Origin of the sequence: Mycolicibacterium bacteremicum (genome assembly GCF_002086115.1) — a bacterium.
GTDB classification, from domain to species: Bacteria; Actinomycetota; Actinomycetes; order Mycobacteriales; family Mycobacteriaceae; genus Mycobacterium; species Mycobacterium bacteremicum.
In genome coordinates this window covers 1-57,671 of sequence record NZ_MVHJ01000021.1, presented here as the reverse complement: position 1 = coordinate 57,671, position 57,671 = coordinate 1, and the positions used below count along the sequence as shown (strand labels likewise).

At 65.5% G+C, this 57,671-nt stretch carries 44 protein-coding genes, 1 other RNA gene, 3 pseudogenes and 1 riboswitch (1 of these 49 running past the window's edge); of the genes and pseudogenes, 24 read left to right on the top strand and 24 right to left on the bottom strand.

From position 1 onward, the window contains the following. Together BST17_RS29020 and BST17_RS20785 are read left to right on the top strand one after the other, a co-directional pair. A protein-coding gene (locus BST17_RS29020) for a hypothetical protein (protein ID WP_133053562.1) crosses the window boundary here: on the top strand, window positions 1–628 show its 3' portion. 899 nt of this gene lie to the left of the window's left edge; the window shows 628 of its 1,527 coding nt (coding positions 900–1,527); its start codon lies beyond the left edge, outside the window; it ends in the stop codon at window positions 626–628. Window positions 629–1,497: 869 nt separating this feature from the next. Beyond that, window positions 1,498–2,328: pseudogene (locus tag BST17_RS20785) on the top strand (IS481 family transposase); the annotation flags it as partial. A 186-nt stretch (window positions 2,329–2,514) separates the two neighbouring features. On the opposite strand, the gene BST17_RS20780 reads toward BST17_RS20785, so the two are convergent. Then, window positions 2,515–2,946, bottom strand: coding sequence for a hypothetical protein (locus BST17_RS20780; protein WP_083060794.1), 432 nt, complete (start codon window positions 2,944–2,946; stop codon window positions 2,515–2,517). Further along, window positions 2,939–3,928: a hypothetical protein gene (locus BST17_RS20775; protein WP_083060824.1), complete on the bottom strand. Its 990-nt coding sequence runs from the start codon at window positions 3,926–3,928 to the stop codon at window positions 2,939–2,941. Before BST17_RS20775 ends, BST17_RS20780 begins: the two co-directional genes overlap by 8 nt. Before the next feature lie 220 nt (window positions 3,929–4,148). Here BST17_RS20775 and pglW point away from each other — a divergent pair, with 220 nt between their 5' ends. The 9 genes and pseudogenes from pglW to BST17_RS29710 all read left to right on the top strand — a co-directional run bounded on the left by pglW (window position 4,149) and on the right by BST17_RS29710 (window position 25,080). Beyond that, window positions 4,149–8,381, top strand: a complete 4,233-nt coding sequence (gene pglW / locus BST17_RS20770) for a BREX system serine/threonine kinase PglW (RefSeq protein WP_083060793.1) — start codon at window positions 4,149–4,151, stop codon at window positions 8,379–8,381. Then, on the top strand, window positions 8,381–11,950 hold the full coding sequence (gene pglX / locus BST17_RS20765) for a BREX-2 system adenine-specific DNA-methyltransferase PglX (protein ID WP_083060792.1): 3,570 nt from the start codon (window positions 8,381–8,383) through the stop codon (window positions 11,948–11,950). Before pglW ends, pglX begins: the two co-directional genes overlap by 1 nt. Continuing rightward, complete coding sequence (locus tag BST17_RS20760) at window positions 11,947–15,615, top strand: DUF6079 family protein (protein ID WP_083060791.1); 3,669 nt, start codon at window positions 11,947–11,949, stop codon at window positions 15,613–15,615. The genes pglX and BST17_RS20760 overlap by 4 nt, the downstream gene beginning before the upstream one ends. Further along, complete coding sequence (gene pglZ, locus BST17_RS20755) at window positions 15,612–18,293, top strand: BREX-2 system phosphatase PglZ (protein WP_083060790.1); 2,682 nt, start codon at window positions 15,612–15,614, stop codon at window positions 18,291–18,293. The genes BST17_RS20760 and pglZ overlap by 4 nt, the downstream gene beginning before the upstream one ends. Then, the gene (gene brxD / locus BST17_RS20750; protein ID WP_083060789.1) at window positions 18,290–19,570 is read left to right on the top strand and encodes a BREX system ATP-binding protein BrxD; all 1,281 of its coding nucleotides are present in this window, start codon (window positions 18,290–18,292) and stop codon (window positions 19,568–19,570) included. The genes pglZ and brxD overlap by 4 nt, the downstream gene beginning before the upstream one ends. Next, entirely contained in the window at window positions 19,570–21,654 is a 2,085-nt protein-coding gene (locus tag BST17_RS20745) for a DEAD/DEAH box helicase (protein WP_083060788.1), read from the top strand. Before brxD ends, BST17_RS20745 begins: the two co-directional genes overlap by 1 nt. Window positions 21,655–21,663: 9 nt before the next feature. Then, a complete protein-coding gene (locus tag BST17_RS20740; protein WP_133053561.1) occupies window positions 21,664–23,763 on the top strand; it encodes an McrB family protein in 2,100 nt (699 codons plus the stop codon). After that, window positions 23,763–24,350: pseudogene (locus BST17_RS29985) on the top strand (5-methylcytosine restriction system specificity protein McrC); the annotation flags it as partial. The gene BST17_RS20740 and the pseudogene BST17_RS29985, both read left to right, overlap by 1 nt. Window positions 24,351–24,402: 52 nt before the next feature. Further along, window positions 24,403–25,080 carry a 5-methylcytosine restriction system specificity protein McrC gene (locus BST17_RS29710; RefSeq protein ID WP_234807755.1) on the top strand — a complete coding sequence of 226 codons (678 nt, stop codon included), beginning with the start codon at window positions 24,403–24,405 and terminating at the stop codon, window positions 25,078–25,080. A gap of 190 nt (window positions 25,081–25,270) precedes the next feature. On the opposite strand, the pseudogene BST17_RS20725 reads toward BST17_RS29710, so the two are convergent. Next, window positions 25,271–25,510 (bottom strand): annotated as a pseudogene (locus tag BST17_RS20725) (DUF3427 domain-containing protein); the annotation flags it as partial. Between BST17_RS20725 and BST17_RS20720 the strand changes: the two are divergent. Continuing rightward, on the top strand, window positions 25,511–26,041 hold the full coding sequence (locus tag BST17_RS20720) for an SIR2 family protein (protein ID WP_083060785.1): 531 nt from the start codon (window positions 25,511–25,513) through the stop codon (window positions 26,039–26,041). A gap of 4 nt (window positions 26,042–26,045) precedes the next feature. Here the strand turns inward: BST17_RS20720 and BST17_RS20715 are convergent, their stop codons facing one another. The 3 genes from BST17_RS20715 to BST17_RS20705 form a co-directional block, all read right to left on the bottom strand. Continuing rightward, window positions 26,046–27,182: a hypothetical protein gene (locus tag BST17_RS20715; protein ID WP_083060784.1), complete on the bottom strand. Its 1,137-nt coding sequence runs from the start codon at window positions 27,180–27,182 to the stop codon at window positions 26,046–26,048. A 427-nt stretch (window positions 27,183–27,609) separates the two neighbouring features. Further along, the gene (locus tag BST17_RS20710; RefSeq protein ID WP_083060783.1) at window positions 27,610–28,704 is read right to left on the bottom strand and encodes a fatty acid desaturase family protein; all 1,095 of its coding nucleotides are present in this window, start codon (window positions 28,702–28,704) and stop codon (window positions 27,610–27,612) included. Between the two features lie 157 nt (window positions 28,705–28,861). Further along, a complete protein-coding gene (locus tag BST17_RS20705) occupies window positions 28,862–29,800 on the bottom strand; it encodes a metallophosphoesterase (protein WP_083060782.1) in 939 nt (312 codons plus the stop codon). Between the two features lie 156 nt (window positions 29,801–29,956). After that, window positions 29,957–30,065, top strand: a riboswitch (SAM riboswitch). Window positions 30,066–30,098: 33 nt separating this feature from the next. Between BST17_RS20705 and BST17_RS20700 the strand changes: the two genes are divergently transcribed. After that, complete coding sequence (locus tag BST17_RS20700) at window positions 30,099–30,629, top strand: hypothetical protein (protein ID WP_083060781.1); 531 nt, start codon at window positions 30,099–30,101, stop codon at window positions 30,627–30,629. Window positions 30,630–30,728: 99 nt separating this feature from the next. Here the strand turns inward: BST17_RS20700 and BST17_RS20695 are convergent, their stop codons facing one another. Continuing rightward, on the bottom strand, window positions 30,729–31,316 hold the full coding sequence (locus tag BST17_RS20695) for a TetR/AcrR family transcriptional regulator (RefSeq protein WP_083060780.1): 588 nt from the start codon (window positions 31,314–31,316) through the stop codon (window positions 30,729–30,731). Window positions 31,317–31,553: 237 nt separating this feature from the next. On the opposite strand from BST17_RS20695, the gene BST17_RS20690 reads away from it, so the two are divergent. Next, complete coding sequence (locus BST17_RS20690) at window positions 31,554–31,802, top strand: hypothetical protein (protein ID WP_083060779.1); 249 nt, start codon at window positions 31,554–31,556, stop codon at window positions 31,800–31,802. Window positions 31,803–31,805: 3 nt separating this feature from the next. Here BST17_RS20690 and BST17_RS20685 read toward each other — a convergent pair whose 3' ends face one another. Continuing rightward, complete coding sequence (locus tag BST17_RS20685; protein ID WP_133053560.1) at window positions 31,806–32,048, bottom strand: hypothetical protein; 243 nt, start codon at window positions 32,046–32,048, stop codon at window positions 31,806–31,808. 77 nt (window positions 32,049–32,125) lie between these two features. Here BST17_RS20685 and BST17_RS20680 point away from each other — a divergent pair, with 77 nt between their 5' ends. Beyond that, complete coding sequence (locus BST17_RS20680; protein ID WP_234807754.1) at window positions 32,126–33,073, top strand: PDDEXK family nuclease; 948 nt, start codon at window positions 32,126–32,128, stop codon at window positions 33,071–33,073. Window positions 33,074–33,157: 84 nt separating this feature from the next. On the opposite strand, the gene BST17_RS20675 is transcribed toward BST17_RS20680, so the two are convergent. Beyond that, complete coding sequence (locus tag BST17_RS20675; RefSeq protein ID WP_083060777.1) at window positions 33,158–34,360, bottom strand: oxygenase MpaB family protein; 1,203 nt, start codon at window positions 34,358–34,360, stop codon at window positions 33,158–33,160. A 58-nt stretch (window positions 34,361–34,418) separates the two neighbouring features. Here BST17_RS20675 and BST17_RS20670 point away from each other — a divergent pair, with 58 nt between their 5' ends. Then, window positions 34,419–35,039, top strand: coding sequence for a TetR/AcrR family transcriptional regulator (locus tag BST17_RS20670; protein ID WP_234807753.1), 621 nt, complete (start codon window positions 34,419–34,421; stop codon window positions 35,037–35,039). A gap of 52 nt (window positions 35,040–35,091) precedes the next feature. Here BST17_RS20670 and BST17_RS20665 read toward each other — a convergent pair whose 3' ends face one another. Beyond that, on the bottom strand, window positions 35,092–36,207 hold the full coding sequence (locus BST17_RS20665; protein ID WP_083060776.1) for a PDR/VanB family oxidoreductase: 1,116 nt from the start codon (window positions 36,205–36,207) through the stop codon (window positions 35,092–35,094). Beyond that, window positions 36,204–37,109, bottom strand: a complete 906-nt coding sequence (locus tag BST17_RS20660; RefSeq protein ID WP_234807752.1) for a metal-dependent hydrolase — start codon at window positions 37,107–37,109, stop codon at window positions 36,204–36,206. Before BST17_RS20660 ends, BST17_RS20665 begins: the two co-directional genes overlap by 4 nt. 105 nt (window positions 37,110–37,214) lie before the next feature. Here BST17_RS20660 and BST17_RS20655 point away from each other — a divergent pair, with 105 nt between their 5' ends. Genes BST17_RS20655 through BST17_RS20645 form a run of 3 tightly spaced genes read left to right on the top strand, consistent with a single transcriptional unit; the run spans window position 37,215 to window position 38,932 of the window. After that, window positions 37,215–37,721, top strand: a complete 507-nt coding sequence (locus BST17_RS20655) for a MarR family winged helix-turn-helix transcriptional regulator (RefSeq protein WP_308214751.1) — start codon at window positions 37,215–37,217, stop codon at window positions 37,719–37,721. 34 nt (window positions 37,722–37,755) lie between these two features. After that, on the top strand, window positions 37,756–38,127 hold the full coding sequence (locus tag BST17_RS20650; RefSeq protein WP_234807751.1) for a nuclear transport factor 2 family protein: 372 nt from the start codon (window positions 37,756–37,758) through the stop codon (window positions 38,125–38,127). 55 nt (window positions 38,128–38,182) lie between these two features. Beyond that, the gene (locus BST17_RS20645) at window positions 38,183–38,932 is read left to right on the top strand and encodes an SDR family oxidoreductase (protein ID WP_083060774.1); all 750 of its coding nucleotides are present in this window, start codon (window positions 38,183–38,185) and stop codon (window positions 38,930–38,932) included. Between the two features lies 1 nt (window position 38,933). On the opposite strand, the gene BST17_RS20640 is transcribed toward BST17_RS20645, so the two are convergent. From BST17_RS20640 to BST17_RS20630, 3 genes are all read right to left on the bottom strand, one after another. Next, a complete protein-coding gene (locus BST17_RS20640) occupies window positions 38,934–40,361 on the bottom strand; it encodes an SDR family NAD(P)-dependent oxidoreductase (protein WP_083060773.1) in 1,428 nt (475 codons plus the stop codon). A gap of 40 nt (window positions 40,362–40,401) precedes the next feature. Then, window positions 40,402–43,239 carry an MMPL/RND family transporter gene (locus BST17_RS20635; protein WP_083060772.1) on the bottom strand — a complete coding sequence of 946 codons (2,838 nt, stop codon included), beginning with the start codon at window positions 43,237–43,239 and terminating at the stop codon, window positions 40,402–40,404. Window positions 43,240–43,339: 100 nt separating this feature from the next. Next, window positions 43,340–44,038, bottom strand: coding sequence for an Ntn hydrolase family protein (locus BST17_RS20630; protein ID WP_083060771.1), 699 nt, complete (start codon window positions 44,036–44,038; stop codon window positions 43,340–43,342). A 22-nt stretch (window positions 44,039–44,060) separates the two neighbouring features. Between BST17_RS20630 and BST17_RS20625 the strand changes: the two genes are divergently transcribed. After that, window positions 44,061–45,023, top strand: coding sequence for a DNA polymerase domain-containing protein (locus tag BST17_RS20625; RefSeq protein WP_083060820.1), 963 nt, complete (start codon window positions 44,061–44,063; stop codon window positions 45,021–45,023). Between the two features lie 45 nt (window positions 45,024–45,068). Continuing rightward, window positions 45,069–45,308 (top strand): hypothetical protein, encoded by a 240-nt coding sequence (locus BST17_RS20620; protein ID WP_083060770.1) that lies wholly within the window; start codon window positions 45,069–45,071, stop codon window positions 45,306–45,308. Here the strand turns inward: BST17_RS20620 and BST17_RS20615 are convergent. After that, window positions 45,277–46,197, bottom strand: a complete 921-nt coding sequence (locus BST17_RS20615) for an alpha/beta fold hydrolase (protein WP_083060769.1) — start codon at window positions 46,195–46,197, stop codon at window positions 45,277–45,279. The two genes, BST17_RS20620 and BST17_RS20615, sit on opposite strands and share 32 nt — an antisense overlap. Window positions 46,198–46,286: 89 nt before the next feature. On the opposite strand from BST17_RS20615, the gene BST17_RS20610 reads away from it, so the two are divergent. Both BST17_RS20610 and BST17_RS20605 read left to right on the top strand, forming a co-directional pair. Then, on the top strand, window positions 46,287–47,312 hold the full coding sequence (locus tag BST17_RS20610) for an aminoglycoside phosphotransferase family protein (RefSeq protein WP_234807750.1): 1,026 nt from the start codon (window positions 46,287–46,289) through the stop codon (window positions 47,310–47,312). Between the two features lie 9 nt (window positions 47,313–47,321). After that, window positions 47,322–47,720, top strand: coding sequence for a hypothetical protein (locus BST17_RS20605; RefSeq protein WP_083060767.1), 399 nt, complete (start codon window positions 47,322–47,324; stop codon window positions 47,718–47,720). Window positions 47,721–47,864: 144 nt separating this feature from the next. Here the strand turns inward: BST17_RS20605 and ssrA are convergent. The 8 genes from ssrA to prfB all read right to left on the bottom strand — a co-directional run bounded on the left by ssrA (window position 47,865) and on the right by prfB (window position 55,406). After that, window positions 47,865–48,233: a transfer-messenger RNA gene (gene ssrA, locus BST17_RS20600) on the bottom strand. Between the two features lie 65 nt (window positions 48,234–48,298). Next, window positions 48,299–50,566, bottom strand: coding sequence for a putative bifunctional diguanylate cyclase/phosphodiesterase (locus BST17_RS20595; RefSeq protein ID WP_308214752.1), 2,268 nt, complete (start codon window positions 50,564–50,566; stop codon window positions 48,299–48,301). 181 nt (window positions 50,567–50,747) lie between these two features. After that, window positions 50,748–51,254: an SsrA-binding protein SmpB gene (gene smpB / locus BST17_RS20590; protein ID WP_083060819.1), complete on the bottom strand. Its 507-nt coding sequence runs from the start codon at window positions 51,252–51,254 to the stop codon at window positions 50,748–50,750. A 2-nt stretch (window positions 51,255–51,256) separates the two neighbouring features. After that, window positions 51,257–52,150: a permease-like cell division protein FtsX gene (gene ftsX / locus BST17_RS20585; protein WP_083060765.1), complete on the bottom strand. Its 894-nt coding sequence runs from the start codon at window positions 52,148–52,150 to the stop codon at window positions 51,257–51,259. After that, window positions 52,150–52,839 (bottom strand): cell division ATP-binding protein FtsE, encoded by a 690-nt coding sequence (ftsE, locus tag BST17_RS20580; protein ID WP_019514436.1) that lies wholly within the window; start codon window positions 52,837–52,839, stop codon window positions 52,150–52,152. Before ftsE ends, ftsX begins: the two co-directional genes overlap by 1 nt. Window positions 52,840–52,874: 35 nt before the next feature. After that, a complete protein-coding gene (locus BST17_RS20575) occupies window positions 52,875–53,384 on the bottom strand; it encodes an Rv3103c family proline-rich protein (RefSeq protein ID WP_083060764.1) in 510 nt (169 codons plus the stop codon). Continuing rightward, complete coding sequence (locus tag BST17_RS20570; RefSeq protein WP_083060763.1) at window positions 53,381–54,310, bottom strand: mechanosensitive ion channel family protein; 930 nt, start codon at window positions 54,308–54,310, stop codon at window positions 53,381–53,383. Before BST17_RS20570 ends, BST17_RS20575 begins: the two co-directional genes overlap by 4 nt. Further along, window positions 54,297–55,406: a peptide chain release factor 2 gene (gene prfB / locus BST17_RS20565; protein WP_083060762.1), complete on the bottom strand. Its 1,110-nt coding sequence runs from the start codon at window positions 55,404–55,406 to the stop codon at window positions 54,297–54,299. The genes BST17_RS20570 and prfB overlap by 14 nt, the downstream gene beginning before the upstream one ends. 142 nt (window positions 55,407–55,548) lie before the next feature. Between prfB and BST17_RS20560 the strand changes: the two genes are divergently transcribed. Continuing rightward, window positions 55,549–56,898 carry an FAD-dependent oxidoreductase gene (locus tag BST17_RS20560; RefSeq protein ID WP_083060761.1) on the top strand — a complete coding sequence of 450 codons (1,350 nt, stop codon included), beginning with the start codon at window positions 55,549–55,551 and terminating at the stop codon, window positions 56,896–56,898. Between the two features lie 320 nt (window positions 56,899–57,218). On the opposite strand, the gene BST17_RS20555 is transcribed toward BST17_RS20560, so the two are convergent. Continuing rightward, window positions 57,219–57,671, bottom strand: a 453-nt coding sequence (locus BST17_RS20555) for a PPOX class F420-dependent oxidoreductase (RefSeq protein WP_234807749.1), incomplete at its 5' end; no start/stop codon positions are given.

Sequence of the window (57,671 nt, the reverse complement as noted above, 5' to 3'; positions counted from 1 at the left end):
GTCAAGCGAATCTAACAAATTGACCTGGGATGCGCTATCTCACTCGCTGGCGCTGCGTAGCCACCTTGATCACTGGCAAATACCTTCGGATTCACACGGCGACCGGCAATCGGTTGCAAAGTTCAGAGCCGCGCCTTCAGACTGGTGGTCAGATCCGGATTTTCCGCAGCTTCTGGAAGTTCAGTCCGAGCCGGACGAAAGCAGCACCGCATGCATCCATGAGCCATCCCTTCGTGAATTTATCATGGCCGACCGGCTAGAGTCGATGCGCTGTCGCATAACAGGCAACTACCGGGCATCAGTGGTCATGGCAGGAATTGCGATCGAAGGCATTTTGCTCGATATAGTGCTCCACTACTCGACAATGACGAAAGCACAGGCCGTCAAGCTTGGCTTTCAAGAGCTGATCGAGGCGGCCTGCCCCGGCTTCGCCAGTGATCCGCCAAACGCACAGGGGGCGCAGCGTTATATAAACGTTCGTACAGCTCAGCTGTTGGATAATGTCTTCAGGAAATGGCGAAATTATGTCCACCCTGGCGTTGCGCTACGCTCCGGCGACGAAGTTACAAAAGCTGTCGCTGATTCTGCGATCGCAGCACTTGATCTGCTACTGGAGGAGCTGACCTGACGTGTCGCTTTTTGTACGCAGGCTTTGATAGCCGCCTCCGGGTTTATGGGCTGCGTCTCAAGGGGTTTCGCATGTGCGGTCTCGAAAGTGTAGGTCAGAACCTCTCAGGTGTTCGATCGGCGGGATTACATCCATGTGATTTCGGGGGTTTCGCAGGGTTGTGTTCCCAAATCTGTTCCCAAGAATTGCGAAGGCCACGAGGCAGTGACACCCCCGGCGGGCGCGCCCCCGGAGTGCTGGAGAGACGTGTTCCGCCCACCCGCGGCGTCCATGATGACGCACTCGTTAGCCAACCCCGCCGACTTGAGAGGGTCGCTGTCAAGGTAGTAATTCACGGTTCGACGTAGCGCGAGCACGCGTCCAACCTCAAGATCGCCGATGTAGCCGAAGTTGACGTACTCAGTAGCTTGACGCGTTCGTTAGCCCTTCGCTCCAGCCTCGATATCGAGGACTTTGCGTGGGCAACGCTATCTCGATCGTGCGGGCTCGGCGCGGGCAGTCCTGACAGCTCATTTACCTTCGCCTGCAGGGCTTGAAGTTTCTTCAGACTATCTTCGATGTCTTTGACGTCCGAGGCGAAGTCGACCTCCCCGAGATGACGCAACTGGGCCGCCTCGGTCGATACGATCTGCTGCACACTAGATTTCGCTCGTTTGAGGAGTGCTGCGCCTCGCTTGCCCAGCGCCTCCGTGAGTCTCTTTCCTCAAGTCGGGCCCGCTCCTCCCTCTTGCGCTTATCAGCAGCTGCTTTCTCTCGGGCTAGGTGTACTGACCACGGACGTTAGGTACGGCGTGGCACGGTGACATGACGAAGACCTCCGAGTGAAGTGCGAGCTGTCTAGGAACGCACCAACCCTCTCGGAGGTCTGCATGTCCCACCGTAATGCCCCGTTGTCTGAAACCGGTCGTCTGCGCCTGGCTCGTCGCGTAGTCGACGATGGCTGGCCTTTGCGCCGGGCCGCCGAACGGTTCCAGGTCGCGGTCACGACTGCCTCGCGCTGGGCTCGCCGCTACCGCGAACTCGGGCCGGCCGGCATGACTGATTGCAGTTCACGACCCCACTACAGTCCCAACCGCACTCCGACCCGGACCGAACGCCGCATCATCAAGGTCCGAGTCATCCGCCGCTGCGGCCCAGCTCTCAAATCGGATACCTGCTGGGCGTACATCCCTCCACAGTGCACCGGGTACTGACCCGCTACGGGGTCGCCCGGCTGCGGTGGTTAGACCGCCCCACCGGGCGCGTCATCCGTAGGATCGAGTCGGTAGCTGTCGGTGATCTGGTTCATGTGGACGTCAAAAAGCTCGGAAAGATCCCCTCCGGCGGCGGATGGAGGATGCTCGGTCGGACTAAAGGCGGCCACAACGGCAGCGTCGGCAGGAGCAGCGGTGTCTTCAACAAACACCGTCAGCCGCTGCGCGGCTACCACTTCCTGCATACCGCTATCGACGGGCACTCCCGGCTGGTCTTATAGCGAGCTGCTGGCTGTTGTACGCAAAGAAACCGTTGCAGCATTTTGGACACGCGCAAACACCTGGTTCAACGGGTGCGGCATCACTGTGCAAAAAGTGTTGACTGACAACGGATCCTGCTACCGATCCCACGCATTCCGAGACGCACTCGGCGCAATCGAGCATCGTCGAACCCGCCCGTATCGGCCTCAAACCGACGGCAAGGTCTACCAGAACACCAAAACGATCGACCGCTGTGATCCGGTCGGGCCGCTTCGTGCTCACCGTCGAGATTACTGTCTCCGGCCAGACAACTTCCGAGGCGACATCGAACGGATCGTCACCGAATACCCTCGCGCTCACGCCGATCTAGCAATCCCAGGAGGAAACCCCCGTAATCATGCAGGTTGTCCGTGCGGGTTAGCCACTGTTGCCCTAGAGCTCCCACACCTGGTCCGGATCATCAAGCGCAGCGCGAATCTGACTCAGATCCCCAAGGTCGGCGAGCGGCGACGTCTTCGCGATGTCGACGATCCCGCGCACCATCAAAGCCACAGTTTCGCCGTCGTTCGCTTCCAACGCTCCATCGAGTCGGTTGAACAGCTCCTCGAAGTTTGATCGGCGCTCAGCGAAAACCTTCGAAAAATAGTCCTTGAGAACCGACTCAGCTGCCTTAATACGCGCCACTTCCGTGGTCTCGTACGTCTGCAGCCGTGCGCGCTTACTCTTCTCCGTCTCATGAACAGCGATGCATTCTTTGGCAGCAGAAACGATCTGGTGGAGCGCGTCGAAACCCTGTAACGCCGTCACACCGCCGGCGGCCCGTCCAACCACCTTGGCAGTGTGCACCTTTGCGGGATCAGGCACCGGCGGCCTCCTCAGTCATCGCGCGATACCTGACCGTCAGGTCCGCGCTCTCTTTCGTCAGGTCTCCGGCCTCGTCCACAACGGGGGCGGCGGCAACATCCCGCACAGCCATCGCCAAAGTCATTGCTCGTTGGAACCGGTCTGCATGCACAGTTGCATCGAATGGTTCGGATTCCAGCAGATCCAACGCCGCGACTGCTCGTCCTCGCAGATCGCCGAGTACGGAGCGCAACTCGTCAACCCGCGTGTCCACGGCTGACAGCTTGGCGTCGAACTCGTCAAGTTTGGCAATTCCGATGTCGACTTTGGCGCACACTTCCTTAGCGCTAGTCAGAGCTTTGTCGCCCTGCATATGTGTGACAAACCCACCCATCAAGAGAGCGGGCCCGAATGTCACAAAATTGAGCGCGGCCGCCCCCAGGGCAATCCCTCCCCCGCCGGACGCCAGGCTGCCGCCGCCAAGAAATGCCATCGCAGCATTGGTCGCAGCAACGCCGGACAGGCCAGATATCGCCGCTCCGGTGCTGGCCACACCGAAGCTCGCGGCGGCTGCCGAGACCCCCGCGCCAGCCCCGAGACCAACCCCAACAGATCCAAGCGCTCCAGCAATCCACGACGCCGCATCGATGTCGAGCGTCGTGAGCCCAGTGACTCGCTGCATCGTTGCGTCGATCCCGTCGACCAACAAACGCTCATTCTCCCGAACCTGCCGTTCGTTGCGACGAAGAAACTCCGCCATACGCAGCACCACGTCGGCTAACGCCTGCTGTTGGTCACCGCCGAGGCCCTCAAGGTGTGTATTCGTCTCAGCGACGCAAGTCTCACTCAGCTCTCGACGCGCCTCGTACCGCTTGATCGCGTCACCGCGCTGCGACTGGGCCTTCTTGATCGCAAGGCCACCCTTCCCACCCAACGCCAGTCCGCCACCGCCGGTGACTGCACCGACAGCAATCAGAGCAACCGGTATCAACGGCAAGACCATGCAACCACCCCCGCAGTTCTGGAAACGTGTGCGCACACTATCGCGACATCACCATCGGTTGCTAGCGAACACTCCAGATATTGTCGGACACGTCAGGCAGAATCCCATCCCGGCTCCGCACTGGCGTCGGGGCGGGTGCAAAACCTTCAGCTATCCGCAACGAGCAGAGCTCCACTCAGTAAGTTAGATACCACGCACGTGACCAAGGGGGAATTGATCGGTGAGGGACGACCGCTGGGTCCAGATCGCCGAGTCGCAGTTCGCCCACGAACAAGCCGGCCTTGACCTCGTCAAGCAGGCCCTCCCCGACGCACCGCCGTACCGCGCCTGGGCGAACTTCGAGTTCCGCGACAACCGCGGCCACTGGCATGAGGTCGACCTCCTGGTCCTCGCCCAAGACACGCTCTACCTCGTCGAACTCAAGCATTACCGCGGCATCCTTACCGGCAACGACCATCGCTGGCAGCGCAACGGCCGGTCGGAAGACTCCCCGCTGCTGCTGGCTCGCCGCAAAGCCCAGTACTTCGCCTCACTGCTCAAGGACACGATCCGCCAGCGAGGTGGCCATGAGGCTGTCCGGAGAATCCCCTACGTCCAGGAACTGGTCTTCCTGCACCACGAGGAGTTCAAGTGCGAACTCTCCGAGTCCTCAAAGATCAACCTCTATGGCCTGGATGGCCTCGAAGGACGGACCAGGCTGCCTGGCATTTCGAAGGCGCTGCTCGCTCCGGGACGCCATGAGCTGATCCCCGAGCGCGACAGCCAACTCATCGCGGGCCTGATGAAGGCCATCGGCCTGGCACCGCGCCGGCAACGCGAGGTCGGCTCCTGGATCATCGATGAGCAACCGCTGGCCGACGGCGAGGGCTGGCAGGACTGGCCGGCGTTCCACCATGTCGACGCCGAACGTCATGCCCGCATTCGCTTCTACCTGACCAGCCAAGGCGCGTCGTCGGCAGATAAGCATGCCCGCCAGCGTGCCGTCACGTCCGAATATCACCTGCTGTCCCGGCTGCGCTTCGACGGTCTGCAGGTGCCCGAGGACATCGTCGACGAGCCCGAGCTGGGCATCGGCCTGGTGTTCCCGCAACCGAAGAACGACGTCCCACTGGACCTGTGGCTGGCCGACAACAAGGCCACAATGCCGCTGGAGCGCCAGCTTGACCTGATCGGCGATATCGCCGACATCGTGCATTACGCGCATCGCAACCGGGTAGTGCATCGCACGCTGAACCCGCGGGCCGTCGCGATCCGCGAACGCGGCTCGAAGCTGCTGCCGCAGATCACCGACTGGGACAGCGCCGGGGTGCTGCCGGCCAACCCGGACACCGCCGTGAGCCGGCTGTCGTCAGGGTCGCTGAGCCTGATGGCCGCCAGCCCCAGTGACGCCGCGCAACTGTTCGGCGCCCCGGAAGGGCAACGCCCCACCGACCCGGCGCGCATCGACATCTTTGGCCTCGGCGCACTGGCCTTCTACATCCTCAGCGGCCAATCACCGGCCACCGAACGCGGCGAACTCATCGACCGTTTGCGCCGCGACCGCGGCCTGGACCTCGCCGCGGAAATGCCGCAGATCCGCACCAAACTGCGGCAACTGGTGCTCGACGCCACCAATCCCAGCCCCGCCGAGCGGATCGCCGATGTCGGCACCTTCCTCGACGAGCTCGGACAGGCCCGTAAGGAGATCTTCAACGAGGGCACCGGCACCGACCCCCTCGACGCGCTGCCGGCCGACGTGCTCGACGCCCGCTTTGTCTACAAGCAAAAGCTCGGAGCCGGGTCCACCGCCGTCGGCATCCTCGTCCTCGACAAGCAGGTCGGTGACGCCGAACGCGTCCTCAAGGTCGCCAAGGACGCCGAGGCGGCCGAGCGGCTGTACGCCGAGGCGCAGGTGCTCGGCAAGCTGGAGAACGAAGACCGTATCGTCACCCTGTACGACCGTCTCGAAGTCGGTGGCCGCACCGCGCTGCTGCTGCGCTACGCCGGACGAACCACCTTGGCCGAGGAACTAAACAACCGCGGCCGGCTATCCATCGACGTACTAGAGCGTTGGGGCACCGACCTGTTGACCGCCGTCGTGACGCTCGAGCGGGTCGGCGTCACCCACCGCGATATCAAGCCATCGAATCTCGGTGTCTACCAGTCGAGTTCCCGCGCCGACACTCATCTGATGATGTTCGACTTCTCCATGGCAGGAGTCGATGCCCGCAATGTCGAGGCCGGCACCCCGCCATACCTGGACCCGTTCCTCGGCATCGGCGGGCGCCGCCAGTACGACAGCGCCGCCGAACGCTACGGCGCCGCGGTGGTGCTGTTCGAGATGGCCACGGGTGGGCGCCCCTGCTACGGGCCAGACGAGAACGCCAACCCCGCCACCGTCGACGATGACGTCACCCTGCTGCCCGAGATGTTCGAGGCGAGCATCGCCGCCGCGCTGGTGGACTTTTTCCGGACGGCGCTGTCCCGCGACGCCGCAGCCCGCCCCGACACCGCCGAGGACATGCTGCGCGCCTGGCGCGCCGTCTTCACGGCGCTCGGCACGAAGGCGGCCGATGCCGGAGACGATACGGCCGCCGAGAACGCTACTGCCGCAACACCGCTGGGCGCAGCCGGCCTGACCGCACGCGCGGTTTCCGCGCTCGCCTCCGTCCAGGTCACCACCGTCGGGGAGCTGCTGGCGTTGGACTCGACCCGGCTGAATCGGCTGGTAGCCCGCGAGGCCAAGGACACCCGCAAGGAGATCACCGCCCGCTACCGGGCCTGGGCCAAACGGCTCGGCAAGGACAAGAAGCGCACCTCCGGGGACGCGCTCATGGGTCTCGACGACGCGGTGGCGGTGCTGCTGTCCGCGGTGTCGGGGGGACGGTCATCCACCCGCAAGGACGCCGCCGAGCTTCTCCTGGGGGTGACGCCCGGGCTCGACGCCTTCGCCAGCAGCACGGAACTGGCCGCCGCCCTGGACAAGGCCTCCCAGCGCGGGCCACAACTGCTGAAGGAGCTGCAGGACGACTGGGCGCAGCGACAGGACACCCGAGACCTGCTCGACGCGATCGGTGACATCACCCGCCAGGTGCTCTCTGACTTCGGGGGTGTCGCGGCCATCGACACGCTGACCGCAGAGATCCGGGCCCGCTTGCCCGAGGCCGCGGTGCCCTCACCCGATCTCTACCACCAGGCCCAGGCCGACCGCACCGCCGGCGGACTGCTACGGGTGGCTCTGGAACGTGTCAGCGAGCACGAAACTGCCACCGGCAACAAGGACTTCGTGCGGCGCAGGCATGGCCGAAGGCTGGCGCTGCTCGCCACCGACGAGCTACTGATCGCGGCCGCCGAGTCCGCGGCCAAGCGCGCCGACGAGATGGTCGGCTCGGATCTCAACGTGGTCATCCCGCCGTCGACCGCGGCGCGCGAACTCGGTGCCGCCTTCCAGGCCGGGTATCGCGCCGTCAACGACGATGCCGACGCCCGCACGGCGCTCCCCGGTGAGAGCCGGTTGATCCGACTGGCGGCCGCCATCTCCAAGCATGCCGCCGTGTCGGGGCGCGGCGAACTGCATAACCGTGACATCGCTCCGGCCGCCGCCATCCAAACGGCGCTGACCGGTTTGGCGCAGTCGGAGTCGTTGTCTCCTTCGCAGATCCGCAGCCGGGTCAGCGCCCGCTTCCCCGAGCTGGACAGGGTACCGGCGCCGCCGCACCTGGATACCTATCTGGCGCAAACGACGCTCAATCTGGAATGGGACGCCGGCACAGGCACCTATCGATTCCGGGATGCCAAGCCGCCGAGTGCGACGACGCTACACACCCGTAAGCCGACCGCGGTTCCTACCACCACGACCACGGTGTCCGATGAGTCAGACCATGGTATCGATCAGCAGGCAGTGTTGCGCCGCAGCATCGCCGAACACGGCTTCCTCGCGGTCGGGGTTCCCATTCCCGCGGACCGACCCGGCCAGCATGAGCGCGTCGCCGCTGAACTCGCCGGATCATTCGGCGGGAAGTTGGTCGACGTCACGGCTCGACTCATCGAAGCGATGCGCACTCTAGCTGAGCAGCAAGGGATCTCGTGGGATCTGGTGCGCGGTGCCGATGCGGCGGATGCGACGCCGATGGATGCGCGGGGCCTGCGTGCGGTGATCGACCGGGTGGTGCCGCAGCTGCGGAAAGATCTGGAGGCGAGCGTCTTCGACGGCGATGCACGCGATGAGCCGCTGATCCTCACTGAGGTGTCGCCGCTGGCCCGCTACGGCCATCTGGACGTGTTGGCGAAATTGAGCGACCTCGCCGCACCGCGGCGGCGACCGGTGTGGGTGATTCTGCCGCAGCTGCGTGGACAGCTCGGCGCGTTGGTGGATCGTAAACCGATTCAGTTGGGATCGCCGGGTGGGCAGTTCTTGGTATGGAAGCACACTCCGGACCTGGTGCCGGCGCGGGATGATGAAGGAGATCGGTGATGGCCTCGGCTCCATCGAACATGGTGGCAGCACTGCGCCGGTTGGTGCTGGACCTGGAGGCCGATCTGCGGGCTCGGGTCGACGGCGACGACCCCGATTCACGACAAGACGGCGTGTTCGACGCGTGGAAGCGCGACTACGACAAGGCGGCCGCGGCGAACCGGACCGCGGCGGCGTGGCCGGAATGGCGCAATGACCGGGTGACCCAGGCCGCGGTGGCGTGGGTGCTGTTGACGGTGTTCGCCCGCTACTGCGAGGACAACGCGCTGGTGACACCGCGCTGGATCTCCGGCGCCGACGCCGATGCACGCGCCCACGCGCTTGATGCGCGCCGCGCCTACTTCCAAGCCCACCCCGAAGACACCGACCGAGAATGGCTCACCCAGATCAGCGACCACTTCACCAAGTTCCCCGCCACCGCGGGCCTGGTGGACCGGTTCTCACCCATGCATCTAGTCGCACCCTCCGGTGACGCCGCACTTGAGCTACTGGAGTTCTGGTGGCAGCAGGCCGGCGATGGCGCGCCGTTGTTCTCGTTCGCCTGCATGGATACCCGCTTCCTCGGCGACATCTATCAGGATCTCTCCGAGCACGCAAAGAAGACCTATGCCCTGCTCCAAACCCCGGAATTCGTCGAGGAATTCATCCTCGACCAAACCATGGAACCCGCCCTGGCCGACCGGCCGCTGGAAGGGTTCACGATCATCGACCCGACGTGCGGCTCGGGGCACTTCCTCCTCGGCGCCTTCCATCGCCTGCACGAGAGGTGGCAACGCCACTCCCCCGCGCTCGGACCGCGAGAACTGGTCGAGAAAGCGCTCGACGGCATCTACGGCGTAGACATCAACCCGTTTGCGGTCGCGATTGCCCGCTTCCGACTACTCGTCGCCGCGCTGCAAGCGGCCGGCGATACCAGCCTCGAACAGCGCATCGCCTACACGCCGCACCTCGCCGCCGGTGACAGCCTGTTGTGGGGTGCGAATCAACAACTGCTGCCGGACGATCTGCTCGCGAGCGGGCCGTCGGTACGGGCTGACACCACCGAGGATACCGAGGCGCTCACCGAGATTCTTCAGCGCGAACATGATGTGGTGGTTGGGAATCCGCCATATATCAGCATTAAAGATGCCGCCCTTCGAGACACGTACCGTCAGCTCTACGAATCGCCGCATGGCAAGTACGTCCTGTCGGTCCCCTTCATGGAACTATTCATCCGACTCGGACGACCGGCAGGCCGGGAACGCCCCGCTGGGTGGGTTGGTCAGATCACCTCAAACTCTTTCATGAAGCGTGAATTCGGTACCAAACTGATCGAGAAATTCCTCAATGGCGTCGACCTTCGATCGGTCATAGATACGTCAGGCGCCTACATCCCGGGTCACGGCACGCCAACTGTAATCATCATCGGTCGCAACCAACGGCCCAGCACTGACACGATCAGAACAGTTTTGGGTATACGCGGCGAACCCGGTCGGCCCAAAGTTCCCGCTGAAGGTCTCGTCTGGACGGCGATCACGTCACACATCGGCACTGCTGGCCATGATGACAGCTACATCAGCGTCACGGATATCCCCCGGTCAACGCTTAACGTGCACCCGTGGAGCCTTAGTGGCGGCGGCGCGGTCGAACTTGCGGAAGCAATCGACCGTGCATCAGCCTTGAAACTGGGCGAGCAATGCACAAGTATCGGCATTACTGCCGTTACAGGCCAAGACGATTTCTTTGTGACTCCCACAGCGCGAGACTGCCAACGACTTGGATGGACGAATCACATCGCCCTAGTTGAGGGAGACCGCGTACGCGATTGGGCTCCACTCGTCGACATTCAATCTGCTGGATGGACTTACGACGATGCGTTCACCACTGTGCCACTCAAAGACCTTGGTGTGCTGGGGAAATGGCTTGTCGCCTTCAAGCCGCTGCTCGATCAACGGAAGCGATTCGGCGTCCCAATGGTCGAGCGGGGCTTTAAGTGGTACGAGTGGCAAGAGCTCTATACATCGAAGCTCGCTACGCCCCTCTCCATCACCTTCGCGGAAGTCGCGACGCACAACCACTTCGTTCTCGACCGCGGCGGCAAGGTCTTCAAACAAACTGCACCGGTGATCAAGCTGCCCGAGGGTGCATCAACCGAGGATCATCTGCGGCTGCTCGGGGTGCTGAACTCGTCGGTGGCGTGCTTCTGGTTCAAGCAGAACTGCTATCCGAAAGGCGGGGATCCGATCGGCCAGGATGGAGCACGCGTCAGTGCCGAAGCCTGGAGCGATCGCTACCAACACAACGCAACGACTGTCGGTGACTTTCCTCTACCGGCGTCAACCTCCACCGAACGAGCGAAGATTCTCGACGATCTCGCGCAAGCTCTCACAAAGCAGACGCCGCAGGAAGTCGCGACTAACGAGATCCCATCAGCGTCCGCATTGTCCGCTGCCGGATCCGAGTATGAACGCCTACGTGGCTTGATGATTGCCTGCCAAGAGGAACTCGACTGGGACTACTACCGCGTTTACGGCCTCATCGATGACGATCTGACCTACGCAGGTGAATTTCCTGAGGTCATCCTTGGTCAGCGCACATTCGAGATTGCACTTGCCCGTCGCATGAAAGACGGCGAAGAGACTGCGTGGTTTGAACGCCACTCGTCGACACCGATCACCGAAATCCCCGATCACCTGCCCGCCGACTACCAAGCACTCATTCAACGACGCCTCGACACCATCGAGTCCAACGCACACATTCGACTCTTGGAGCGCCCCGAGTACAAGCGTCGCTGGGCTGTTGAGCCGTGGGACAAGCAGGTGCAATCCGCGCTGCGTGATTGGCTGCTCGACCGGGTGGAAGACAAGTCGTTGTGGTTCGACCGGGAGGGCCGCCCCACACCGATGTCGGTGGCTCAGCTCGCCGACGTACTTGACCGCAACGACGACTTCCGTAACGTGCTGAGGCTGTGGGCAGGCGACAACAACATCGCCACCGGGACCGCTCTCGCGAAACTCCTTGCCGACGAATCGGTTCCATACCTATCCGCCTACCGCTACAAGCCCGCCGGGCTGGAGAAGCGGGCCGTGTGGGAGCAGACCTGGGAGCTGCAGCGCCGTGAGGATCGCGGCGAGAAGCTTGACGCGCCGATCCCGGTGCCACCGAAGTACAAGCCTGCCGACTTCGCCAAGACTTCGTACTGGTCCCATCGCGGCAAGCTCGACGTCCCCAAGGAACGCTTCATCTCCTACCCCGGCGCCGGCCGTGACTCCGACACCACCGAGCTACTCGGCTGGGCCGGCTGGGACCACGCCGACCAGGCTCTGGCTCTGGCCGGTCTGATCAGCCAACGCATCGAAGACGGCTGGGACACCCCCAAACTCATCCCGATGCTCGCCGGATTACACGAACTGCTCCTCTGGGTGCAGCAGTGGCACAACGAGATCGACCCGGAATACGGCGAATCCGTCGCCGACACCATCGCCGATGAACTCACCACCCGCCTTGCCGAGAATCACCTCACCGTCACCGAACTCACCAAGTGGAAACCCGAACCCACCCGTAAACCACGCACCAGGAAGACGTCATGACCACACTGCTCCGCGACGTCATCGCCATTCCCATCCGGTCAGATAGCAACGATTACGTACTAAAACTCACCGACAGCACCAACGACGAAGCCCATATCCAGGCCACCCTGGACGAGTACGTCATCACCGAATCGCTGCGCGACAATTTTACCGCGGCCATCGATCTTGTCGCCGACGCGTTGAACAAGAACACCTCCCGCGCCGCCTATCTCTCCGGATCCTTCGGCTCCGGCAAGAGCCACTTCATGGCCGTGCTGTACGCGTTGCTCGGCAACCACCCCGCAATCCGCACCACCAAGTTCCAGCACCTCACCGGCCACTACGACGGGGAACTGTCCGGCAAGAAGATCCTGCGGCTCACCTACCACCTGCTCGGCGCCAAGAGCCTGGAACAGGCCGTCCTCCGCGGCTACGTCGACCAGATCACCCGACTGCACCCCGATGCACCGCTTCCCGCAGTGCACCTCTCGGACAGCCTGCTCGCCGATGCCGAAAACCTCCGCGCCCGCATGGGTGATGACGAGTTCCTCGCCGGGCTCGGCGGCGGCTCCGGAGGCGGCGGGGGTTGGGGCAAACTGGTCGACGGTGCCTGGGACCTGCCGCGCTACCAGGCGGCCCGCCAGGCATCGGCCGAGGACAGCGAGCGCCGCGAGCTGGTGTCCGCATTGGTCAACGGCTACTTCAAATCGTTCACCGAGACCGCCGATTACGTTGACCTCGACCGGGGACTGGTGGTCATCACCGAACACGCCAAATCGCTCGGCTACGACGGCGTGGTGCTGTTCCTCGACGAACTGGTGCTGTGGCTGGCGTTCTCGGTCCGCGACACCGAGTTCTTCGCCCGCGAATCCCAGAAGATCACCAAGCTGGTCGAATCCTCGGGGCGCAACCGCGCCATCCCCCTGATCTCCTTCATCTCCCGGCAGATGGATCTGCGCAAGTGGTTCGCCGATGCCGGAGCCTCCGGCGCCGAACAGGAAGCCCTCGACCGTGCCTTTCAGTATCAGCAGGGCCGTTTTCGGGAGATTCAACTCGGTGATGACAACCTCGCCGAGGTCGCGCACGCCCGGCTGCTGAAGCCGAAGGACGAGGCCGCCCGTGCGATCCTCGATGAGGCGTTCAATAACCTCACCCGTTCCAAGGACGTGTGGGATGTGTTGCAGGACAGCTTGAACACCGATGAACACCATCGTGGCGCGTCTGCTCAGGACTTCCGGCTTACCTACCCGTTCTCTCCGGCGTTGGTGTCCACACTGCGCAACCTGTCTTCGGTGATGCAGCGGGAACGCACCGCGCTCAAGGTGATGCAGCGCATGCTCGTCGACCGCCGCGACACCCTCACCGTCGAGGATCTGATTCCGGTCGGTGATTCCTACGACTACATCGTTGACGGCGGTGACCCCATCGATGGGCACGCCGGCGCCATGTTCAAGGCCGCCAACGACCTGTACAAGAACCGGCTGCTGCCAGCATTGCTGGAGAAGCATTCAGTCAGCAGAGAGCAACTCGACTCCGAGCCGGCCTCGGTACCGGCCGGTTTCCGCGGGCAGGAGCGGGTCGCCAAGACCCTGCTGCTTTCAGCGATCGCCCCGAAGGTTCCCGCGCTGCGCGATATCACCGCGGCCCGGCTCGCCGCACTCAACCACGGCTCGATCAAATCGCGGATGGCCGGCGGCGAGGCCCGCACCGTGCTCGCCATCGTCCGGGATTGGTCATCCAAGGAAGTGCCGGAGATCAACGTCTCCGATGCCGCCAACCCCGTTATCCGGGTGCAACTCGCCGACGTTGACTACCAATCGATATTGGAACGTGTTCGCGGCGAGGATAATTCGGGACGCCGACGTGTCCTGCTGCGTCGCCTCATCCACAAGGCGCTCGGTGTGACCGGGCAGGACGACCTGAGCGGCGCCGCCAGCCGAACCGTCATCTGGCGCGGATCGCGCCGCGAAGTCGACATCGTGTTCGGCAACGTCCGCGACGCCAGCTCGCTGCCCGAGCAGACCTTCGACCACCGGCCGGGCACCTGGCGGATCGTCGTCGACTATCCCTTCGATGAGGCCGGTTTCACCAGCGCCGACGACGTGAGCCGCATCGACCGGCTGCTGTCCCACGGTGACCGCAACACCCTGGTGTGGCTGCCGCGGTTCTTCACCGAGGCCGCAATGGAGGATCTGGCACTGCTGGTCAAACTCGACTGGCTGTTCACCGGCAGCGGCGACCGCTGGGAAGAGAACTCCGACCACCTCCCGGCGACCGACCGCGCGCAGGCCCGCGGCATCCTGGAGAACCTGCTCAGCGGTACCCGGACCAGCATCGAAAACGTACTCAAGCAGGCCTACGGCACCGAACCGCACGATCCGAAGCGCATCACCGACGAGTCAACCCAATTCGACGTCCTGACCTCGCTGTCCCGCGACTTCAGCCCGGCGATGCCACCGGCCGCCAGCCTCGAAGACGCGCTCCTGAAACTCGTCGACCAGGCCTTCACGGCGACCTACCCGCGCCACCCCGCCTTCGATCCCAGCGACGAAGAGGTCACCGCACGCAACTACGAAACCGTCCGCGACTACGTGGAGCAGGCCTCCGCCCACCGTGATGGCCGCGTCCCCACCAATTCCGGCGCCGATCGGAAAGCCGTCCGCCGTGTCGCTGCCCCGTTGGGTCTCGGCAAGGCCACCGAGGACCACTACCTGTTCGGCGAGGAGTCGTTCGCGTATTGGGCCGGCGAACTCGACCGTGCCGCTCACGCCGCCGACCCGGTGACCATCGGCGGGCTGCAGCAGCACATCGACGGGCTCACCCCGGCGTGGGGGCTGAGCCCCGAGGCACGGGACCTGGTGATCAGCGCCTGGGCCCTGCTGCGCAAACGGGCGTGGTTCGAAGCCGGGCAAGCGATGACACCACCCGCGCTGGGCCGGTTACGACCCAATATCGAGCTGCGTGCCGAGGAGTTGCCTGAGCAGCAAGCATGGGACGACGCCCGGATGACAGCGTCAAAGCTGTTCGGCTACACCATGCCTCGCACCTATCTGACCGGCGCCAATGCTGCCGACTTCGCCACCCAGGTTCGCGCCAAAGCCACCGAAAGCACCAGTCAGCTGACCTACCTCATCGAGGAGTTGGAGACCCGCTATCAGCAGCTGGGTATGACCGCCGGTGGCGGTGACCGCCTCACCGCCGCCTCTGCCCTGCGCACGCTCATGGAGCAGCTGCACGCCACGTCGGGCACCGTGCCGGTGATCAACAAGGCAGCCGCCGCGGCGTTGCCCGTGGCGGCCGAGACGGCGGGGCAGATCCGAAACGACGCTGCACGCGACACCGCAGCGCTGCGCAACTTCAAGTGGAAGCTCGTCGAGAAGCTGCATCAAGGTGTCGAGCGGGCCGATGCCACCGGCGATAACGCCCGCGCCATCGAGAAGGCACTGCATGAGGCGATCTCAGTGCCGGGCCGCTCACTCAGCGATGAGCTCTCCTCCGTCGAGAACAAACTGGTCGCCTGGGTGGTCGACGACGAGCCCGTGACTCCGCCCCCCACGCCGCCGCGGACAGCCAAGGGCGACGTCACACTCAGAAACACCGCCGATATCCCCGGCCTGACGGCCGACCTGGAGAAGGCCATCGCCGAACACGGCAAGCGGGTTCACGTGCGCTGGTGGGTGGAATGACCGCGGTCGCTGCCACCGAACCCGTCATCCGCGCCCGGCTGAAGAAGGCGCAGGAAAAGAAGTACACCCACGGGGTACTCGGGCTGCGCGCCAAACCTTCCTACGACGGCGCCGACTTCGACTACTTCGGCACGCCCGTCACCGTCGCACCCTGCCCGTCGGTGCTTGCCATCTGGGAAGCCATCGATCGTCGTGATCCGAGCGGCTGGACCGTCGTGCTCACCAGCGTCGACGATGACGACCTCGGTGACACGGTGCTGGCCCATCTACTCGATGGCCGCCTCATCACCCCCGACCCGTGGGATGCGTTGGGCAGCAACTTTTCCGCAACCACCATCGAACCGGCGTTGTACCGCACCGCCAACGACCGCGCGATCGCCAACGGTCTACTCGCCGCGCTGTCCGCCGATGCCTACATCCCGGCGCCGGGCGGTGTCCTCACCCGGGACCACGCCATGTCCGCGCTCGCGCGGGATGCCCTCGGCATCGTCAAAGACGTCGGCGTCGAGATCGACACCCTGGCCGTGCTGGAGTGGAGCCGATCCTCGGATGTCGCTCAACGGCTCGATTCGCTTCGATCCGTTGGTGGGCCGGAGCTATTCGGCGCGTTCCAGGGATGGCTGGCCGCGCGGAGCGGTCGTCTGCACGCACCGGTCGCCGCGCTGCTGGGCAATGGCCGCATCGCGGATCTGGTGCCGCTCGGCATCGTCGCGGGAGTGCTCGATGACACCGAAAGCAAGGCCGCCGGCAAGTTCCTGCTCCGCAGCAATGTGCCCAACCTGCCTGATGACGATCTGCGGTTCTGGTATCAGGACACCTACGGGCTGGTTATCAATTCGTTGAAGCCTGAACAACAGCAGGCGGTCCTGGCGGCTGCGGCTGCAGTGGTCACTGAGCTGGGTATCGGCGATGCCGCCGCATCCTCCGATCTGCTCCCGCACGGCCTGGACGCACGGCTGGTGCAGCTCTCGCACGTCATTACGGCGGCACTGCCCAGTCACCTGCCGGCGGACCTCGATGCCCCGTTGGTGTCCGGCGCTGCACTGCGCGATATCGAAACCTGCTGGGAACACGTGCAACATCACTTCCTGTCGGCCGCCGATCGCAGCTGTCACGCGTTCGGCGGGGCGGTTCGTCTCGCCCGGCACCTGGCGACCGACACCACCCGACAGAAGGGTCTCGCGCCGCTGACCGACGGCTACGTGCGCAACGACTCCTGGGTGGACTCCGCACTGGTGGTTGCCCGTCGCGGCGCCGACAACCCGATTCCGGCCGCGGCGCTGCGAGCCATCATCGATACCACGCTGGCCCGACGCGCCCGCCAGGACCGCGCATTCGCCACCGCACTCGCCGATGCCCCGGACCCGCCGGTGCAGACCATCGAGAATGTCCTGCGCGACCAGGTGATCCCGCTCGCGAAGAAGACATCCACCCTCTTGCTCGTCGTCGATGCTCTCTCAGTTTCCGCCGCAAACGATCTCGTACGATCGGCCCAGCAGAACGGATGGACCGAGGTCGCCGCGAACGCCGATGCGCGCCGTGCCAGCGCCCTGGCTGTGCTGCCGACACTCACGCAGCGCAGCCGCTGCTCGCTGCTCTGCGGCGAACTTCGATCGGGCGACAGCTCGGTGGAGCGTTCCGGGTTTCTGTCGCTGCTGCGGGAGTCGCAATTGGAGGCGACCGGTGGCGTGCCAGACCCGATCTTTCACAAGAAGGCACTCGACGCGGTGCCCAGCGGGGCCCAGCTGGCCACCGAAGTCAGCAATGCGATCGCCGATATCGACCGGCAACGACTGGTCGCGGTGGTGCTGAACTACGTCGACGACACGCTGCACCACACTGACCCCGGCGGCACCGACTGGACGCTGCAGACCATCACCTACCTTGCGCCGTTGCTCACGGCCGCGAAGAACGCCGGGCGTGCCGTGGTCATCACCTCCGATCACGGCCACATCATCGAGTACGGCACCAGTGTCAAAGCCGACCGCGCCAACACGTATGGCCAACGCGCACATGGTGATCTGGCGCAGGCGGACCCCCACCGCGAAGTTGTGGTCCGTGGACCGCGTGTGCTGACCGAATCTCAGCAAGTCGTCCTCGCGGTCGACGATACCATCCGGTATGGCGCCCGAAATGCCGGCTATCACGGCGGCGCCACCCCCGCCGAAGCCATCGTCCCAGTCATCGCTCTGGTCGCCGGGGAGCTACCCGAGGGTGCGTCGCGGGTGGTCGGGGCCGAGCCACCCTGGTGGTACGCCGGATCAACCGCTGCACCGCAGAACCCGCCGCAACCGCCGACCCCGAAGAAGAGCCGTAAAGCCACCCAGGATGGGCCGGGGCTGTTCGAGGACGTGCCCGCTGCCGCGTCGAGTTCCCTGCCCGCCGCTGTCGTTCGCAGCAAGGTCTTCACCGAGCAGCTCTCCGTTGCTGGCCGAATCGTGTTGCAGACGACCCAGATCCAGGCGCTTATGCAGGCGCTGCTCGGCGCCTCGGCGCGTGAGATCACTCTCGCCCAGGCCGCCGCAGCACTCGGTGTCGCGACGGTCAGCGTCAATGGCGCCCTGATGCAGGCGAAACGGCTCCTGGATGTAGAGGGCTACGAGGTGCTGCGCGTCGGCGGCGGTGTGGTGCGCCTGGACGTCGAGGCACTCAAAGAGCAGTTCGGGGTCACCGAATGACATCGCCAGTCTCCTCGCGGCGCCGCCGCGAGGTCCTCGACGCTCTGCGCCGGGGCACCGTGCCCTCCAATGGGCTCGATCAGCTCGCCGTCGGGCTGGGGCGTTTCGAGACCGAGCTGGATGCTGAGCTCGATGTGGTGGCCGCCGGTGGCGCGGTGTTCAAGGCCGTGCGGGGTGAATACGGTTCCGGCAAAACGTTCTTTGCGCGCTGGCTCGGCGATCGCGCCATGAAGAAGGGCTTCGCGGTTGCCGAAGTTCAGATCAACGAGATCGACACTCCGCTGCACAAACTGGAGACGGTGTATCGGCGCAGCATTGAATCCTTACGCACCGCCTCCATCCAGCCCAGCGCGCTGCGGCCGATCCTGGACGCATGGTTGTTCACCGTCGAGGACGACGCTCAGCAGCAGAGCGTCGAGGTCGACGTTGTCCTCGAGCGTCGACTCACCGACGTCGCTGCGCATGCGCCGGTGTTCCCCATGGCGATCCGGGCCTATCGGCGGATGGTGGCCGAAGGCGATGACGACGGCGCCGATGGTCTGGTGGCCTGGCTGGGTGGACAACCCCACGTCGCCGCATCGGTGAAGCGGCGAGCCGGCATCAAGGGCGATCTCGATCATTACTTGGCTCTCGGTTTTTTGCGTGGGCTGCTCGCCGTGCTGGCCGATGCCGGACATCCCGGCCTGCTGCTGGTGCTCGATGAGGTGGAGACGCTGCAGCGGGTACGCAATGACGCCCGCGCTAAGGCGTTGAACGCGCTGCGGCAGTTGGTCGACGAAGTCCACGGCGGGCACTTCCCAGGGCTTTATCTGTTGATCACCGGCACACCGGCCTTCTTCGAGGGGCGCCAAGGTATTCCGCTGTTGCCGCCTTTGGCCGACCGGTTGCACACCGAGTTCGCTAAAGATCCGCGGTTCGACAACCCCCGCGCACCGCAGCTACGACTCACCGGTTTCGATCAGGACCGGCTGATCGAGCTCGGCACACGGGTGCGCGATCTCTACGTCGGCGGTGTTCCCGATCCCGAGCGGGTGAGCAGGGTCGCCGACGATGCCTTCGTGGGCCAGTTCGCCGCCGCCGTGGCCGGAGGGCTGGGCGGCAAGGTCGGGATCGCGCCGCGGCTGTTCCTGCGCAAGTTGGTCGACGTGCTGGACAAGATCGAACAGTTCGCCGACTTCGACCCTTACAAGGACTACGAAGTGCGGATTGCCGCAGCCGAGCTCTCCGATTCTGAGCGCGCTGCTTTGACCGCGGACGACGTCCCGCTGGATCTCTGATGGGCGCCTTTGATCGACTACACCCCGGCGTGCAGTACCACCTGGCGAACACTTTGCGGTGGAACGGGTTACGCCCCACGCAAGCCGACGCAGTCGAACCCATTTTGTCGGGGCGGGACACTCTGGTTCTCGCGCCGACCGCTGGCGGCAAGACAGAGGCTGCCGTGTTTCCGCTGCTGTCGCGGATGGCTTCGGAAGACTGGCAAGGTGTGTCCGTTCTATACGTCTGCCCGCTGCGCGCGCTATTGAACAACCTGCAGCCCCGAATCGACGGATATGCTCGCTGGCTCGGGCGCGCGGCCGCCTTGTGGCACGGCGATGTCGGACAGCCGCAGCGGCAACGCATTCTGGTTGAACGCCCCGACTTTCTCTTGACCACACCGGAGTCCCTCGAAGCGATGCTGGTGTCGACAAAGGTCGATCCTCGGGTGATGTTCGCCGGTCTCCGCGCGGTAGTGGTCGACGAAATCCATGCCTTCGCCGGTGATGACCGCGGGTGGCACCTCCTCGCGATGTTGGAGCGGTTGGCGCGCGTCGCCGACCGTGAGCTCCAAAGGGTTGGGCTGTCGGCGACGGTGGGCAACCCCGATGAGCTGCTGAGCTGGCTGCAGGGCAGCTTTCACCGTCGCGAGTCGACTGTCGTTGCCCCCGCAGCGCCACCCACAGCCACGGCACCGGACATCACGGTCGACTTCGTCGGGTCGCTGTTCAACGCGGCGAGGGTGATTGCTTCCCTACATGCCGGTGAGAAGCGCCTGGTGTTCGTGGACAGTCGCCGCCAGGCCGAGGAGATCGGCGCGATGCTGCGCGACAACGGCATCGAAACCTACATCTCGCACTCGTCGCTGTCCGCTGCGGAACGCCGGCGGTCCGAGGCCGCCTTCGCCGATGCGCGGGACACGGTGATCGTTTCGACCTCCACACTGGAGCTTGGGATCGATGTCGGTGACCTGGACCGCGTCATCCAGATAGGGTCCACCCGGACCGTCGCATCATTCCTACAACGGCTGGGTCGGACCGGCCGACGCGCCGGAACCTCGCGGAACTGTCTGTTCCTCTGTGTCGATGACGAATCTTTGTTGCTCGCCGCCGGGATGCTCAAGCGGTGGTCGGATGGCTGGGTTGAGCCGGTGGAGCCGCCCGCGCACCCTCGACACATCGCGGCCCAGCAGTTGATGGCGCTGTGTCTCCAGGAACACCGAATCACCGCCGATGCGGTGCTGCAGTGGGGCGATCTGGCGGTCTTCGACGAAAGTGCGGGCGAGATCTTCGACTTCCTCGTGGCAGAGGGCTATTTCGAGGCCGACGGTCCGTTCTTCCATATCGGGCAGGAGGCCGAACGTCGTTTCGGCCGCCGATACTTCTCCGACCTCACCGCGGTGTTCACCGCACCACCCGAGTTTCTGGTTTTGGCTGGCCGTGTGGAGGTCGGCACCATTGGGACCGACCTGCTGACCGATCAGGTCGAGGGCCCTCGGGTCCTCTTGCTAGGTGGGCGTTCCTGGAAAGTGACCCACGTCGACTGGGAGCGGCGACGCTGTTTCGTCGAGGCCGCCGATGGTGGTGGCAGAGCAAAATGGTCAGGTTCTGGCGGTGGGTTGTCCTACGAGATTGCTCGTGGGATGCGCGAGGTGATTCTCGGAGGAAGCCCTGCCGGCGTGACGTTTACAGCGCGTGCCGCTTCGGCCCTGGGGGGCCTGCGTCAGAGCTACGGCGACACTGCTGATAGGGACAAGTTGATCGTTTTTCTTCCGTCAGATTCAGCCGGTCGCTGGTGGACGTGGGCCGGCACCGCAGCGAATCTCACGCTGCAGGCTTCGCTGCCCACGATCGTTGACCCGCGACAGCGAATCGACGAGAAGTCGGTACGGCTGATTGCCGGTGTGACAGTCGAAGAGTTCAGCGCAGCGGTTGGTCAAGTGCAGTGGCAGGAGCCAGCTGTTGACGCGAATGCGCTTCGAGGGCTGAAGTTCTCGTCAGCCTTACCAGCAGAGTTGGCACGGATGACCCTCAGTACCCGCCTCGGTGACACGGTGTCCGCGATCGCCACAGCCGCAGAGAGACGATCGATCGTCAGAAGCTAAGGAGCTGCATTGCTTGACAAGAACGTGCGCGCCAGTATCGCCGACGCGCTGAACTCATGGAACCGTGATTCCGTTGCACAGCGCGTAGCCGACTCCGAACGATTGCGTACAGAATTTTTGGACCGCTTTCCCATTGCTAGCTGGCATGAGATGCCGCTGAGCGACTACGCGCTTGGCCAAAACACTCAGGACACGGTCTGTTGGTGGATGGAGTACAAGCCCGGCCTCGCGCCAAGCATGAAGGGCGGCTCTGCCCACAAGCACTTGATGTTCCGCTCCAGGAACGGATCGTGGAACTTCCCCAATGAATACGATTCGGTAGAGGCTGCGTGGAACGCCATTCGTGAGGGCTTTGCTCAGATGCTCGACCTCGCCATTCAGGGCCAGTACGAAGATGCCGACGACATCAAGGTCCTCACTGGAGCTCCTGCGCTACGGACAAAGCTGCTGTACACGTACTTTCCGAACGATCTTGTGCCCGTCTCATCTAAGGCTGATATCGACTACCACCTCCGTGCGGTTGGCCAAGATACGCCTGCTGCATCGGTTGTCCGAGCAAATCTGCAGTTATTGAACAGCCTTCGTTCAATCCCGGAACTGTCAGGTCTGTCCACTCTGGAGCTGGGGTTCTTTCTGTATCACTGGAACAGCCCTCGCCAGTCCAGCAGAGTGGTGAAGATTGCACCTGGCGAACTGGGCAAGTTCTGGGATGAGTGTCACAACAACGGCTACATCTGTGTTGGGTGGGACGACGTCGGCGACCTGTCCCAGTTCGAGAGCAAAGACATATTCCGTGACGAGTTCCGAATTCACTACCCGTACAACGGCGTCGAACAACAAGTCAGTCGCAAAGCCAACGAACTATGGACACTCAGGGAGTTACAACCCGGCGACCAAGTGATCGCCAACCGCGGCACCACCGAAGTTCTCGGCATTGGCACCGTCAACGACGTCGGGTATGTCTGGCGGACCGATCGTGAAGTGTTTCGACACACGCTCGGGGTCGATTGGGATACCACCAAGGCTGGCCCCATCGCCCCGGTGAAGGCCTGGGCAACCACCACCGTCTCCAAAGTGCCTGCCACCCTGTCTCGACAGATTCTGGGCACAAAAGTCGTCACTAAGCCTGTCGAATCCGATCAGCAATACGTTGATATCGAGGATGCTCTGCGGCGGCGCGGCCAGGTCGTGCTCTTCGGTCCACCTGGGACCGGTAAGACGTACCTTGCTGATCGCGCAGCGATCTGGCTACTTGAAGGCGGCAAAGAAAGCGAAACCGCAAACGCGATGCTGGGCGACGAACGCGAAGTCGCCGCGCGCCGAGTAGCGCTTAGCGGGACATCGGGCGGGCCGACCACGGCGGCCCGGTTAACCAGAGTGACTTTTCATCCCTCCTACTCCTATGAAGACTTCATCGAAGGTTTCCGTCCACAGCAATCAGACAGCGGCACAATGCAACTCGCCCTTACAGACGGCACATTTAAGAAAGTATGCAAAGCCGCTAGGTCCGATCCCAAGAACCGGTACATCGTGCTGATCGACGAGCTCAACCGTGGCAATATACCCAAGATTTTTGGCGAACTCATCACCCTGATCGAAAAGGACAAACGCGGCCTGACCGTACAGCTACCTCAAAGCGGGGATCAATTCTCGGTTCCCGAAAATGTTCTCATCATCGGGACCATGAACACCGCCGACCGCAGCATCCACCTGTTGGACACGGCATTGCGGCGACGGTTCCAGTTCATCGAGCTCATGCCCAACAGCGACCTGTTAGAGGGCACAACGGTCGGCGCGCTAGCACTGGATGCTTTCCTCGACGGACTGAATAACGAAGTGCGAAAGCGCTTCGGCAGGGAGAAGCAGATCGGCCACTCGATGTTCTACCAGGACGGCCAGGTGGTCGACACACCAGAACAATTCGCGTCGATGTTCCGGTATGAGTTGTTGCCGCTGCTGCAGGAGTACCTCTACGACGACTATCGAGCTCTGGCCGACCTACTTGGCGGAGTGATCGATGCAGAGGCTCAGCGGATAGCTGAAATCGCCAGCGACGCTGACGCACTCTGTGCCGAGTTGGCGGTCAAATTCGGATCAGCGTCGGCCTAGTGTTGTTCGAGACAGTTGAACTTGTGGAGTACGAGTCTCGGAGGATTCGAACAGCTGCACCATCGCCCGACGATCTTGCACTAGCTGAACGCCTCGCACCTCGGGGCGATTTGGATGCTCGGATCACAGTGCGCTGGCTTGCTGGCGGCTTGGTAGATATTGCAGCATCGTCCTGGATCGGAGTTATTCGGTTCACGAACCTAGAGATCCGAGTCATACCTAAGCTCGTCGGTGATCCACTGCGAGTCCTGAGAATGCTGGAATACTCCGGAGGCGTGCGACTTCTGGCGCAGTTGCCCATTGAGCGCGAGTTGCCCGCACATGGTTCAGATCTCTTCGAACTGATCGTCATGCTCCTCGTGCAGGAGACCCAAACGCTGATGCGAGACGGGCTGATCCGAGACTACCGCAGCGTCGATGACGCCTTGGTAATTATGCGCGGCCGCCTACGAATACGCGAACAATTTCTCCAGCGGTACGGGAGTTTTCACAGACTTGAATGCCAGTTCGATGAGTATGACGGCGATATCCCCGAAAATCAGCTACTGGCCGCGGCGCTATCAGCGGCATCGAGGCGGGTCCGCGATCCAGAGTTGAAGTCTGAAACTCATGTTCTAGCACATATGTTGGCCGGCGTATGTGAGCCATCCGCTCGCGACACAGCTTGGTATCGCCGTAGGATTCAAGTATGGGCGCCGCAACGATCGATATCGGTCTGCCCATGCGCTCGCAACACTGGTGTTGGACGGATTGGCCCTCACCGATCTGTTCAGCCAGTCTTCTGGGTCGGTCTCAGCATTCATGCTGAATATGAATGTCGTATTCGAACGATTTGTCTCACGCCTAGTTGCCGATTCATTGACAGGCAGCGGACTACGGGTGTCGACACAGGAATCATATGGCTCGGTGGTTACAGATGACGCCAGCGGACACAGTTACACCCGAATCCGGCCGGATCTGGTCATCGTCGAGATTAACAGTGGCAGAACAGTGCCCATCGACATCAAGTACAAGCTGTACAGCACGAAGAAGTTCAGCCCCGCCGACATATACCAAACCTTCCTCTACGCATACGCGTTAAGTACAGATGCTGAGCATGCGCGCGCCGGCCTGATCTACCCGTCGACCAGGATGACAGATGGTCCTGGACTTCGAATAAACCGCGCCGCCGGCTCAGGCCTCGCACACATTCGTGGTTTCGGCCTGGACGTCCCATCTGCACTCGATTCTCTGGGCAGTACCGACGAACCAGCGCTTCGGGAAAACATTGTTTCCGTCATACGCACAATCACAGGATTCGGCGCGTCATCGCATTGAGCCACAAGCACCAGTGATCCAACGATCCGCGAGCGCTGGCTCACCATGCACGTCCAAACTCTTCTGCATAGCAACGCTTCTCGTGTGATTGATCAATCGACACTTGTTCGCCAGCATCGCACCACCGGAGAACGCCGAATCGTCACACTCAATGGCAATTGGACCCGGGGAACTGCCCTATCCTGCTTGTCTACGCCACAGCCGCGCGCGCACCCAGATACACCTCTGCCGGCATCGGCCTCCGCAGCCGCCACGTAATCGCCATCGGCCGCTCCCCCTCGTGTGACACGTAGTCCGCCGGGCCCAGGAATACGTACGGCGCACCGTCGCCGAACACTGACTTCTTGGTCTCACGCACGAACAGCAGAATGTGCGAACCCTTGGTGCGGTGGTTGACGTACCGTTGGCCGGTCGGCGAAGCTGCTGACGTGTGACCACCGACGACTACGCACGCCTTGAGTCCGAGCACCGTGCGATGCTCGCCGTGGTCGAAACCTTGCTGTTGACAAGCCATCTGTTGTTTGTCGGCTACAGCATGGAGGACGACGACTTCACCGAGGCCGCCGACCGCGTTCGTCGAATCCGCGCACTTGCCGAGGCACCGACCGGCGAGGACTTCGCGACCGTGCTGGCATTGCACCCGGACTCGGTGAAACCCCAGCCGGGCCTGAAGACGATTTCGATGTTGGAGTCAGCCGACACCCTGGCTGCGGCCCGACGACTGGAGATCTTCCTCGATCGCGTCTCTTGGGCCGCCGCCCGCGCAGACCAACGCTCTCACGCGCACCTTCTCGACCCGCACTACGACGACCTCTTCGCCGACGATCCAGCAGACTCCCGACTGCGCGAGCTACTGGCCACCCTCGTCAGCCTCGGCCCCGACGATCCCGCACGTAAGAGCAGCGCATGGGAACGGGTGGAGTCGTTGTTGAAGGATCTCGGCGCCGACTCGCGCCCCTGATGCGCTACCCCGCGGCATCCCAATACTCCTGCAACCCACCACGAACCCGATCCTCGAAGCCCTTCTGCACTTCGTCGATCATCGCCAGCGTCTGGTCCGTCAGTTCCGCGCTGATTCCGCTGCGTTCGTGGGCATACCGGACAAAGGCACGTAGCAGGGCGGGCAGGCGAAGCACCGTCTCCACTGGTTCGTACCAGCCGTCGGGCAAGTCCCCCGCCGCGTAGATGACCCGGAATGCACTCCAGCGCAGCGGGTCCCCGCTACGCATGCCGATCAGCTGCTCCAGCATCTCGCCGAACTCGTCAAGGCTGAACCGCTCGCCTTCGGGAGAAGCAAAGAACGCCTCCACCACATCTGACGGGCTCGGATCCGCGTCACTGCTTGGGTATTGCCGCCCACCGTCGGGCAGCCGAGCAGCCAACCACTTGACCACAGCCGAGAATCCCGGGCGTCTCTCCCTGACTTCGCGGGCGATGCAATTCCCGAACGCCTGCTCGATCCAGGCGCGCGCATCAGCCGTCGTCATCTCCACCGGGATGCCCACGCATTCCCAGGACTCCAACAGGACTAGCACGGCATTCAGCGGCTTATCCCAGATCCCGACATCCTTGACCGTCGAGTACTCCAGATGATCGATCAGCACCCCGCAGGTGATCGCATGACCGCCGGCCAACCGCACCTCGAACAGGATTTCATCCAGGTCACCGAAGACATCGGTCAACCGCATCGCTCGACCAACCATCAGATCCGGCAGATTTGTGATCCAGCGCGGCACCACAACGGAACGTGCCGCAACCTCATCACGGCACCACTGCTGGAAGCACTCGTCGCCAACCGCCATCTCGCCGAGCAATGCGACCACCTCGGCGTAATGCGGCGCCCGTACCACGGCGGCTTCATCGATCAGTTGCGTCGGATCGATGCGCTCATTGCTGGTGTTCCTCGCCCGGTACGAAAACTCATGTGGTAGAAGCAGTTCGATCAACTTGCCCACAACGAGCAGCATGTTCAGCGGATGCTCAGTACTCGGTGAGTTCCGCACATGGCCGATCTCGTTCGGGTTCGGCACCGGGCGCACAGCCCGCCGTCGCGCGTCTCGGCGGGCCTGCTTGGCCTGTCGCCGCTTCCGTCCTTCGTTCATGAGCCGGAAGCTACGCCCGAGCCCCGACAGATCGGCGTCACAAACTGCCCGCCTTGATGCAGATTGTGGATAACTGCAACGCCTTCAGGCGACGGCAACTATCGCAGTAGCACTTGGGTGGCATGGTCGAACCAAGTCGCCATCCCTTGCCGGCTTGTTCGTATAGATCCGTATACATGCAGGCGATCTATACCGAACTCCTGTCGAGATGGTGCGCCTATGGAGCCGAACCCGTACGCACCCTGCTCGGTGCCGGAGGCAAGCTGCGGTTCACAATTTCCGGTCGCCGCCTACTAACGCGCACAGTGCTGACGCTCGGTTGGCCGTCCGATACAGGTGGCCGTAGCGGTCCTACCGAACTGACAACTCGCCGCGCCGCCCAGTTGTCGCTACAAGGCGGGCAGCGACTTACTCACTTCCGCGCAGGTCACGCGCGCCGGCGCCGCCCCAACCGCATCACCCAGTCCGGCACCGCCAACCCATGGATGATCCGCTGCGTCCGAAACAGCTGCCGCGGCAGCGACGCAGAGTTGTAGGGCAGGTCGTACTTCTCGCACAGCAACCGCACCCGCTCGCTGACCTCGGGCAACCGATTGCTCGGCAGGTCCGGAAACAGGTGATGCTCAATCTGGTAGCACAAATGCCCGCCCGAGATCGCCAGCACGGAACCAGCTTTGAAGTTCGCCGTACCCAGTAGCTGCCGCAGGTACCACTCGCCCTGGGTCTCGTTCTCGACCACCGCCGGGTCGAACGTCTCGGCCCCGTCCGGGATGTGCCCGCAGATGATGTTGACGTACACCCACAGGTTGCGGATCGTGTTCGCGGCGAAGTTGGCCGCGAACGTCCGACGCCACCGCCGCCCGCTCAGCGCCGGCAACAGCACATAGTCCTTGGCCAGCTGCCGCCCGGCCTTGCCGAAGAACTTGCGCTTCTCCCCGGCCAGTACCGCCGGATCACCGCGTAGCTTTTCCGAGTGCAGGCCGTGCAGGGCGATGCCCCACTCGAACATCGCCGCCAGCACCAGGTTTCGCAGCGGCGTCGCCAGATGGACCGGCCGCCACGGCTGCTCGCGGGTGACCCGATGCAGCCGGTAGCCGATGTCCTCGTCCATGCCGAGCACATTGCTGTACACATGGTGCCGATAGTTGTGCGAGTACCGCCACTGCGCCGACTCCCCGACCATGTCCCACTCCCAGGTATTGGAGTGGATCTCCGGGTCGTTCATCCAGTCCCACTGGCCGTGGGAGATGTTGTGGCCGAGCTCCATGTTCTCGATGGACTTGGCGTACGCCAGCGCGCCCGTCCCGACCAGCCAGCCGGTCTTGGACTTGCTGCACGCGATCACCAGCCGTGCGGCGACATCGAGGGCGCGTTGGAAATGGATCACCCGCCGGATGTAGGCCGCGTCCTTGGCGCCGAGCGAGTCCTCGATATCGCGGCGGATGACGTCGAGTTCGAAGGCGATCTCGTCGACGTCCGCACTGGTCAGATGCAGGTAGGCCGGCACGTCGGCGATCGCCATCAACAATCCTCGGGTGGGTGCGTCGTGAGAGCGGCGCACGCTGGCCACCGTCAGGGTCAATCGCAGCCTAGGGCGTCCGACTGAACGGCGGGTAATCGAGATCCGCCGCCCAGGCGAAATATGCCACCGACCTGCGATGCATGAACTGAGAGCGCTCTCAGCGGCGGCCCACCCACGCGTAGTGGTCCGGATCGATCCGCGCCTCCCCCGACCACCGGTACGCCACCAGCGCCCCACCCTTGACCGCGCTGAAGTCCACACACGCCGCGTACTCGGTCCAGTCCCGGTGCTGCGTCGGCTCGCCCTGGCGCCAGTAGTGCCCGTAGAACACCGGCACCTGCTCCTCGTAGACGAAATCCTGCGACACATCGATCGGCGGCAGCGGCGGGTACGGCACGCCCTCACTCAGCTCGAAGGTACTGCTGATCTCGGCGACGTCGGCCAGGGTGGTCGCCTGCGCATTCCACCACCGCAGCCGCGCCCGCTCCCGGGTGTGCCCGTCCTTGTCCAGGTAGGCCGGCACCCCGTGCTCGACCAGACCGATCTCGGGGCCCTTCAGCAGCGTCTCCGCCGCCTCGTACACCGGGTCACCTTTCGTCGACGCCCGCACCAACCACTCATCGGACAGGACCGGAGCGGCACCGAGCACCGCCATCGACTCCGCATGCCAGCAGGCGTGCACCACCCGGATCTCGCCGAGATCCAGCCACAGCGGCTGCGTCCGGAACCACGCCAGATACTCTGCCCGCGCGTCGCCGGTCACTTGGCGGAGGAACTCGGCATGCTGGCGCTCGTTCTTCGCCGAATGGGGCCGCAAATACTCTCCGGACCCCGCCGGCCACTCCGTGTCATAGGCCAGCGCGTTGAACTCGTGGTTGCCCAACACCATTCGCGCACTGCCGACGTCAACCATCGCCTTCACGATCTTCAGCACCCGCAGCTGCGCGGGCCCGCGGTCGATGAGGTCACCGACGAAGATCGCCGTGCGCTCGGGGTGCCGGTATCCGCCGTCGCGGACCTCGTAACCCAGGTGCGCCAGCAGGGCCTCGAGCTCGTCGCCGCAGCCGTGCACATCGCCGATGACGTCGTAACTCATGTGCTCCCCCCTTCCGCCGCCCCCAAGGGCAGCGCGTTCTCGATGATTGCCGACCTTTCGCCTCGCGCCGATGAACCTCGGCGGGCAGGTCTGGAAGCTGATCTCAGGATATCGCGGGCCACCGACATGTCGGAGCGCGCCGGTATCCTGAGGGCAGCTCACGAGCGGACGACTGTTCGGGTACCTGGCCCGTCGTCCCGGCAACCGCGCGACCACCGCACGGTGCCCCAGGGGAAGAGCCGGCACGACAGTGCAAGCGGTGGACGCCCGACCGTGGCGTCGCCAGGAATGGCGAACGATGACCGAAAACCTGAGCGCGGCGGATGCCGCACTGCGCGAACGAATTACCGAACTCTCGGTGCACATCCCGTGCGGCGGGCTGCGTGGCCCGGTGTTCCGCCGGCTGTGGCAGTCCTGCCGACATGAGGATTCCCCGTCTGTCTGGGAGGGCGCCGACGTGTCCCGCGAGCACGACCTGTGCATCGTGTGCTTCCGCGGCACCGCCGGCGGCACCTCGCGGTGGTCGTGGCGGGCGTGCGAGCACTGTCGGACGGTCAACAACGCCTATGGGCGTCCGTTCGCCCTGGGGCGGCACAGCCTGATGAACGGCATCGGGGTACGCCACGGGAACCAGCGCGAGATTCAGCGGCTGGTCGATTTCGCCGGCGGCGACTGGCGGCTGCGCGGTTGGCGGGATCACGAGTATCCGCTCATGGCAGCACGTTTCGACCCCGAGGCCGATATTCCGCTACGGGACTGGCAACAGGCATGGCCGCCGAGTGCCGAAGCCTCACAGGAGGTGTTCGCGCGGCTGATCGGCGAGCTGTAAACGAAGCGATCCGCGAAGCACATCCCCCGCGTGCTTCGCGGACCGCGTCGAACGTCGGCCCGTGCGTACCCCTCGAACGCTGACCGACGTGGCCCTCACCTAATCCGGCGCCTCCGGCACGAATTGCCCCCGGCGGATCAGCGACGTGACCGCCGTGTCCCACCGCGACAACTGCTCGGGGGTGTAGAACGCCGCCGGAATGTGCCGCTCGATGTGGTTGCGCAGGATCATCGCACCGACCCGCAGGATCAGCGGGTTGATTGCGCCCCACACGGAGTCTAGATCTGGGCGGACCAGTCCGTGTTCGGCGAAACCCTCGCCTTGGGCGACGCTGATCTGCAACAGGCCGTCGAAGATGACGTTGCCGATCTCGTCGCCCTGGCTCAGCGCGTGCGCGACGTAGTCGGTGACCTCGGGATACTTGTGGAACAGCTGCGCGAAGCGCCCGCGCAGTTCCTCGGACTGCTCGCCCGGCGGCTCGGGCAGCGGATCGGCCTCCAAGACCTCGCCGAACACCTGCAGCACATATTCATCGACCGCGGAGATCAGGCCGGCCTTGTTGCCGAAGTAGTGCTGCACCAGCCCGACGCTGACACCCGCGGCATCGGCCACTGCGCGCAGCGGTGTATTCGAAACACCCTGCTGGGCAAAGGATTTGACGGCAGCACTGACGATACGCTCGCGCATTGTGGGCTCGACCGGTGCGGACGGACGAAGGAACACGGTGCTTGCCACCGAGCAACAATACAGCAATGTGACAAACCGGTACAACTGTCTCGTCTTGCCATATCCGTGTGGGGTCCTGCAATATGCACATATGGTTCATCGCGGGGGCGATTCGGACGTATCCGAACTCATGGCGTGTGTGCAGGCAGTTATCCGCTCGACAGGCGATGCGGCAAAGCCGCCGCGCCGGTGCGGAGCGTGAATTCCGCACTGCGAGAGCAAATCCAGTCAGTCTGCGACGACCTCTACCGCGACCCGGACGACGCGGACGCGTTCAGCCGGCTGCGCGAATTGCTCGGTGCCGACGACAACAAGCTGGTTTCGCCGCACACCTGGCGACGGCTGGTGCAGACCGCCAGTAACCGGCTCTTCGACGAGCCCGACAGTTCCGATGCCCGCGATCTGCTGCTCCTGCTGCTGACCGCGGGCCCCGGGCTGCGCCGGTAGCGGCTACGGACACTCCTCGGTGTCGATGCGCACGACGCCGAAGTCGATCTCGGTGCTCGCGGTGAACGTGCCGCCCGGCGCCGGCGTCGACGTGCACACCTGCCAGTTGCGGTCGCTCAGGTGCGGTAGGCGCTGCGCGCCTATGAATGCGGCCTGGCGACAAACAACAGCGAATACTGCAGCCCAATGCCACACTGTTCGGATGCAAACCGACATGCTGATGTTTTCGGTGTCCGGTTCGAACACCCAGTGCGAGCCTATGCCGTCTCGCAGCCTTAGCGAGCTTGGAATTTGGGAACCTACCCATCTGGAGCGCTGGATAGTTGACCATCCAGAAGTTTTTGGGAGATCACGTCAAAGTGGTCACTACTCAATACGACAAATGGTCTTCGAATTCTGGCGATCTTGCCAGAGAGCGACTCGACATTCTTGGTCTGGATAGCTCGGGCCAACTGGTGGTGGTTGAGCTCAAACGCGGCAGCGACTCGCGCATCCACCTCCAAGCAATCACATATGCGGCTTTAGTTGCAGGATTCAGTAAGGACACTCTGGCAGACGCTCACGCCGATTACTTGAGTCGGGTCGGGAAAGAAGTGGTGACTACGTCAGAAGCTCGCCAACAACTCGAAGATCATGTCGACGGGACATGGGACGACGACATCTTGACGGTCCCGAAGATCATCCTACTTGCCGAAGATTTCACAGCACAGACCTACACCACGGTTACATGGCTTTCGGACCTTACTCCGAATTTGAGTATTGAAATGCATACCGTCAATGCGTTCGCATCGCCAGAATGTTCGCCTGAGCAGTCCTGTTTGATATTTCGACGCCTTTATCCAGCGGCCGATCCAACTACTCGGGTCCTCACACCGGGCATCGCCGCGGCCACGGCGGACTCGGTCGCCTCCAAGATTGCTGAGAAGAAACGGAGGATTCGGTCGACACATCTGCTGTACGAGTCCAACGCGATCCCAGAGGGGGCCGAGATTGCGATCAACCTGCATACATGGGTCAACGCCGACTTAGCCGCCGCTGTAGACGCCTGGATCGCTCAAGAGCCCGCTCGCGGCGTGGCTATCTGGGTGAGCCACCGAGACCGACCCTTGAGATGGGCGTCGGGCATGAATGATGAGACGTTCACCCCGACCACCCTCGCAAAAAAGATCATCTTCGACGCGACGAGCACTACCCACGATGCCATTCCGGGGGCCGACGTTTGGATGTACCAAGGAGAGTCTCTGGCTTCAATCGCTACACACGTCGAGTAAGAACAGCGTGGAACACGTTGACTCTGCGCTCACGGCGCGACCCACTCGCACTTTTGCGCCGCTACCGCAGATTCAACGCCGGATCTACCCCGCAGCCGGGTGCCCACCCGCCCCGGGCGCGGCATCGACCAGGTCATGCGACATCCCGTACCGCCGCCGCTGCTGCTCCATCACCTTCGGGTAGCCGGCCAGCGCGCGCCGGGTCCGCCATTCGCTGACCCCGGGCACCGCGCCGAGCACCCGGTTCACTCCCCCGACCACCGGGCCGATCACCGATGGAAGGTGCTTGAGCACGGTGTCGGGCACACCGAGCTGCGATGCCGCCGTGTCGCCCAGGAACGCCCGCGTCAACCCGTTGATAACGGCGACACCCAGCGCCTGCCCGCCGACGGGCAGCAGGTCGGCGATCTCGACCGCGAGGTAGTCGTGCGTCAATGCCCGCACGAAGTCCCGGTCACCGTCGTCCGGGTTGCTGCCGGTCAGCGCGTACAGCTCCTCGATGCGCACATGATCGGCCTCCGACGCCGGATTGAGCGGCGCCTGAACACCATTGAGCAGACCCACGTAGCGCCAGAAGTGGAAAATGTCGTCCAGCTCCGCGGCCGTGTACCGCACCCCGAGCTGATGCATGGCCGTCAGCGCGATATTGCCGAACTCGACGATGGTGAACGCCATGAAGCTTTGCGGGATCGGCGCGCCCCACGCCTGCGTGTCCCAGGAGCCGCTGTCCCACAGCGACTTCCGCACGAACGCGTGGATCAGGCGGACCCGCAGCGTGGTCGCGTACCCCGCACCGAAGCGGCGCAGGCCACCGGGGGTCAGGATCGTCTCCATCCACGAGCCCACCTCCAGCGAGCGCACCGCGGCCTGACTGGTGTAGCGGTTGGTGATCACCAGCGGCATGCCGGCGACCTGGTTCATCGCGCCCTTCGTCAGCGACGCCGCACCGAGCACGATGCCGTAGGACGCCATGTGTCGCACCAGATGTCCGGCCGCCCGGTCCAGTCGCGCGTGGTCGAGCCACTCCGGTTCGACGTCCACCTCGGCGAAGAACGCACGCAGCGCGGCCGGCGCGTCGGGGACCGCGTCGATACCCTCGGCCAGCGCCGTACGGAACATCTGCATCCCCCAGCCCTTGGGCAGCTCGGCGAAGGACGCGACCACGGCGTCGGCCAACGGGTCGGCGACGAACACCCCGTCGACCCACGCCTGGCCCGCGGCGCCGTAGCGCTGCACGGACAGGTCGGCATTCGGGACGGCAACCGGTGATTCGCTGGCAATACTCATGCGTCCATGCAAACATGAGAATTCCTCACTTACTACTCACCTTTGCACGGAGGAACCGATGGCCACCAAGGCGCGCACCCTCCCCCAGCAACAGCGGGCCCGCGAGATGCGCAGACGTCTGCTCGACAGCGCCCTGACCATCATCGCCAAGCGCGGTATCGACAGGCTGTCCACCCAGGCCATCGCCGATGCTGCGCACGTCAGCATCGGCACTGTATATCGTTACTTTCCGGACCGCGCGGCGATCCTTGCCGAGCTGGTCGACCAAGCCACCCGCGACATCTCGTTCGAGCTCGTGCGCGGGGTCAGCGCCGCCATGGACAAGGACGTCTTCGACGCCGCCCACATCGTCATCGACACCCTCACCACCGCCTACGAGAAGCACGCCCCGATCCTGCAGGCCGCGCTCGCCTCCTCATCTTTCGACATCCCGGCCTACCTCAACCACACGGCGATGGACGAGATCGAGCGCAGCCTGCTGCCGCTGGGCACCGCCATCCCGGGACGCACCCGGCCCGACCTGGATCCCGATCAGTTGCGGGATCTGGTGTTCATCACGATGGGCGTCACCTCGAGCGCCTGCCTGCGCATCGCGCTGCAACGCCCGCCCGGATCGGATCGCGACGCCATGGTCGCCTTGACCGCCAAGATGCTCGCGGCGGCGCTGACGCCGGACTAGTTGTCGCTCATTTGTCGCTCGAAGGCGGGCAGCGGCACAGAAAACGCGAAACCTACAGGTCCAGCACCAACCGCTCACCCGGGAACCGGGCCCGTGACACGCACACCAGCATGTCCCCGGCCGCCCGCTCGGCATCGGTCAACCGCACATCGCGATGCTCGACCTCACCGGACACCACCCGTTGCACACACGTCCCACAGAACCCCTGCTGGCACGAGTAGCCGATATCCGGCCGCGCCCCGCGCAACGCCGCCAGCGTGCTCTGATTCGCCTGCACCTCAACCACTTCGCCACCGCGCAGCTCCAGCGAGAACGGTGCGCCGTCCACCACCGGCAGCGGGGAGAACCGCTCGACGTGCAGTTCGGTGCCGACGGGCACCGCCTGGCCGACCATCTCCATCATCGGCGGCGGACCGCATGCGTACACCGCGGTCGCGGCATCCACCCCGTCCAGAAGGTCTGCGGCCGTGGGCAATCCGGCGTCATCGGTGCGGACCACCACCTTGTCCCCGAATGCCTCCAGCTCATCGAGGAACGGCAGGCTGGCCAGACTGCGCCCGGTATAGCGCAGCGACCACGGCACCCCGACCCGCTCGGCCAGCCGCACCATCGGCAGGATCGGGGTGATCCCGATACCGCCGGCGATGAACCGCAAGGTCGAGGACCGCGAACCCGATCCGGGCAACGGCATCATGAACGCATTGCGCGGAACGCTGACCTCGATCAGATCACCGACGTTCAGCGCGTGCATCTCGATCGAGCCGCCGAGCCCTTCGGCGCTGTGCCGCACCGCAATCCGGTACTCATCGGCCCTTTCGGGATCCCCGCACAGCGAATACTGCCGGGTCCGGCCCGACGGCAGATACAGGTCGATATGCGCCCCGGCGTGCCAGCCGCGCAGCTCACCGCGATCGGGAGCGGCCAGCGTGAACGCCACCACCTCGGGATCGCGGGCCACCACCTCGCGGCCGACGACCTCCAGCGTGCGGCGGTTGGACGCCGTCGGCAGCTCGGGCAGGTCCTCGTCGGGCACCAGCTTCATCACCACCGACAAGAAGTGCGGCACCGCCGCGCCCGCCACCCGGATCAGCAGATCGGGCGCCGAGCGGTACAGACCCGGTGGTGGCTCCCCGACATAGGGACGTAACAGCTTGTCCAGTCGGCTCATGAAAAGGCGCGCGCGGCCGGCGAGCTGGCCAGGTAAGCGACGGCCTGCGCAGTGCTGCCCTCGTTCGCGGGGTTGTAGTCACGCTTGAGCAGGGTCAGCCCGGATCGTGCGATGAAGCCCACCGACGGGGTCGACCCCCGCTTGGCCGACTTGCGCAGCTTCCACATCATCCGGAGGTAGCCGTCGTTGGGCAGCGCCGGATCCTCGCGAACCAGGAACTTCATCGCCCGCAGCACGATCGTGAAGAACACCACGCTGGTCAGCGCGCCCGCGGCGGCCTGAGCCACGTAGTCCATGCCGAAGTACTTCGCGACATTGAACGAGACGTGGCGGTGCTCGACCTCCTCGGCACCGTGCCAGCGGTACAGATCGGACATGGTGGGGTCGGCGTCGAGCTCATCCCAGTTGTTGTTCAAGGCCCAGTCGCCCAGCACGCCGGTGTAGTGCTCGGCCGCGCTGAGGGCGTGGGTGCCCGAGGCGAGCGCCTTGCGCCGGTTGGCGGGGCTGGCCTTGGCCATCCGCTGTTCGTACTGGCCGACCACCCATTCGAGCTGCTTCTGGAACGGCTCGGGATCGATCCCGTGCCGCAGCAGATACTCGTCGAGCACATCATCGTGGGTCTTGGCGTGCACCGCCTCCTGCCCGATGAACCCGATGATCTCCTCGCGCAGCTGATCGTCGCGCACGTATTCGAGGGCATCGGAGAGCAATTTGGCGAACCAGCGCTCGGCCACCGGCAGCACCAGGTTGAGCGCGGTGACCGAGTGCGAGCCGTACGGGTCACCGGGGATCCAGTGCAGCGGGGCCGCTGACCAGTCGAAATTGACGTTTCTGGGCCGTAGGGCGACTTCTTCGGGGGCGAACGTATCCGCCGCAGCCGAGGACGCGCGGGTATCAGGCATTACCCCATACTGCCCGTAAATCCGTCGGGAAAACATCCGCGGAGCAAATACCGCGTCGGCCAGGACGCCGGTCCGGACCGCTGACCGGGCGGCATACTCCTGTGCGTGGCGAAAAAGCGGGACAGATCACCCACCGACCGCGCGGTCTGGCTGACCCCGGAGCAGCAGCGCGCCTGGCTCGCCTTCATGCGGGTGCAGCTGCGGATGGAGTACGAGATGAACCGCCAGTTGCAGGCCGACTCCGGGTTGTCGCTGTCGGACTATCACGTGCTGGTGGCCCTCAGCGACAATCCCGGCGGGATGCGGGTCGGCGATCTGGCCGCGCACATCGGCTGGGAACGCAGCCGGGTGTCGCATCAACTGCGCCGCATGGAGCAGCGCGGGCTGACGTTGCGCCAGGCCGGCGCCGAGGACGCCCGCACCACCAACGTCGTGCTCACCAAGCAGGGTCGCGCGGCGATCGAGGACGCCGCCCCGGCCCATGTCGACCTGGTGCGCCGCTTGTTCTTCGACGCGCTGCCCGACCCGCTGCTGGGGCCTTTCACGACCGCGCTGGAGCACATCCACGTCAACCTCAACCTGAACAGCTCGCTGCCGCCCGCACCCCACTAGAATGGTGATCTATCACCCAATAGGAGAACCCGCCATGAGCGATACCGTCACCGACCTGATGCAGGCGAACCTGCTCGCCGTCTTCAACCAACGCGATCCGCAGGCCCGCGCGGACGCCATCGCCACCACCTATGCCACCGAGGTCCGCTGGACCGACGACGAGGGTGTGGTCACCGGCCACGACGCCCTGGACGAGAAGGCCGCGCACCTGCAGGCGGGCCTGGCCGGGATGCACTTCGCGCCGGCCGGCCCGGTGCGCCAGACCCGCGGCTTCGGCTTCCTGGCCTGGGAGGTGCGCCGCGACGAGGACGACGCCGCGGTGATGACCGGATTCGACGTCGCCCTGATCGCCGACGGACGCATCACCGACCTGTGGACCGTGCTGACCGGACCGGCCTCGGAATAGGTGACACATCACCTGACGTTCTGGCCGTCGCAACACTTCGACGAAGGGAACGATCATGGGACAGCTCGACGGTAAGACCGCTCTGGTGACCGGCGGCACCTCCGGCATCGGACTGGCCGGTGCCAAGCGGTTCGCCGCGGAGGGCGCCGAGGTCTTCATCACCGGACGCGACCGCGCCCGCCTGGACGAGGCCGTCGCCGCCATCGGCCCGCGCGCCCACGCGGTGCAGGGTGACATCAGCAAGCTCGCCGACCTGGACGCACTGGCCGACGCGATCAAAGCGGCCGGACGCGGACTGGACGTGCTGTACGCCAACGCCGGCGGCGGTGACTTCGCGACGCTGGCCGATGTCACCGAGCAGCACTACCGCGACAACTTCGACCGCAACGTGGCCGGCACCGTGTTCACCGTGCAGAAGATGCTCCCGCTGCTCAACGACGGCGCCTCGGTCATCATCACCGGATCGACCGCGGCCACCGAGGCGACCCCCAGCTTCGGCCTCTACGCGGCGTCCAAGGCCGCGATCCGCTCGCTGGGCCGCACCTGGGCCGCCGAACTGGCCGACCGCAACATCCGGGTCAACACCATCGTCCCCGGGCCCATCGAGACGCCCGGGCTGACCGGGCTGGCCAGCGACGCCGAGCAGGAGAAGGCGCTGCTGGACGGACTGGCCGCCGGGGTGGTGCTCAACCGACTCGGCCATGTCGACGAAATCGCTTCGGCCGTCCTGTTCCTGGCGACCGATCAGAGCAGCTACATGACCGGTGCGGAGCTGGCCGTGCACGGCGGCAAGCTGCAGATCTGAGTCACCAGGGGGACTTGACGTAATCCTTGAGGAAGCAGCCGTACACGTCCTCGCCGGCCTCGCCGCGCACGATCGGGTCATACACCCGGGCGGCACCGTCGACGAGGTCGAGCGGGGCGTGGAAACCCTCCTCGGCCAGCCGCAGCTTGGTCGGGTGCGGGCGTTCATCGGTGATCCAACCGGTGTCCACCGCGGTCATCAGGATGCCGTCGGTCTCCAGCATCTCCGCGGCGCTGGTGCGGGTCAGCATGTTCAGCGCGGCCTTGGCCATATTGGTGTGCGGATGACCCGGGCCCTTGTACGCGCGGCCGAACTGGCCCTCCATCGCCGAGACGTTGACGACGTACTTGCGCCGCGCCGGGGCGGCGGCCATCGCCGGACGCAGCCGGCTGACCAGGATGAACGGCGCGGTCTGGTTACACAGCTGCACCTCGAGCAGCTCCATCGCGTCGATCTCGTCGACGTGCTGGGTCCAGCTGTTGACCGGGGCGGTGTCGGGCAGCAGTCCGCCGGCGTCGATGGCGGTGCCCGCGGCGATGCGCTCCGGGGAGGCGCTGCGCGCGACGAGTGCCAGTTCGGTCACCTGGTGGGTCTGCTGTTCGGCGAGGCTGCCGACCAGGGCGGCCGGGTGTGCGTCGCTGACCCGGTCGAAGGAGATGACCCCGGCCGTCCTGGCGACCAGCTCCGGGGACGCGGTGCGCTCGGCGTCGACCAGCGCGGTGTAGGAGCCCGGCGAGCGGCGCACGGTCTGGGCGGCGTTGTTGATCAGGATGTCCAGCGGCCCCGCGTCGGCGACGGTATCGGCCAGCGCGACGACCTGCGCCGGGTCGCGCAGGTCGATGCCGACGACGCTGAGCCGGTGCAACCAGTCCGCGCTGTCGGGCATCGCCGCGAAGCGCCGCACCGCGTCGTTCGGGAACCGGGTGGTGATGGTGGTGTGCGCGCCGTCGCGCAGCAGCCGCAGCGCGATGTACATGCCGATCTTGGCCCGGCCACCGGTCAGCAGCGCGCGTCGGCCGGTCAGATCGGTGCGGGCGTCGCGTTTGGCGTGGCTGAACGCCGCGCAGTCCGGGCAGAGCTGGTGGTAGAACGCGTCGACCACGGTGTGCTGCTGCTTGCAGATGTAGCAGGCCCGGGGCTTGATCAGGGTGCCGGCGGTCGCGCCCTTGGTCGCCGAGACCAGCGGCAGCCCGGCGGTCTCGTCGTCGATGCGCCCGGGCGCCCCGGTGGCGGTCGCGGCGATGACGGCGCGGTCGGCGGCGGCCACCGCGTCGCGCTTGGCGGTGCGGCGGGCCTTGCGCACCGACTTGAAGATGCCGGCGGTGGCCCGGCGCACGGCGACGGCATCGGGGTGTTCGGGGGGCAGGGCCTCGACGTCGGCGAGCACCTGCAGGCAGGTGGCCATCTTGTCGGGGTCGATCGCGTTCACCGAGGTAGCGTACGGGTTTGCGGCGCCCGGAGGGGAATCCTCAGGCGGTGATGCCGCTCTCGGCCAGCCGGCGCCGCGACGCCTCGGTCCGGATCACCTTCGGCCACCAGAACCACTTGCCCAGCAGCGCGGCCACCGCGGGCGTCATGAAGGACCGCACGACCAGGGTGTCGAACAGCAGCCCGAGCGCGATCGTCGTCCCCACCTGGGCCATCACCGTCAGGTCGCTGAACGCGAACGAGGCCATGGTGAACGCGAACACCAGGCCCGCCGAGGTGACCACCGACCCGGTGCCGGCCATCGCCCGGATGATGCCGGTCTTCAGGCCGCCGTGCAGTTCCTCCTTGAACCGGCTGACCAGCAGCAGGTTGTAGTCCGAGCCGACGGCGAGCAGCAGGATCACCGACATGGGCAGCACCATCCAGTGCAGCTCGAGTCCGAGCAGGTGCTGCCACAGCAGCACCGACATGCCGAACGACGCGCCCAGGGACAGCAGCACCGTCCCGACGATGACCGCGGCCGCGACCAGGCTGCGGGTGATCAGCAGCATGATGACGAATATCAGTGCCGACGCCGCGATTCCGGCGATCACCAGATCCCACTGGGCGCCGTCGTGCATGTCCTTATAGGTGGCCGCGGTGCCGGCCAGGAACACCTTGGAGCCCTCCAGCGGGGTACCCTTGATGGCCTCGCGGGCGGCCTGTTTGATCGGGTCGACGTGCGCGATGCCCTCCGGGGTGGCCGGGTCCCCGTCGTGGGAGATGATGAACCGCACCGACTTTCCGTCCGGTGAGATGAAGTTGTCCATCCCGCGCTTGAAGTCGGCGTTCTCGAAGGCCTCCGGCGGCAGGTAGAACGTGTCGTCATTGCGCGCGGCGTCGAAGGCCTCCCCCATCGCGGTTGAGTTCTCCTGCATGGCCGAACCCTGGTCCTGCATGCCCTTCTGGGTCTGATACATCGTGAGCATCGAATGCCGCATCGTCTTCATGGTCTCGATGTTCTGCGGCATGATCTCGACCAGTTGCGGCATCAGGGTATCGAGGCGCTGCAGGTCGGGGACGACGGTTTCGATGTCGGTGGTCAGCACGTCGATGCCGTCGAGGGTGTCGAACACCGAGCGGATGGCCCAGCAGCCCGGGATGTCGTAGCAGTGTGGTTCCCAGTAGAAATAGTTGCGCAGCGGGCGCATGAAATCGTCGAAATTGGCGATGTAGTCCCGTAATTCGGCGGTGTCCAGCGTCAGGTCGGTGGTCTTGAGGACCATCTGGTGGGTGGTGGCGGCCATCTGCTCGGTGATGGCCGACATCTGCTCCATGGTCTCGATGTTGGTCTGCATGTCGTCGGCCTGGCGCAGCATGTCGGCGAACTGGTCCTGGCGGTACTTCTCGTTCATGGTCTGGGTGGCACCCTGCTGGCTGAGCATGAACGGAATCGTGGTGTGCTCGATGGGTTTTCCGTTGGGCCGGGTGATGGTCTGCACCCGCGCGACGCCGGGCACCGCGAGGATGGCCTTGGCGATCTTGTTGATCACCAGGAAGTCCGCCGGGTTGCGCAGATCCTGGTCGCTTTCCACCATCAGCAGTTCGGGGTTCATCCGCGCGGCGCTGAAATGCCGTTCGGCGGCCTGGTATCCGACGTTCGCCGACAGCTCGGTGGGCAGATAGCGCCGCGCGTCGTAATTGGTCTTGTAGCCGGGCAGGGTGACCAGACCGATCAGCGCCAGCGCCAGCGTCGCCACCAGAACCGGTCCGGGCCAGCGCACCACCGTCACGCCGATGCGCCGCCAGCCGCGGGACCGGATGGCGCGCTTGGGTTCGAAGCGGCCGAACCGGCTGCCGATGGTGATGACGGCCGGGCCCAGCGTCAGCGCGGCGAGCACGGCGACCAGCGTGCCGATGGCGCACGGCACACCCATGGTCTGGAAGTACGGCAGCCGGGTGAACGACAGGCACAGCATGGCCCCGGCGATGGTCAGCCCCGAGCCCAGCACCACGTGCGCGGTGCCGCCGAACATGCTGTAGTACGCGCTTTCCCGGTCCTCACCGACACCGCGGGCCTCCTGATAGCGCCCAACGGCGAAGATCGCGTAGTCGGTGCCCGCGGCGATGACCATCAGTGTCAGCAGGTTCACCGCGAAGGTGGACAGCCCGATGACCCCGGCGTTGGCCAGGAAGGCGACCACCCCGCGGGCGGCGCCGAGTTCGACGAAGACCATCAGCAGGATGAGGATCGTGGTGCCGATGGACCGGTAGACGATCAGCAGCATCGCCAGGATGACGCCGAGGGTGATCAGGGTGACCAGGAAGATGCTCTTGTCGCCGGCGTGGTGCTGGTCGGAGATCAGCGGTGCGCCGCCGGTGACGAAGACGTGCAGACCCGGTGGCGGCGGGGTCTGAGCGACGATATCGCGCACGGCCTGCACCGATTCGTTGGCCAGCGTCTCGCCCTGGTTGCCGTGCAGGTAGAGCTGCACATAGGCCGATTTGCCGTCGGCGCTCTGCGCGCCGGCCGCGGTCAGGGTGTCACCCCAGAAGTCGGCGACGTGCTGGATGTGCACGGGGTCGGATTCGAACTTGTCGATCAGGCCGTCGTAGTAGTGGTGCGCCTCGTCGCCGAGGGGCTGATCACCCTCGAGCACCACCATGGCGTTGGAGTCGGAGTCGAACTCGTCGAAGTTGGCGCCGATGCGTTTCATCGCGATCATCGACGGCGCGTCCTGAGCACTCAGGCCGACGGTGTTGGCCTCGCCGACCTTCTCCAGGGAGGGCACCAGCACGTTGGTGGCGACGACCAGTGCCAGCCAGGCCAGCACGACGGGTACCGCGAGGGTGCGGATGAGGTGGGCGATCCTGGATCGCTGGCCATTGCTGGCGTTCATCGAATGGGCCTGTCGCTACAGAATCGCTGTTGCGCGTAACTTAAGTAGCCCGTTTAACCATTAGCAAGCCGTGCGACGGATTGACAGCAACCTCACAGGCTCAGTCGAACAGGCCGTCCAGCGCGGTCTGCTCCAGCTTCACCCACCGGCCCACGTCCTTGCGGACCGCCTCGACCTGTTTGGGCGTCAGGTGCTGCGCCCCGTCCTCGGGGGTGATGCGGCACAGATCCATCGGGCCGCCGACGCTCGGTGAGGACGCGTCCAGTGCGTCGAGCACCCGCAGCGCGGCCACCACGCCGTAGTTCACATCGCGGTCGGCCACCTGGAACTGGGTCAGCAGCGCGTGCGCCTGCTGCGCCATCGCCGCGCCGCTGCCGACCGCCTGGAACCCGGTCTCCTCGTGATGGCCGAGCAGCGCGTTCGGGTCGAGGTCGATGATGAACGGCGTGTCTCCGACGTAGCCGGCGGCCAGCACATAGGTGGCCGGCGTTCCCGCGGCTTTCTGCCCCGGTACCTCGGGAATGAAGTTCTCGTAATGGTGCTGCATGATCGGCCGCACCCGGGCCTGGATGGCGTGCCCGATGTCCTTGGCCTCGACGACGGCGTCGGCCTCCTCGTTGAACAGCTGCTCGACGTCGTAGAGCACCGCCCGCGACCCGCTGCCACCCCAGGCGGCGTTGCTGCCGAGTGGGTGCAGCTTCTGGGCGGGATAGGTCAGCCCCCGGCCCGGGTCGGTGATCTGGGAATCCGATGCCATCACGATTCCGTTGGCACACCGCAGAGCGAGGACGACGGTCATGATCCGAGCCTACGGTGGGGTGATGACCGCGGACGAGCAGCGTGCCGGCGTCGAGCTGACCAACCTGGACCAACCGCTCGGCCCCGACGCCGGGGCCACCAAGCGCGATCTGGTCGACTACCTGGACGGGGTCGCCGACCGGATCCTGCCCGTGCTCGCGGACCGGCCGCTGACGGTGCTGCGGGTGTTGCGTGGGCGCGCGCCGTTCATGCAGAAGAACGTCCCGAAGTACACGCCGGAGTGGGTGAAGACGGTGCCGGTGTGGGCCGAGGCATCGCACCGGGAGATCCACTACGCGCTGTGCGATGACCGGCGCACGCTGCTGTGGCTGGCCAATCAGCGCGCCGTCGAATACCACCCGGCGCTCGGGTTCGCCGCGAACATCTACCGCCCGACGCATCTGATCCTGGACCTCGACCCGCCCGACGGCGCCGACTTCGCCGCGGTGGTGGCAGTGGCGCTGCTTGTGCGGCAGGCACTGGCCGATGCCGGGCTGGCCGGCGCGGTGAAGACCAGCGGGTCGCGCGGGGTGCATATCTTCGTGCCGGTCGCCGACGACTCGAGCGGTGACGACGTCGCCGCCGCCACCCGGGCATTGGCCGCCCGTGCCGAGGCTCTCGATCCGTCCATCGCCACAACGGCTTTCATCGTCGAGGACCGCGGCGGCAAGGTGTTCGTCGACGCGACCCGCTCCGGTGGCGCGACGGTGGCGGCGGCCTACAGTCCGCGGTTGCGACCGGGCACGCCGGTGTCGTTTCCGTTGTCGTGGTCGGAGTTGCCTACTGTGCAGCCCGGTGATTTCACCGTGCACACCGCGCTGGAGCGCCTCGGTGACGGCGACCCGTGGGCGGCCGAGATGCCGGCGCCACAGCGGCTGCCCGCCGATCTCGTCGCACAGGGCCACACCATCCCGGTCGCCCGGGTCGCGGCGATGCACGAGGGCAAGCGGCGGGCCAGGGCGCGACGCGAACAGGGCTCGGTTTGATCACGGCCATTGCCCCGCGGTGTGCATCGCTGCTGGACTGGGCGGATGGGGACGCTGGCGCTGATCGTGCTGGTCGCTGCCGCCGCCGCGGTCGGCGGCTATGCGGTGGGCCGGCGTAGTCAGACGCGCACCCGGCGGATCTTCCTGGTCGGTTTCCTGTGTGGGTCGGTGGCCGGTGGGCCGGTGCGGCGGCGGCTGATGCGGATGGTCGCGGTGCGTCAGCCGGTACGCAGGCCGGTGCTGCGCGGGTCGCTCAGACCGCGGATTGCTGTGCAGCGCCGATGAAGTCGACGCCGGCATTGATCGCCGCGCGGTGCCGCAGAATCCGGTAGTGCGCCAACCGGCCCAAGCCGCGGGTGGTCACCAGCTCCGATCCGGGCCACTCGTCGATGAGCGCCTTGCTGTAGTGGTACGGCGCATCCGGATCATCGGGGTCGTGAATCACCAGCAGCGGGGTCGGGGTCGGCAGGTTCGTCCCGATGACGCCGAGATCGGTATCGAACAACGGCATCTCGATGCGCTTGCTGAGCCGGCGGTGCAGGCCGTCGCGGATCCGCGGCCCGAAACCGTGCCGTTCGGCGAACAGGTCGAGGTAGAAACCGAAGTCGCCCATCGGCGCCAGGAACACCATGCGCTCGATCTCGGTGCCGCGGGCCAGCGCCAGCGCCGCGGCCTTGGCGCCCAGTGAGTGCGCGATCACCGCGCGGGCCGGCCCGTGGGTGCGCACCACGGCGCGGAAGGCCTCGGTGCACTCGACCAGGTGCGTGCGACCCGGCGCCAGCGAGCCGGTATCGGAATCGTTGTGGGCCGGCAGATCGAAGGCGATGACGCGGTGCCCGGAGTTGACGAGCGGTTTGACGAAGACGCCCAGGTGCGCGCGGCAGCCACCCCAACCGTGCACCAGGTACACCACGGGACCCTCGCCCCAGGCCTCGCCCGCGACGCGGTGCCCGTCCCAGAACGCCTCGACCGGCTCGCTGGGCGGCACCCCGGGCGGCATGCGCAGACTGGCGTCGACCTGCGGCGGGGTGCACCACAGCTCGGTGGCCCACTTGGCGCCGATCGCGGGCGCGAACCGTTCCAGCAGGCCGAGGGCGCGGCGGATGCGCGGTTCGACCGGCGGCTCGATACCCGAACCGGCCTGATCCTCGGAGTGCGCGCTGTCGCCGACCATCAACTGTCCCCTCGCCCCATGGCGCCGATCCTAATTGTGGGTGCCCGCGCCCTGGCAAACTGTGCGCCATCGACGCAACAGCGCGCACCGTGCCCCGACGTCCCGCCGATATCGACGTCGCGACGTTTCGTGCGCTGACCGGACGAACCGATGTCACCGACGTGCGCATTGTCGGTACCGAGCACGGCACAGCGCTGCGGGCCCGGCTGGAGGTGGCTGGTGACCCGCGCCTCCCGGACCGGGCGTTTGTGAAGCTGGCCCCGGTGCGGCCGGCCGAGCGCGTCTTCAACCGGATGATGAACCTCGCGCGCAACGAGGCGTCGGCCTACCGCCTGCTCGGCGACGACCTCGCCGATGCGGTCCCCCGCGTCTACGGCACCGCCGCCCGCGGCGGCCGGGCGGTCGTGATGCTCGAGGACCTCGCCGACCGCGACGCACGCTTCCCGGCGTTGCGCGTCGGCGCCACCGCCGCCGAAGCGCTGGCGATCGCGCGGCTGCTGGGGTCGGTGCACGGCCGTTTCTGGGACCGGCTGCACGAGTTCCCGGTGTTCGCCGGGTCGCGCAGCACCCGACTCGGCCCGCACTCCTGGCACCTGCTGCGCACCATCCCATCGGAATTCGGCGATATCGTCACGCCGGCCGTGCGGGCGCGGGCGATGCGGTTGATCGAGCGGCGCTGGGACATCGCCGCGCTGCTGCGCCGCGAGCCGGCCAGCCTGCTGCACGGAGACACGCATCTGGGCAACATCTGCTTCGTCGGGCAGCAGCCGCTGCTGTTCGACTGGCAGATGGCCGCGGTCGGCCCGGCGGTGAAGGATCTCGCCTACTTCGCCTGCACCTCGGTGGACGTGGACACCCGGCGCCGCATCGACACCGATCTGGTGCACGCCTACGTCGAGGCGTTGAACGGCACTGGCGCGCAACGGCTTACCGTGGAGCAGGCGTGGCGGGGTTACCGGTTGTTCGCGTTCACCGCGTTCGTCGCCGCGGGCGTCACCGCCGCATTCGGCAAGCGGTTGCAGGGTGCGGCGACGACCCGCGCGGGCCTGCACCGCGCCGTCGAGGCCATGACCGACCTCGACTCGTTGGAGATTCTGGAATCACTGTTGAGATGAGGAGCGTCAATGCACACGAGCACCCTGGTCCGCGCGATCGGCGTCGCCCGCACGTTCGGCGGTTTGTCGGCCTATGTCTGGCCGGACGCGTTCGCCAAGTACGGGCAGATCCCCGACGCCGGCGGTAGCACCGACGCCCGCTACATCGCGCGGTTGTTCGGTGCCCGCGATATCGTCGTCGGCCTCGCCACCGTCGCGGGGCCGGCCCAGCGCACCGGCCTGTGGATGGGCGTGGCGTTCGATGCCTTCGACACCACGTCGAATCTGCTGGCCGGTCGCGAGGGCAAGGAGGCGCGGTGGGTCGGTGCGGCGAGCCTGCTGACGGCCGGGTTCACCGCTTTCGGGGTGGCGGTCGGCCGGCGCTGGGCGGCCGAGGACGCGTCGAGTGTCGCGAAGTTGTCGAGATAGCGGGCGAAACTCGACAACTTGGCGACGCGCGGCGCGCGAATCTGAAGTAGATGGCGCGAATTCCGCCTGACGCCACCATCGTCTTCAGAGTCGACGCGCGACAGGCGCACGAAAAAGGCCCGGACCTCGCGGTCCGGGCCTTTCCTGTGGAGCTGCCGGGAATTGAACCCGGGTCCTACGGCATTCCCTCAAGACTTCTCCGTGCGCAGTCCGCTATGCCTCTACTCGGATCTCCCGGTCACGCGAACAAGCCGAGATGACGATCCCAGTCGCTGTTTGATGTCCCCACGGGTCCCGCGACCGAACCCGTGGGTGGGTCCCTCTAGCTGATGCCAGGGTCCGGGCCGAGGGCGCTCCCGGTCTGACAGACACGCAGTCGCTTAGGCAGCGAGTGCGTAGTCGCGCTGATTGGAATCGGCGCTTAATTGGTTGCAACGACGCTTACGGTGGTCTCTTGCCTGCACCGGCACGCTTCCCTTGATTCGATGCGCGAAGTCGAAACCGTTCAGCCCCTCGCATCCCCGCCGAGGTTCGGCAGGACTTTCCATCTTAGCCCCTGCTGCAACAACCGCCAGCGATTAAATAGTCCCGACCGCGCTGCGCGTGAGCTCGACCAGTTCCGCCATCGGCACCGGGCGGCCGAACAGGTATCCCTGCCCGAACTCGCAGCCGGCCCGGCACACCATGTCGACCTGCTCCGAGGTCTCGATGCCCTCGGCGATCACCCCGAAACCCAGCTCGCCGCACAGGTTGGTCACCGACCGGTACAGCGTCAGGTCGCGGCCGGGGTCGACATCGGAGGCCAGCGTGCGATCCAGTTTCACGATGTCCACCGGCAGGCAGTGCAGATAGAGCAGCGAGTTGAACCCCGACCCGAAGTCATCCAGCGCGACCTTGACGCCGAGCTGGCCGAATCGCTTGATCTGCATCGCCGCCCGGTCCAGATCCACGATCGGCTCGGTCTCGGTGATCTCCAGGATCAGCCGGCCGCGCGGGATCCGGTGTCGCTCCAGCACCTCGCGCACCTTCTCCTCGAAGCCCGGATTACCCAGCCGGGCGCCCCCGATGTTGACGTGGATGTCCAGGTCGAGCCCGCTGTTGGTGGCCTCGGCGCAGGCCATGTCGAGCACCAGGGCGTCGAACTCGGCCCCCATCCCGGCCGCCTCGGTGTCGGCGACGAACGTCTCGGGTGAGATGTCGATCCCGTTGCCTGCGGTCCACCGGGCCAGCGCCTCCACCGCCACCGGGGCGCCGTCGGGCACGCGCACCACCGGCTGATAGACCAGCCGGAACCCGGCGGGGGGCCGCCCGCCCGCTTCGCGCAGTACGGTCGGGAAGTCGACGACGGCGCCGGCCGCCGGGTTGTAGACCACGGCGGTGTTCTTGCCCATCCGCTTGCTTGCGTACATCGCGACATCGGCCTGGCGCAGCAGGCTGTCCGAGGTCTGCGGCAGCCCGTCGGCATCCGAGCGCACCAGGCCCATGCTGGCCCGCACCCGCAGCGAGGAACCGTGCACCGGGAACGGGTCGCGCAGCGCGATGCGCAGGCGCTCGGCGGCGCCCTCCAGCTGTTCACTGTGCTCACCGTCGCTCTCGATGAGGACCGCGAACTCGTCACCGCCGACGCGCGCCAGGGTGTCGTTCTCCCCGATGGACCGCGACAACCGCTCCCCCACCGCGCGCAGCAGTTCGTCGCCGGCGGCGTGGCCGAACCGGTCGTTGACCTCCTTGAAATCGTCGAGATCCAGGAAGATCAGCACGAACCGCCCGTCCGCCATCGCCTCGTCGAGACGTTTGTTGAACAGCGTCCGGTTGGGCAGCCCGGTCAGCGCATCGTGATGAACCTGATGCGCCAGCCCGCGCTGCGCCCAGTACAGCCATTGCGTCAACGACCGCTCGGCCCGGGTGGCGAACACCTGCCGACTGGCCACCAGCGCGACCAGCAGGACGGTCAGGAGCATCGTGGGCATGGACAGCTCACGCTCGATGTAGAGGTGGTAGGCGAACAGCACCGCCACACCCAGGAACCCCACATAGGGCAACAGCAGCTGCGGCCAGTCAAGCCGCCGGAACGCCGTGGGGTCCGGCGGCGGCGTGGTGGGCAGGAACGCGAACGCGGTGAGCACCGGGCCGATGATCAGCCCGATCCCGATCCACAGTTCGGCCTCGGTCCGGTCGACCGAGCGCAGGTAGGCCAGCAGCCGGTTCGCCGTACCCATCAGCAGCAGCCCGCCGGCCAGCAGCAGATAGTTCGTCCGGTTCGGCCGGCCGGGGTCGTAGATCATGGCGATCAGGACGATCGCGCCCACCACAGAGATCTCGGCGCCGATGAAGATGACGTCGAGCACCCGCATGCCGGGGCTGGCCGCCGCGAACCGGGTGCCCAGATCGCTCATCACCGCCAGGATCAAGAAGGCGATCGCAGCGATCACACCGTCCAGGGCGTTGGTGATCAGGGATGGACGCATCGGGCTGTCGGCCGGTGCCCGCACGCCGCCGCTGGCACGCACCAGCAGCACCACCGTGGCGAAGACCAGGATCGGCAGCGAGAGATAGATGATGCGGGCGAGCAGCGGCGCCCAGTCGGCCATGTGCAGCTGCCACAAGGTCTGGCCGATCACCCAGTTCACCAGCGCCACGACAAAGGTCAGGCGCCACCAGCGATCCGGGCCGTGCACGCGAGCCGCCACCACGATGCCGCAGATGATGGCGGCAATACCGGCGCTGATCTGCAGAATCAGTTCGCCGGTGTCCGCGGCCGAGTCACCCCAGGGTGCGGCGGCATTGACCGCTGCCACCACCGTGACGCCGGCCAGGACGAGTGCACACAGACGCGAGCGTCGCACTGTCACCGATCCTCCCGTGCGTCTTAACGCGTGGGCGAACTATATCGCTGTACCCCGTGCGATCCCTGGAAATGCCGCGGAGGCAGATTTCACGCCGCGGCGCGAGCGTGCGCGAACTTCGGCACGGACGCGGCGTGTTGGGGTGCAGACACGCACGCTCGGCGGGAACGGGAGGGGGCTCTCAGGCCATGCCCTTGGCACGGCGGCCCAGTTCGCGGACGACCTCGCGTTGCGCGTCGCGCTTGGCCAGGTCCTGGCGCTTGTCGCGGGCCTCTTTACCGCGGGCCAGCGCCAGTTCGACCTTGACCTTGCCGTCGACGAAGTACATCGACAGCGGCACCAGCGTCAGGTTGCCGTCGCGGATCTTGCCGACCAGGGTGTCGATCTGGCGACGGTGCATCAGCAGCTTGCGGTTGCGTCGCGGCGCGTGGTTGGTCCAGCTGCCGTGGTGATATTCGGCGATGTGCAGATTGTGCAGCCACACCTCGCCGTCGTCGATGGTCGCGAACGCGTCCACCAGCGAGGCCTGACCGTCGCGCAGGCTTTTCACCTCGGTGCCCACCAGCACGACCCCGGCCTCGAAGGTTTCCAGGATCGAATAGTTGTGTCGGGCCTTGCGATTGGTCGCGACGACGAAATTGTTCGCCTTCTCGCCGGCTTTGTCGGGTTTCTTGCTCTTGGTTGCCATCATCATCTTCGTACGTAGAGGCGCAGCGTCACGTACGCAGTCAGCCCGGCCATCGCCACACCCACGAACAGCAGGATCGGCGATACATAAAGTATGTCGGCGAAGTCCAGCGGCGCAATCAAATTAGCCTGGGTGAACTGCGAGAGCGCCTTCTCCAGGAACAGCGAGCGCACCGTCAGCAGACCCAGCAGCGCCAGCACCACACCGACGAACGCGGCCAGCATGGCCTCCACCAGGAACGGCAGCTGGGTGTACCAGCGGGTCGCGCCGACCAGGCGCATGATCCCGATCTCGGTGCGCCGGGTATACGCGGCGACCTGAACCATGTTGGCGATCAACAGGATCGCACCGATCGCCTGCACCAGCGCCACCGCGAACGCCGCACTGGACATGCCGTCGAGCAGCGCGAACAACCGGTCGATCAGGTCCTTCTGGTTGAGCACGTTGAGCACACCGGGCTGGCCCTGCATCGCGGCGTCGAAATCGACATGCTGCTCCGGGTTTTCCAGCTTCACGATGAACGAGGCCGGGAACGCGTCCTTGCTGGCGACGTCCTTGAAGGCCGGGATCTTCTTGATCGCGTCCTCGTAGGCGTCGGCCTGGTTCAGATAGCGCACCGAGCGCACGTCATCGCGCGCGTCGATCTGCGCGCGCAGCGCCTTGCACGGGTCCTGATCGCAGCTCGGGTCGTTGGCCGAGACGTCGTTGGTCAGGAAGACCTGGCTCTCGACGCGGTCCAGGTAGATGTCACGGGACTGGTCGGCCACCCGCATGACCAGCAGACCGCCGCCGAACAGGCCGATGGAGATGGCCGTCGTCAAGATCATGGCCACCGTCATGGTGACGTTGCGGCGAAGTCCGGTCCAGACCTCGTTGACCAAAAAGCCGAAGCGCACTAGCGATCCATTCCGTAGACACCGCGCTGTTCGTCGCGGATGAGCCGGCCCAGTTCCAGTTCGATGACGCGCTGACGCATCGAGTCCACGATGTGGTGGTCGTGCGTAGCCATCAGAACGGTGGTGCCGGTGCGGTTGATCCGCTCAAGCAGATCCATGATGTCCTTGCTGGTTTCCGGGTCCAGGTTGCCGGTCGGCTCGTCGGCGATCAGCAGCAGGGGGCGGTTGACGAACGCGCGGGCGATCGCGACGCGCTGCTGCTCGCCGCCGGAGAGCTCGTGCGGCAGCCGGGCGGCCTTGCCGGACAGGCCGACCATCTCCAGCACATCGGGCACCACCCGGTTGATGACGTCACCGCGCTTGCCGATCACCTCCAGGGCGAAGGCGACGTTCTCGAAGACCGTCTTCTGCTGCAGCAGCCGGAAGTCCTGGAACACGCAGCCGATCACCTGCCGCAGCTGCGGGATGTGCCGGTCGGCGAGCTTGTTGACGTGGAACTTGGAGACCCGGATATCGCCCTTGGACGGGTGTTCGGCGCCGAGCAGCAGCCGCATGAAGGTCGACTTGCCCGAGCCCGACGGGCCGATCAGGAAGACGAACTCACCCTTGTCGATCTTGAGCGAGACGTCATCCAACGCCGGCCGGGCAGAGGATTTGTACTGCTTGCTCACTTTGTCGAGGGTGATCATCACGGCACGCCAGTGTAGCCGGAGGTCGACGGGTGTCAGTTCGGGCTGGGGGCGGGCGTCGGCGGAGTCGCCCCCGCGGCCGGCGGCGGACCAGGCAGAACCGGCAGCGTGATCGGCGGAAGCAGACCGCCCGGGCCGTCCGGGTCGACCACCGTCGTGGTGGGCGGCGCACCCGGCGACGTCGTCGTGGTGTCCTCGGGTCCGGGCGGGCCCGTCGTGGTGGTGGTCGTCGTGGTGGGCGCGCTGGTCGTCGGCTCCGGCGGCTCCGTCGTCGTCGGGGTGGTGGTCCGCGGATAGGTCGTGCGCGGCGCCTCCTGCACCTGGGTGCGCGGCACCCAGGTGTACTCCGGGTCGGGCACGAAACCGGGCGGCACGGTCTGGGTGACCGGGGCCGGCTCCGGCGGTGGGCGGTAGGTCTCGTACAGCCAGGCGGTGAAGAAGAACGCGATGATCAGGGCGATCGTCGACGTGCGCATCCGCCCGCCGAACACGTATGCCGGCCAGCGCCGGGTCTCGTCGCCACCGGCGCGGGAGATCAATTTCACTGGCCCCGCACCTCCGAGTTGGCGGCCAACGACGTCGACTCCGGCTTGGAGACGATGCCGGCCCTCGCCAGCGCGGCGATGACCAGCAGGCGCAGCTGCCTGCCGACCTCGAACTGCTTACCGGGCAGCGTGCGGGCCACCATCCGCAGGTTCACGGTCTCGAGCTCCAGGCTCTCCACACCCATCAGCTGCGGCTGGTCGAGCAGCAGTTCGCTCATCGCCGGGTTCTTCATCGCGTTCTCGCAGACCGCGTGCAGCAGTTCGTTGACGGCGTTGAGGTCCGCCGACGTCGGCACCGGGATGTCGACGACCGCACGCGCCCAGTCCTTGGACAGGTTGAGCGATTTCATGATCTGACCATTGGGGACGGTGAAGACCTCACCGTCGCTGGTGCGCAGTTTGGTGACGCGCAGAGTGACGTCCTCGACGGTGCCGGTGGCGTCGTTGGACGCGCCGAGCGTCAGCGTCACCAGGTCACCGAAGCCGTACTGCTTCTCGGTGATGATGAAGAAGCCCGACAGCAGGTCCTGCACGATGCGCTGGGCGCCGAAACCGAGCGCGGCGCCGAGCACCGCGGCCGGCGCGACCAGCGAGCCCAGCGGGATGGCCAGGATGTCGGTGATCTGCAGCAGCACGATCACGCAGATCAGCGCGATCGTCACCCAGGAGATCACCGACGCGACGGCCTGGCGGTGCTTGGCCGTCTCGGTGCGCACCAGGGCGTCGCTTTCCCGGAAGTCGGCGTCGATGCGCCGGGTGATCCGCTGCGCACCCCAGTTCACGAACCGGGCCAGCAAGATTGCCAGGATCACCAGCATGACGATGCGCAGGCCGCGAGTGATGATCCACTCGCCGATGTCACCGCGCCAGAAGTCGTGCCAACGGTCGGCCAATGAGAAGGCGAGAATGCTGTTAGTCGTCGTCATCTTTCCTGTTGCGCCATCGGATACCGGCCTCCAGGAAGCCGTCGATGTCGCCGTCGAGCACCGCGGCCGGCGAGCCGACCTCATATTCGGTGCGTAGGTCTTTGACCATCTGATAGGGGTGCAGCACGTAGGAACGCATCTGGTTACCCCAGGAACTACCGCCGTCACCCTTGAGCGCGTCCATTTCCGCGCGCTCCTCCTGGCGCTTGCGCTCCAGCAGCTTGGCCTGCAGCACGCGCATCGCCGACACCTTGTTCTGCAGCTGGCTCTTCTCGTTCTGGCAGGTGACGACGACGCCGGTGGGGATGTGGGTCAGCCGCACCGCCGAGTCGGTGGTGTTGACCGACTGCCCACCCGGTCCGCTGGAGCGGTAGACGTCGACGCGGATATCGCCCTCGGGGATGTCGATGTGGTCGGTGGTCTCCACCACCGGCAACACCTCGACCTCGGCGAACGAGGTCTGCCGACGGCCCTGGTTGTCGAAGGGGCTGATCCGCACCAGCCGGTGGGTGCCCTGCTCGACCGACAGCGTGCCGTAGGCGTACGGGGCATGCACCGCGAAGGTGGCGCTCTTGATACCGGCCTCTTCGGCGTAGGACGTGTCGAACACCTCGACCGGATATTTGTGGCCCTCGGCCCAGCGGATGTACATCCGCATCAGCATCTCGGCCCAGTCCGCGGCGTCGACGCCACCGGCGCCGGAACGGATGTTGACCAGCGCCTCGCGCTCGTCGTACTCCCCGGACAGCAGCGTCCGGACCTCCATGGCCTCGATGTCCTCGCGCAACTTGGTCAGCTCCGCGTCGGCTTCGTTGCGTTCGTCCTCCCCGCCCTCCTCGGCGGCCAGTTCGTAGAGCACCGGCAGGTCCTCGACGCGCTGGCGGAGCTCCTCGACACGGCGCAGTTCGTTCTGCGCGTGCGACAGCTCGCTGGTCACCTTCTGGGCGTGTGCCTGGTCGTTCCACAGGGTGGGGTCGGCGGCCTCGGCTTCGAGTGTTCCGATGCGGGCGCGCAGACCCTCGACATCGAGCACCCGCTCCACGGTCGTCAACGTGGTGTCGAGGGCGGCGATATCGGCAAGACGGTCTGGATCCACGATTGTTGAGGTTACCGGTCGGCTTCGCCGGACTCGGCCCTCGATCGGCCCTGCGCGACTAGGCTCGGGTCAGGTAACCGCCCCCGGCGACGACGCGACAGCCCCTTGCGCGCCGCCGGTCAGCCTCACGAAAAGGCCATGCATGCGCCCGTACCACGTGGCGATTGTCGGCTCCGGCCCGTCCGGGTTCTTTGCCGCCGCATCGCTGTTGAAGTCTGAGCACGACGACCGCGACTTCCGCATCGACATGATCGAGATGCTGCCCACCCCGTGGGGGCTGGTCCGGTCCGGTGTCGCGCCCGACCACCCGAAGATCAAGTCGATCAGCGCGCAGTTCGCCAAGACCGCCGAGGATCCACGGTTCCGGTTCTTCGGCAACGTCGGTGTCGGCGAGCATGTGCACGCCGCCGAGTTGGCCGAGCGCTACGACGCGGTGATCTATGCGATCGGCGCGCAGTCCGACCGGGTGCTCGGCATCCCCGGCGAGGATCTGCCCGGCAGCGTGTCGGCGGTCGACTTCGTCGGGTGGTACAACGGGCACCCGCATTTCGAGGAGACCGCGCCGGACCTCAACGTGCAGCGCGCGGTGGTGATCGGCAACGGCAACGTGGCGCTGGACGTGGCGCGGATCCTGATCAGTGAGCCGCAGATCCTGGCCCAGACCGATATCGCCGACCACGCGCTGGATCAGCTGGGGACCCGCGCCGTGCAAGAGGTCATCGTGGTGGGCCGGCGCGGTCCGCTGCAGGCGCCGTTCACGACGATGGAGCTGCGCGAGCTCGGGCACATGGAACAGATGGCCGAGGTGGACATCATCGTCGAGCGCGCCGACTTCGATGGCATCACCGATGACGATCTGGCGGCCGCCGACAAGACGGTGCGCACCAATATCAAGGTGTTGCGTGAGTACGCCGAGCTGCAACCCGAGGGGGCCCAGCGCCGGGTGGTGTTCCGCTTTGCCACCTCGCCGGTGGAGATCCGCGGGACCGACAAGGTCGAGTCGATCGTGTTGGGCCGCAACGAACTGGTCGACGAGGGCGGCCGGGTGGTGGCCAAAGACACCGGCGAGCGCGAGGAGCTGCCGGTGCAGCTGGTGGTGCGCGCGGTCGGGTATCGCGGGGTCGCCGTGGACGGGCTGCCCTTCGACGAGCGCTCCGGCACCATCCCGCACTCCCACGGGCGGATCGAGGGCCGCGAGCACGAGTATGTCGTCGGCTGGATCAAGCGCGGGCCGTCCGGGGTGATCGGGTCGAACAAGAAGGACTCCGCCGACACCGTCGACACGTTGTTGGACGATCTCGGTGAGCCGCGCTTCGGCGAGGACCATGCCCAGGAGTTGCACGACTGGCTGCTGTCACGTCAGCCCCGGCTGGTCACCGATGCGCACTGGGAGCGCATCGACGCCCACGAGCGCGCGGTCGGCGAGGCGCAGCACCGCCCGCGGGTCAAGGTGGCCAACGTCGAGAAGCTTTTGGGCATCGCGCACGGCTGAGGTTTTAGGGACCGGGTCCGATGGCTGAGGTTCCAGGTACCGGATCTGACGCTGAGGTTCCAAAGATTGGATCTGACGGCTGAGGTTCCGGAGACCTCGCCGGACGGCTGAGGTTCCAGGTACCGGATCTGGCCCCTATGGCGAGATCCCGCTCAGGGTCGTGAATTCGGCCGATTCCGCGCAACCCTCAACCCTGAGCCCGATCTCGCGGCGAGATCGTGCTGAGGGTCGTCGTATCGCGGAATTTCCGGCAATGAGCCACCCTGATGCCGATCTCGCCATAGCGTTTCGGCGGGTATGTCGCCCGGACAGCCGGCCGGTCACTCGCCGGGCGGCGGGGTGATCTTGTCGGCCTCGATAGTGAGAATGAGCCGGGTTTCATCGGGATTGCCGCTGAAATAGGGGTAGGGCATGCCCAGGTATTTCTGCGAGATCTCGTGGATGCTCTCGTGACCACCCTCGCTCGTGGTGGCTGCGACGCGACCCCGGATGGCGTAGAAGCGCCGGATGTCGTCGGGATCGGCCACGTTGATAGCGATCCGTGGATCGCGGGCGAGATTGCGGTCCTTCTGCGAGCCGCCGACGATGTTGAGCACGATGTGCTCACCGTCGGTGTGCACCCAGGTCTCGGTCAGCTGCGGCGATCCGTCGGGCATCAGCGTTGCGACGAAACACGGGCTCGGTTTGCGCAGCAGGTCCAGCAGGCCGGCCGGAAGTTGTTGCGGCATGGTCACTCTCAGTTGTTGGGCGGGTAGTTCGGCGGCGGCTGGTTG

What these genes read in the sequence shown, in the direction of transcription:
- BST17_RS20775 (WP_083060824.1), bottom strand. Translation starts at nt 3,928, where the DNA reads ATGGTCTTGCCGTTGATACCGGTTGCTCTGATTGCTGTCGGTGCAGTC.
- pglX (WP_083060792.1), top strand. Translation starts at nt 8,381, where the DNA reads ATGGCCTCGGCTCCATCGAACATGGTGGCAGCACTGCGCCGGTTGGTG.
- BST17_RS20760 (WP_083060791.1), top strand. Translation starts at nt 11,947, where the DNA reads ATGACCACACTGCTCCGCGACGTCATCGCCATTCCCATCCGGTCAGAT.
- pglZ (WP_083060790.1), top strand. Translation starts at nt 15,612, where the DNA reads ATGACCGCGGTCGCTGCCACCGAACCCGTCATCCGCGCCCGGCTGAAG.
- brxD (WP_083060789.1), top strand. Translation starts at nt 18,290, where the DNA reads ATGACATCGCCAGTCTCCTCGCGGCGCCGCCGCGAGGTCCTCGACGCT.
- BST17_RS20745 (WP_083060788.1), top strand. Translation starts at nt 19,570, where the DNA reads ATGGGCGCCTTTGATCGACTACACCCCGGCGTGCAGTACCACCTGGCG.
- BST17_RS20715 (WP_083060784.1), bottom strand. Translation starts at nt 27,182, where the DNA reads ATGAACGAAGGACGGAAGCGGCGACAGGCCAAGCAGGCCCGCCGAGAC.
- BST17_RS20710 (WP_083060783.1), bottom strand. Translation starts at nt 28,704, where the DNA reads ATGGCGATCGCCGACGTGCCGGCCTACCTGCATCTGACCAGTGCGGAC.
- BST17_RS20705 (WP_083060782.1), bottom strand. Translation starts at nt 29,800, where the DNA reads ATGAGTTACGACGTCATCGGCGATGTGCACGGCTGCGGCGACGAGCTC.
- BST17_RS20700 (WP_083060781.1), top strand. Translation starts at nt 30,099, where the DNA reads ATGACCGAAAACCTGAGCGCGGCGGATGCCGCACTGCGCGAACGAATT.
- BST17_RS20695 (WP_083060780.1), bottom strand. Translation starts at nt 31,316, where the DNA reads ATGCGCGAGCGTATCGTCAGTGCTGCCGTCAAATCCTTTGCCCAGCAG.
- BST17_RS20675 (WP_083060777.1), bottom strand. Translation starts at nt 34,360, where the DNA reads ATGAGTATTGCCAGCGAATCACCGGTTGCCGTCCCGAATGCCGACCTG.
- BST17_RS20670 (WP_234807753.1), top strand. Translation starts at nt 34,419, where the DNA reads ATGGCCACCAAGGCGCGCACCCTCCCCCAGCAACAGCGGGCCCGCGAG.
- BST17_RS20665 (WP_083060776.1), bottom strand. Translation starts at nt 36,207, where the DNA reads ATGAGCCGACTGGACAAGCTGTTACGTCCCTATGTCGGGGAGCCACCA.
- BST17_RS20660 (WP_234807752.1), bottom strand. Translation starts at nt 37,109, where the DNA reads ATGCCTGATACCCGCGCGTCCTCGGCTGCGGCGGATACGTTCGCCCCC.
- BST17_RS20650 (WP_234807751.1), top strand. Translation starts at nt 37,756, where the DNA reads ATGAGCGATACCGTCACCGACCTGATGCAGGCGAACCTGCTCGCCGTC.
- BST17_RS20645 (WP_083060774.1), top strand. Translation starts at nt 38,183, where the DNA reads ATGGGACAGCTCGACGGTAAGACCGCTCTGGTGACCGGCGGCACCTCC.
- BST17_RS20635 (WP_083060772.1), bottom strand. Translation starts at nt 43,239, where the DNA reads ATGAACGCCAGCAATGGCCAGCGATCCAGGATCGCCCACCTCATCCGC.
- BST17_RS20630 (WP_083060771.1), bottom strand. Translation starts at nt 44,038, where the DNA reads ATGACCGTCGTCCTCGCTCTGCGGTGTGCCAACGGAATCGTGATGGCA.
- BST17_RS20625 (WP_083060820.1), top strand. Translation starts at nt 44,061, where the DNA reads ATGACCGCGGACGAGCAGCGTGCCGGCGTCGAGCTGACCAACCTGGAC.
- BST17_RS20620 (WP_083060770.1), top strand. Translation starts at nt 45,069, where the DNA reads ATGGGGACGCTGGCGCTGATCGTGCTGGTCGCTGCCGCCGCCGCGGTC.
- BST17_RS20615 (WP_083060769.1), bottom strand. Translation starts at nt 46,197, where the DNA reads ATGGTCGGCGACAGCGCGCACTCCGAGGATCAGGCCGGTTCGGGTATC.
- BST17_RS20605 (WP_083060767.1), top strand. Translation starts at nt 47,322, where the DNA reads ATGCACACGAGCACCCTGGTCCGCGCGATCGGCGTCGCCCGCACGTTC.
- smpB (WP_083060819.1), bottom strand. Translation starts at nt 51,254, where the DNA reads ATGGCAACCAAGAGCAAGAAACCCGACAAAGCCGGCGAGAAGGCGAAC.
- ftsE (WP_019514436.1), bottom strand. Translation starts at nt 52,839, where the DNA reads ATGATCACCCTCGACAAAGTGAGCAAGCAGTACAAATCCTCTGCCCGG.
- BST17_RS20570 (WP_083060763.1), bottom strand. Translation starts at nt 54,310, where the DNA reads ATGACGACGACTAACAGCATTCTCGCCTTCTCATTGGCCGACCGTTGG.
- BST17_RS20560 (WP_083060761.1), top strand. Translation starts at nt 55,549, where the DNA reads ATGCGCCCGTACCACGTGGCGATTGTCGGCTCCGGCCCGTCCGGGTTC.